The sequence below is a fragment of the Sphingomonas sp. CCH10-B3 genome, from assembly GCF_001556185.1.
Lineage (GTDB): Bacteria > Pseudomonadota > Alphaproteobacteria > Sphingomonadales > Sphingomonadaceae > Sphingomonas > Sphingomonas aquatica.
Genome location: NZ_LSIJ01000043.1, coordinates 1 through 40,574, shown reverse-complemented (window position 1 = coordinate 40,574; position 40,574 = coordinate 1). Strand labels below are relative to the sequence as shown.

Genomic DNA, 40,574 nt, shown 5'->3' with positions numbered 1-40,574 from the left:
AGAGTGAATCACGCCTCCATCGCCGTCGCAAGCACGCGTTTTTCAACAGTCTCGATCGGCTGTGACATGGCGAACAATCGTCTCGCCGCTTCGGTCGAGCCTAACGGGGCTGGCGTGCGTGGTCGCTTCTTCGTTGCCGGCGCGGGTTCGGGACGCGGCAGGCTGAGGAAGGTGCGGGCTTCCGCGACGACATCGGCGAAGTCGATGAGACCGCAGCTTTCCCGGATCACGTCGAGCAGATCGCCATGCTCGCCGGTGGCGGCGTCGGTCCATTTGCCTGCCGGTCTCTTCGCCGTCGCCTTGAGTCGAACGAACATCGAGCGGCCGGGCGCGTTGCGGGCATCGCCGACCTGCCAGTAATTGCCCTGGCGATGGCCGGCGCCGAGATATTGGCGGCATACCGCCTCGGCCTCCCGGCCGAGACGGTTCGCCAGATCGGAAGCGTCGAGACGGGTCATCACGCCGCCTCGCGTTCGCCGATGCGCTGGACCGGATAGCGGTCCAGCACTCGCTCCAGCACCACGGGGCCGGCGGCATCTGTCGGCACGAACATCCTGAGCTTCCAGGATATGATCTCGTGGAACAGGCCGTAGGCGTTGAGCCGCTCGCGCATCGTGTCGGTGAAGCCCGACAGCTCGATGCGCTCGGCGCCCATGATGCGGACGCGGCGAAGTTGAAGCCCCTCGGCGAGGTCGAGGATGGTGCGGCCATCCATTAGCGCCACGAAAGCGTCGGCGGGCGTGAGCGTAGCTGCGCCGGTCGTGGCGGCGTTGGCCGCCCAGGCCGGCGAGACCTTGCGGCCGACGATCCGCTCGCCCTCGTCGGTCTGGAGCCGATAGACACGGGTGGACTCGTTGGGCAGCCGCTTCCAGATCGGCAGCAACAGACCGGCGACGACATGGATCGTGCTGTCGGAGAACTCCGGCACGTCCGCGACCTCGGCAGCCCAGGCCGTGGCGAAGGCGTCGCCATCCGCGTCGGTCCAATGGGTCTCACCCATCATCTTTACCGGAACGGTGTGCGATTCCATCGGCCGGATCAGCCGGACGCGGCGTTCGATCTCACCATCGTCGAGCATGATCGAGGTGGCGGGGATCTGGACGGCAGAGCGGCCCGAGCGTTCGTTGATCAGCAGCCTGGCGCCGGGTTCGCCGAGATAGGCGAGCGCGTCGTCCTGCGTGACCGGGCGGTTGCGCGTGCGCTGCGCGATGGTGAGCAGCCGGGTCTCCGCGCCCGTGCCCGGATGGGTGTAGATCGTCTGGCGGCCGGTGACGGTGAAGCCTTCCGCTGTCAGCGTCTCCAGTCCGACATCGTAGATGCCGGCGGCGATGGCGCCCTCGATCTTGGCGGTGAGAAGCTGCTCGAAGGCGGTAAACAGCACGCCCTGAAGCTCGATGGTCAGCGCCAGCAGCCGGTTGAGGAAGGTGGTGATCGGGGGCAGCTCGTCCTTGATGCCGTTCGCGTCCATCAGCTTCAGGCCGGTGGCGGACTCGAAGCGGTCGAGCGAGCAGCCTTCGACCTTGCCGCGCACCAGCAGGAGATAGAGCTGGCGCAGCGCATCGCGGGCGTAGGGGCTTTCCAGATTGTCCTCGGGGCGGAACAGGCCCTGGCCGCCGGTTTGGCGCTGGCCGCGGGTGATAGCGCCCAGCGTGTCCAGGCGGCGGGCGATGGTGGAGAGGAAGCGTTTCTCCGCCTTGACGTCCGTGGCGATGGGCCGGAACAGCGGCGGCTGCGCCTGGTTGGTCCGGTGCGTGCGGCCGAGGCCCTGGATGGCGGCGTCCGCTTTCCAGCCGGGTTCGAGCAGATAGTGGACGCGCAGCCGCGTGTTCCGCGCCGAAAGCTCGGCGTGATAGCTACGGCCGGTGCCGCCGGCGTCCGAGAAGATCAGGATGCGCTTGCTGTCATCCATGAACGCCTGGGTTTCGGCGAGATTAGCGGCGGCGGCCCGGTTCTCGACGACGAGACGGTCGCCGCCCGAAGGCGTGCTCTTGCGGACGATTCGCCGCGAACGGCCCGTCACCTCGGCCACCAGCTCCGTCCCGAAATGCTGGACGATCTGATCGAGCGCGCCGGGCACAGGCGGCAAGGAGGCAAGCTGCGCGATCAGCTCGTCGCGGCGCGCGACGGCCTCGCGGCTTTCGACGGGCTGGCCATCGTGCGTGACCGGCCGCGACGACAGATTGCCCTCGCTGTCGGTGAACGGCTCGTAGAGCTGCACCGGGAAGGAATGGGCGAGGTAGTCGAGGACGTATTCTTTGCAGTCGCAGTTTATGTCGAGCGTGGCGGCGGGAGGCGCAGGTTTCCTTCGGTTTTCCATGATTTCACTCCAGATAATTGCCTGACAAGGTTGAATGCTGGGGCCGTTAGGATTGTCGGCACCGCTGGAATGGTGCAGGTTGTAGAAAATCCCCGAGGCAGTCGTTCGTCGCTTTCAATCGAGGTCCCGATGCAAGGCTGTCCGCCATGGAGATCTGCCATGCCGAACAAACTGCCCAAGCGCCCCATTATCGTTTTTCTCGCAGGGATTTTTCTGGGCTTGCCCGGCGTCGCAGGCGCAGTGACATTGACGTCATTAAAAGGCATGGATCTCGAAGGAAGCTATGGCTCGTATGCGCCGCGTGGCGATTGCTCTCGAGGGGCGAGCCTTGAGATCAACGAAACCGGCTTTACTTTCAAAGCGTCTGGTCAGACTGTAAAAAGCACCCGGTTTGAGTACGCGGCTTCGTTTCTTGGCCCGACCTATGAAGGCGTTAGCGCGGTCTTTTTTCCTTTTCCTGTCAATGCCAACGATTTCGGACGCGTGATCTTGACGGTCAATGACGACGAAAAGCGAGGCGTAGTCCGCCTTGAAGCAGACGTCGCGCCTGGACAGCGCCTGGATCCGTTCAAGTCAGCGCTCGTGTCGCAATCCCCACTGCTCTTGTGCAAGGGGTCTGGGCCGGCATCTGCTGCTTCAAAAGCACCTCTGCAAGCAAGGCCAGTCTTGGGAAAACCGACGCCGCTAGCCTGGACCAATCTTGCGAGTTCCATAGGAAAATTCCAAAGTGATTCCGATCCCAACGGAATAGATCTTTTGACAAGTGGTCCGATAGCTGACGCGATACGTTCGCGTTTGGGCCGCAAAATAGACCTGCTGGCCAGCAATCTTTCGGCGATATCCGGTCTCCAACGACAAGGATCTCTCTATTGGGTTACGGGAAATGCGCCGCATCAAGGCGGTGTAGAGCAAGCCTATGTTTTGCTTGATGCAAATCGCCGTGCTGTTCAAATTGGCCTTTGGGAAAAGGGAAAGTTGACGGTCTATGCGCCTCAAGGAGGCCGCTTGCCCGTGCCCCAGGACATTGCTCGCCTGCTTATGGACAGCCCACCTGAGGACGCAGTGCCGCTGCCTGGGACTGCTTGGGAGGTCGTGCCGGTCCAAGGTCGCGCCCCAATGGCCTATGTCGATGTAGCTGCTTCGCCAAACATCAAGTCGTTTAGCCTGTTTTGTGAAGGCAACCGCCCCATGATGGCCATGCTCCTTAACAAGCCCGCGACGGTGCCGCGCGTTACGGTTACATGGAATTTTGCTGGTCGATTAATTGACATTCCGACCGGCCGCGCGAACGCTCAGAGCACGTTTTGGCAGGCCAACCTCACTGGTTCCCAACTCATTCCGATGCTTCTCCGTCAAAACGGTTCGGTTATGCTACGCATCAACGGCCGCCTCGAAGGCGAAGCTTTGTTGGCGGGAGCGCCACTGGCGCTTCGAACTGCGATGCGGACCTGTGTCAAATTTTGACATGACCTCCTGCACGTATTTCCTGAAGCATTGATAGTAGATCGTCGCTTTGCGGCTTGAAGCGCCCGGGCCTGATGGCGGGTGCGCCGTGAGCCGCGAGGATTTGCAGCTTCTCCTCGGGATCGGCGCGCAAATAGGTCTCGGTGCTCTGGATGCTGGCGTGGCCGAGCCACAATGCAACCTTGCGAATGTCCCCGGTCGCCGCGAGCGTGTGCATCGCACAGGAATGCCGCAGCCCGTGCGGCGTAACCCGCTTGCCAAGGATCGACGGCTGCTTCGTTGCCGCGGTCTTGACGTGCTCGGCCAAACGGAACGCAAATCCGTCGCGGGTCATGGGCTGCCCGTTGGCATTGAGGAATATCTCGGCAGCTTGCGCGTCGGGCCGTATCGCAAGCCACGCGCGCAATACGAACTGGGTCTCTTTCCAGAGCGGCAGGACCCGTTCACGCCGACCCTTGCCCATGATGTGCACGGTGGACAGGGAGCGGTCCGGGAAATCGCGCAGCTGCAGCGTTACGAGTTCCGACACTCTCAGCCCGCCGGCATAGGCCAGATGCAGCATCGCGCGATCGCGGGTGCCAAGGCGTGTCCGGGGATCCGGGGCATCGAGCAAAGCCTTGATCTCGGCCCGGTCGAGGTAGTCGATCAGCGCCTTGTCGGTCTTCTTGGTCGGGATCGATCTGACGCGGAGGGCCAGATCCAGGCAGGCCGGAATCCGATACTCGATGTACCGGAAGAAGGACCGGATCGCGGCGAGCCTGCCATTGCGGGTCCGCACACAGCTGCCGCGCCCGGTCTCGACATGGTCCAGGAAAGCCATGATCATGTCGGGGCCGAGATCCTCGATCTCAAGATCGGTCGGCCGACGCTTCAGCCGATCGGCAGCGAACTGAACGAGGAGGACGAAGCAGTTGGCATAAGTCTTCACTGTGTGCGGGCTGACAGCACGTTCGCGTGGCAGATGCTCACGCAGGTATGCCGAGAGATGCGGAGCGAGCGCCGTCATGCCGCCTCTCCCCGGTAAAGCTGCTCGCTCGCAGCCGCAATGTCGCGCAGCAGCACCGGAGTGGCCTCGAGATACCAGTACGTGTTGGCGACCGACGCGTGCCCCAGATAGACACTGAGACCGGCCATGTGGTGAGCGATGGCCTCCCTGTCAGGTGGGCAGGACTCAAGGGAACGGACAGCGAAGGTGTGCCGCAGATCGTGGAGTCGCATGCCCGCCGTACCGGTTGGTCCACGATATCCGAGCTGCCGGGCCAATCTGACGAACACGACGTGGGCGCGCACCTTGTGCGGTGCCCGTCCCCGGATAGTGACGAACAGGTCGTTGCCCCTGGCCGCGTGCTTCTCGCGGAGGGCGAGATAGGCTTCGAGTGCTTGGCGCGTCGATGGCTGCAAGGCAATCAGCCGCTGCTTGCCAAACTTGCCGTTGCGGACGATCAGGCCATCCTCGACCAGATCTTTGCATTGTAATGCGAGGGCCTCGGAAATCCGGAGACCTGTCGCCGCCAGCAGCCCGAACAGGTAATGGTACGTGTGTGGGCTGATCGTGCCTTGGGGTGGAACGTCCAATGCAGCAGTCATGATCGCCCGCACCTGGTCCGGCTCAATGATGGTCGGCGTCGGGCGTGGCCGCTTGCCCCGACCGAAGACGCCGGCAGGCGGAACTTCGTGGCCTGAATCTTCGGCGTGAGCGAAAAGGCTGAAGTTACGTGCGGTGTCGAACCTCCGGCGGGCCACATATTGTGAGCTCGACGTATGGCACCAGTCGTAGATGCGCTGGACCTGAGTGTGCCGATCGCCGAAACCCCCGGCGTAGGCGGCGTACAGGCGCAGCATGCGTTCCTGTTCAGAGAACTTCAGCCCGAGGCTGCGATGCAGCGCCACGTATCTGGAAATGTGGATGTTCAGCATGACTGTTCTCCCGGCCAGGGCTGCGCGATCTTCATGAGCATCGGCAGATCGACCTTGGCGTAGATGGCAGTGGTCTCGGGCGAGCTGTGACGCAGGATGGTCCCGACGGACTCCAGGCCTGCGCCCGCGCGCAGCAGGTTGGTGGCAAGCGAATGCCGGAATATGTGCGACCCGGTCGGCACTCCTTCGATCCCACCGCGGTCGCGCGTACGAGCGACGATGCCCGCTATCTCAGCGGACGAGCGGAATGGCCGAAACGGTGCTTGTGCACGCAGGAACAGATGCTCTTCGGCGGCCTTCGGGCGGGCTGCCGCAAGATATGCCAGGATCGCGTCGCCAACATCCTGCGGCAATGGCAGGCGGTCCGGTCGACGCGTCTTGCCCTTGACCGTCAGGTGGCCGGATCGCCAGTCGATGTCGTCGAGACGCATGTTCTGAATATCGGCAGCCCGCAGGCCGAGCCTGGCGAGCAGGAGAATGATGGCCTTGTCCCGGACTTCCACCGGACGATCTGTCGGACAGGCCGCAATGATCCTCTCGATCGTTGCCGGGTCGACGTGGCGCGGCAGCGTCGAAAGGCGGTAGCGCTGTACTGATGGAACTGCATGCAACAATGCCGGCCGGCACTCGCCACGCACGACCAGAAACCGGATGTAGCTCCTCATTATCGTGACGAGCAGCGATGCCGACCCCGGCGTCTCCTTGCTTCGTCGTTGGAATGCGCTCCTGAGTCCGGCGGCATCCCATTGCGAAGGCTCGCCCAGCATTGGCATGAGCCGTCTGATATCGGTCCGGTAGCGCCGGATCGTCTCGTCCGTGGCGCCGCGGTGTTGCTTGAGCCATGCCAAGTAAGCCGACATGTGCGGGTCATCGTCCGCCACCGGTTCAACCAATGGGATGGCGCCCCGGCCTCGCAGGAACTCGACGAAGTGCCGTGCGCATCGCCGCCGCCGCTTGGTGCCCGTTGCGACCAACTTGCCCCGCTTGCGCCAGACCGGGCATCGGCAATCATGCGCTGCATAGTGGTCGATGATCGTGTCATCGATATCGATCCATTGGCGCCGCGCCATGCGAAGCCAGGCCACGAAATGCTCGGCCTCGGACCGATAGGCCTGTGCCGGTCCCTCGGCAAGTTGCAGGCGATCGATCGCATCGGAATAGTCGGCGAGGTGCCGTGGCAGATCGTCGATCCCGTCGTCGACTTCGACGTAGCCTTGATCTTCCAGGAACCGGACGAAGCGCCTGACCCTTGCTGCTTGGTCAGCCTTGTAGTGCGCTTGCTGCGCCGAATACCGGTGGCACCGGCACCCATGCTTTTCGAACCGCCGGACAGCCCGATCGTCAATCGTGCGGATGGCGATCCTATGCAGGCCCAGCCAATGCAGGAAATGGCGGACCGCCGCGCCATACAGAACCGCACAGCCTGACTTCTCGTCGAGCGACTGAGAGGAGAGGAATGTGGTGAGAAGGGTGCCGTGACTGGGCGGGTCTTCGACCCGGAGCGGGGCCGCTCGAAACGGCAATGATGATCTTGATCGCATGTTGGTTCCTTCGACTTGTTGAGGTCGAGGGAACCGTAATTATCTGGAGTGAAATCATGGAAAACCGAAGGAAACCTGCGCCTCCCGCCACCACGCTCGACATAAACTGCGACTGCAAAGAATATGTTTAATGTTGAGCTCAACATTAGACATATTCCCTCGGCGTGATGTCGACGCGAACGTCGTTCCATTCCTCGGTCGGCAGCTCGGCCAGCCGGCGCTCCATCAACGCCTCGCCCGTGGAGACGATCTGAATGACGGCGGCGTGGTCGGCTTCCAGGTCGCTGGTGATCGACCGGATCAGGGTCGGCGTCTTCATGCTGGTGAGCAGATGGCCGAAGAAACGCTGCTTGGCGCTCTCGAAGGCCGAGCGGGCGGCGGACTTGGCCTGCCGGTTAAGCGTGCCGGACGCGCCGGTGATATTGGCCGCCTCCATCGCCGCGTCGAGGTGGTTATGGATGATGGCGAAGGCCCCGGCATAGGCATCGTAGATGCGGGTCTGCTCGAGGGTCAGCGCGTGCTCGACCAGTTCGTATTCCACGCCGTCGAAGGAGAGCGAGCGGGCGGTGTAGAGGCCGAGCGCGCGCAGGTCGCGGGCCAGCACCTCCATCGCCGCGACGCCGCCGGCCTCGATCGCCTCGACGAACTCGGCGCGAGTGCTGAACGGAAAATCCTCGCCGCCCCACAGGCCGAGCCGCTGGGCGTAGGCGAGGTTGTGGACCGTCGTGGCGCCGGTCGCCGAGACATAGACGACGCGGGCGTTCGGCAGCGCGTGCTGGAGCCGCAGACCCGCGCGGCCCTGCTGCGAGGCGGCGACGTCGCCGCGTTCTCCCTTGCCGCCACCGGCGTTCTGCATTGCGTGCGCCTCGTCGAAAATGAGGACTCCGTCGAAGTCGGAGCCCAACCATTCGACGATCTGCCGGACGCGCGAAACCTTCTCGCCACGGTCGTCGGAGCGTAGCGTGGCATAGGTCGTAAACAGGACGCCTTCTGGCAGCGTGATCGGCCGCCCCTGCGGGAAGCGCGACAGCGGCGTGACCAGCAGGCGCTCCATGCCGAGCGCCGACCAGTCGCGCTGCGCGTCCTCGATCAACTTGTCGGACTTCGAGATCCAGACCGCCTTGCGGCGGCCCTGGAGCCAGTTGTCGAGTATGATCGCGGCGGACTGACGCCCTTTGCCGACGCCGGTGCCGTCACCGATCATGAAGCCGCGCCGGAAGCGCGCGGCGTTCGTCGCATCCTCGCGCGCGGCGGTGACGACATCGAAGGTGGCGTCCACCGTCCACGATCCGGCAAGATGATCGGAGTGAGCCTCGCCGGCATAAATGACGGTCTCGAGCTGCGCGTCGGAGAGCAGCTCGTGGATATTGACCGGGAGGTGCGGACGATAGCTCGGTCTGGGCGGGGCGACCGAAGCCATCGCCGCCGATTGCACCAGCCTGGTGGGGTGCGCCTGAGAACCGGCAATACGGATCGCCTGCAATCCGTATTCTTCATAGATGCCGTCCGACAAGCGGCCGCCTTCGCCCGCTAGGCCGTCCTGGGTCTCGTATGAGAGTGGCAGGCCCTCCGGCTCGGCCATCGGCACGGCAGCGGGGACGGCCTTGGCGGTGCGGTTGATATAGCCGCGCACGCTGCGAGGGACGGAAGCCGCGACGGTCGGGACCGTGAGGGAGGGGGCGACGGCGAGCCGTGTCGGCAGATGATCGTCGAGCCAGCCCAGCAGCGTGGCGGCGTTCGAGGCAACGCCGGGTGCGGCCGGGAACACGGCCGGATCGTCGGCGGGCCGCTTGTCGATGACGGTCAGCCGCGTCGGAAACGTCGTGCCGTGTTTGGCATAGACCGCGCCGTCGATGGCGGCGGAGAAGACGATGCGCCCGCGCTCCTGCAGGCGAATGAAGGCGTCCCGCCAGGCCAGATTGTCGGGCGCGAAGTTGGCGCCGGTGATCGTCACCAGTCTTCCGCCGGGAGCCAGACGCGCCAGCGCTGAGGCGACATGGCGATATGTGGTGTCGGCTATGCGGCCTTCGACATTGGCCATTGCGGAGAACGGCGGGTTCATCAGCACGACGCTGGGCGTGACGGCGGGATCGAGATGATCATCGATCTGGGCCGCGTCGAAGCGGGTGACGGGAATGGCCGGGAAGAGAAGCGACAGCAGGCCGGCGCGGGTGTCGGCCAGCTCGTTGAGGACGAGCGCGCCGCCAGCGATCTCGGCGAAGATGGCGAACAGGCCGGTGCCGGCCGAAGGCTCCAGCACCCGGTCGGCCGGAGTGATTGCCGCGGCGTGGGCGGCGACGAGGCCGAGCGGGATCGGCGTCGAGAATTGCTGGAAGGTCTGGCTCTCCGTCGACCGACGTGTATGCGTCGGCAGAAGGTTGGCGATTTTCGACAGCGCGGACAGCCGCGCAGCCGGAGACCCGGCTTTGCGGAAAAGCGCACGTCCGTATTTGCGGAGGAACAGGACGGTCGCCGCCTCGCAGGCGTCATAGGCCGTCTTCCAGTCCCAGGCGCCGGTGGCGTCCGATGCGCCGAAGGCGGTCTCCATCGCCACACGCAGGGCGGCGGCGTCGACGCGCTCGCCGCGTTCGAGATGGGGCAGCAGCAGACCGGCGGCCGTGAAGATGGCGCCGGCGGGTTCGGGATTGGAGCCGAGCGGAAGCGGCGCGGCGGCGGACGCCGCCACGGATGCGGAAATCAGGGTCATGATGTGAGCCTTAAGGAGAGCGGAAACGGACGAGCCGCGCGGCGCTCTCTCTCGACCGCACCGGCTCAAACCCGTTCCGGCCGCCCTCTCACTCTCGGGACGCCGGCATGGAAAAAGCGCCCGACCGTTAGGTGGGGCGCTTTTCCGGGGATCAGTTCCAGTGTCCGTCCGCAATCTCGCAGGCGACGAGCGCGCGGGCCTTGCGGATCAGGTCATTGCCGCAGGTGTCGACATGGCCGAAGAACCTGGCGCGCGCGCCGTTCTCGGCCCAATCGGCATAGGCGCAATATTCGCGAGCCTCGGATCGGAAGGCTCGCATGTCGTTGGCCCAGTGCGGCTTGGGCTCGATGACCACGGTGATGCCGTCCCTGGTTTCCGGCCAGGGCAGAGACCGTTCGTGCGGCGGATGCTGGCGATCCGCCGCGAAGATGGCGTCGATGTCGGTCATGGCGCCTCTCCCGGCTCGGGGCGCACGAAGCCTTCGGGATCGCCGGGATCGGGCGGTAGATAGGCGTCATAGGGATTGCCGTCGGCGAGATGGCCGAAGGGCGTGAAGACGTAATCGCCATCGTCCCGCCCCACGACGCAGATGACGTAGCGCGGGCTGCCCGTCACCGCGTCGAGGCATTCCATGAGGGCGAGATTGCCGTCGCCCGCCGCGCGCAGCAGGGTCTGGAAATTGGTCCGGGCGTAGGAGGGGATGCTCATAGCGGGCCTCCCTCGCCGGAGATGGTCTGATCGAGCCAGCCATCGGTGTAGATCCAGTCCACGGTCTCGCCGGTGGTGAGGTCGAGGACATGCGCGCCCCCGCCGAATCCATCGAGCCGGGGCTTCGAGCAGGTGTTGGCGTATTGGAAGCCCCATCTGCCTTTGAGGCCGAACTCGGCGGCGCAGTGCTTCACGAAGTGGATGAGACGCTCGGGATCGCCGGTCACGTCGTCACGCATCCAGAGCTGGCTGCCGCCATGCTCCGGCTGGATCGAGAGGAGGAAACCTTCGGAGGGCGGTTCCTCCGATGCGCCGTCCTCGGACAGGCGGTTGTAGAGATCGAGCGCGCGGGCGGCGTTCTCGGGCGTGCCGACGTCGAGCAGGCACGAGAAATGGGTGAAATAGTCGGCCATGTTAGGCTCCTGAAACGAGCAAGCCCGGCGCGATGGCCGGGCTGCGGTTGATCTGAGAATGTGCGGGACGGCCGGAGCCATCCCGCGTTGAAGCAGCTATTCGGCCGCGATCGTCAGGGTGTCTTCGTCCTCGATCTCATCGGTTTCGTCGTCGCCATCCCCGCTGAGGAAGTCCGGCAAGGCGGCATCGTCTCCGGCGTCTGCCTCCGTGCCAGGTTCGATGGTCTGCCCATCGTCGAGGTCGACCAGGCGCAGCGGCTCCGGCAGCCAGCCGGTGTCGGCCAGCAGGCGCTCGGCCTCCTTGGCCATGTCGCCCTTCTTCAGATGGTCGATGAGCTGGGCAGCCCGCTCGCCCGCACCTTCGCGCACGGCTTCGAGGATGCGGGGCTTGGTGACGCGGCCGAGATAGTTGCCGACCGTCGGCCTCCAGCCCGCCGCCACCATGTCGAGGCCGGTGGCTCGTGCCAGCCGGTCAGCCTGCGAGAGGCGCACGTCCAGCCCATGCTGGCTGACGCCCGATCCGCTGTAGGGATTGGGCCGCTCGAACAGGGCGTTCACACCGTAGCTGACGCAATGGGCGAGCAGATCGAGGCGCGTGCCGGGGTCGAGCAGGGAGAGCCAGTCCCACAGAGCCTGGTCGTCGTCGGGAACGTGATTGCCCCAGCGCTCCTGTCGCTCGGCGACCTCGCGTGCGGGCGGGCTGTCCTTCAACTCCTCGGACTGTGCCGAGAAGAAGATATGATTGACGCGGGCCTCAAGGCAGCCGGCAGGTGCGGTGCGCCGGAAGGTGTCGCTGACCAGCTTGTGCAGCAGCATGGTCAAGGCGACGTCGGGATGTTCCGCAACCGCGTTGCGCAGCGCCAAGGTGCGATGCGCGGTCAGCTCGATAACGAGGCGCTCGGGTAACGGCTTGATGCCGTCCTCCTCATCGTCCTCCGGATCCGCGGGCTGGCCGCCGATGGTGATGACTGCGCGTTGAACGGCAGGCGTGGCCTGCTGGCCCGCTTCACCGTCAACCTCGTGCGCATCGCTGCCATCGGTCTCGACGGGACGTTCATCCTCGGGACGGACATAGCCGCGATCCACCGACAGCGAGCCGTCGGCATCGAGGCTGATGAAAACGCCGGCCAAGGCGATGTCGGCCGGATCGTAGATCGTCGGGCGCTGCTCGATGGCGTCGAGCGCCTGTTCAATCTCGCCGAGACGTGCGTCGATCTCGTCCGGCAACTCGTCGGCTTCGGCGTATTCGGCTTCGAGTCGGTCGTATTCGTCGCGCAGCGCTTCGCGGGTGGCGCTCTCCTCCTCGGTCAGGTCGACCGTTACGCCAACAAGCGCCCGAAGTCCGTGCTGGTGGCCGTAGGGAAAGCTCAAGGCGGCCTCGACCCATTTCCAGCCTTCGCTTGCGATCTCGTCGGCGGTGGTCTTCAGCTTCTCGGCCACCAGGCGGTCGAGCAGGGCCGGATCTTGCAGCCAGCCACCATCGTCCGACTGGAACAGGTCGCGCAGCACGACGCCGCTGGCCGCCTCGTAAGCCTCGACGCCGATGAAGACGGCCCTTTTGTCGGAGGCGCGTACCGAGGTCTCGGTCAGCATCCGACGGATCTGATAGGGCTCCTTCTGCCAGCTATCCTTGACTGCCTCCCAGACCTGTTCCTGACGGGCATGGTCGGAGCTGACGGTGAAGGCCATGAGCTGTTCGAGCGTCATGCCATCCTCGGCATAGATATCGAGCAAAGTCGGCGAGACGGAGGCGAGGCGAAGGCGCTGCTTCACGACATTGACACCGACGAAGAAGGCGGCGGCGATGGCTTCCTCGGTCATGCCCTTGTCGCGCAGCCCCAAGAAGGCGCGGAACTGGTCGAGTGGATGCAGCGGTGCGCGCTCCATGTTCTCGACCAGCGACACCTCGTCGACCAGGATGTCGCTGTTGGCGTCGCCGACGACGCAGGGCACCGGCGCGGTCTTGGCCAGGCGCTTCTGCTTCGCGAGCAGTTCGAGCGCCCGATAGCGACGGCCGCCGGCGGGTACCTCGAACATGCCGGTCTCGGCGCCATCGGCGTCGAGGACCGGACGGACATGGAGGCTCTGGATGAGGCCGCGCCGGGCGATGGACTCGGCCAGCTCCTCGACCGAGACGCCGGCCTTGACGCGCCGGACATTGGACTGGCTCAGCACCAGCTTGTTGAAGGGGATGTCGCGCGCCGACGATAGGATGATTTTCTGAATGGCAGTCGCCATGTTCGTTACTCCGCGACGGGCGGCCGGGAGCCTCTCTCTCGACCTCCAACCCGTCACGAAGCGAAGCGCCGCCCTCTCACTCTCGGAGTGCAGCGCCAGGCGGGCGGCAAGGCGCAAAGCCGGAAGCCCGCTTCTCCGCCTTTCCGGTTTTCAGGCTCGTTACGCCGCCCGCCGTTCGTGGTCGGCCGCATCGACGTCGGCGCCCGGCAGGAACCCGAGCAGCCAGTCGGCCGCCTTGCTGGCCTGGGAAGCTGCGCGCACGATGGCGCGATTGTCCTCGCGCAGCACCTCGAGCCAGGAGCCGATATAGTCGGCATGGCGGACGGTAGGGGTGATGCCGAGCGAGGCGCAGCAGAAGGCCGCGTTGATCTCGGCGACCAGCTCCTCGAAGGCGTATTTCTTCGAGCCGAACGAACCCGAGAAATCGCGGTTCAGGCGCGAGGGGTGGCCTGTGGCATGTCCCAGCTCGTGCAAGGCCGTCCTGTGCCAGTTGATCGGCTCGAAATATGCCTGGGGCGGCGGCACCTGCACATAGTCGAGCGCAGGGACATAGAAAGCGCGGTCCCCGCCGATGCGGAAGTCGATGCCGGTGGCCCGGATCAGGGCCTCGACCTGCGGCTCGATGAGGCCGGGCGGAGGCGGTGGAGACACAATGGCGACATCCTCCGGTAGGCCGTCACATTGCGCCGCGTTGAACACCGTGAAGCGCTTGAGGAACGGGATCGCGGCCGCTTCCTCGCCGGCCTCGCGGGCGCGGCGCTTCTCGTCCTCCGGCGTGAAACGGTCGGCATAGACGACGGTGGTGCCGCGTTCGCCCCGGCGGACATTGCCGCCGAGTGACAGGGCCTGGCGGAAGGTGAGCCAGCTCTGGCCGGGAAAGCCGTGCTGGATCACGGCACCCCATAGGATCAGCACATTGATCCCCGAATAATGCCGCCCGGTCGCGGCGTTCCTCGGCATAGCGAGGGGCGCCTTGACCGAGGCCGATCCCCAGGGCTGGACCCAGGGGAAGCGGCCTGCCTCAAGCTCGGCTATGATCTTGCAGGTGATGTCGTCGTAAAGGCTCGCCCGATCCGAGGCGAGGTGTGCGCTGGCGTCTTTCCTGAACATCGCGGTTCTCCGCGACGGGCGCCGGAGACCCTTCTCCAGTCCTCAACCCGTCACGGAAAATCCGGTCTGCACTCTCACTCTAATGGGGGCGTTGCGGGGCTCTCCCCGCAGAAGGGGTGGGCCGAGACCCTGGCTCGGCCGCAGGGGAAGGCCTTCCGCCCCTTATCCGGTCCTGTCCCTTCAGAAGGGTTGCTTGAAAACTGTCAGAAAATTGCGTATTTTTCTAACACGAAAAGACCATGACCCGGCTGACCGAACAGATTTTGTCGCATGCGGCGGGCTTGCCCGAAGGCGCTCCTGTGTCCGCCAAGAGCCTGCTGCACCTTGGAAACCGGGCGGCCGTGGATCAGGCGTTGTCGCGCCTGACGGAGCGCGGGCAACTCATCCGCGCCGGTCGTGGCGTCTATCTGCGCCCCATCACCGGCCGGTTCGGCACACGCACGCCTTCGGTCGAGCAGGCTGTAGAGGCCCTTGCCATTCAAAAGGGGGAGGTCATCGTCTCGAACGGCGCCGCCGCGGCGAACGCCCTTGGCTTGACGACGCAGGTGCCCGTCCGCTCGGTCTATCTGACCTCCGGGCGCAGTCGAAAGATGCACCTTGGCAAGCAGGTCGTGGAATTGCGGCACGCGCCGCGCTGGCAACTGGCCTTGGCCAACCGGCCGGCAGGGGAGGCCGTGCGGGCGCTGGCCTGGCTCGGCCCGGAAAAGGCAGAGGCCGCGCTCAAGACATTGAAGCGGAGTATGCCGCCTGGTGCGTTCGGCGAACTGGTCGCCGCCGCGCCGCAGCTTCCGACATGGCTCGCGCAAAGCGTTGGCAGGGTCGCGTATGAACCGAGAGAAATGACGAAATGATGCCTAGAAAGATCGAAATTCGCACGGGAGGGTGCAATGGCTGAAACTCAAATAGAATGGACGGACGCCACATGGAATCCTGTTGCCGGCTGCTCGATCATCTCTGCCGGCTGCACCCATTGCTATGCCATGGAGATGGCTAAGCGCCTTGAGGCCATGCACATCCAGAAATATGCCGGCCTGACCCGCAAGAGCGGGCAGAGAACGGTCTGGAACGGTGTTGTGCGTGAGGATCGGGATGCGCTTGCGATTCCCTATGCTTGGCGCAAGTCGCGCAAGATTTTCGTCAATTCGATGAGCGACCTGTTCCACGAGCAGGTCACGGACGCCTTCATTCTCGATGTCTGGAAGGTAATGCGTGAGACGCCACGCCATAATTATCAGATTCTGACGAAGCGGCCCGAGCGCATGGCGGAACTGGTCGCCACCAAGATCGGAGAGGTGCTGCCGAACGTCTGGCTCGGCACGAGTATCGAAGACGGGGACGTGGTGGGCAGGATCGATGCCGTCCGTGCTGCGCCGGCCGCGATCCGTTTCATATCGTTTGAGCCCTTGATCGGGTCTGTGGGGACCGTCGATCTGCGCGGCATCCATTGGGCTATCGTGGGCGGGGAAAGCGGGAAGTCAGCCCGTCCCATCCGGGAGGAATGGATCGACGAGATTTATGTCCAGTGCCTGTCGGCTGGTACGGCCTTTTTCTTCAAGCAGTGGGGGACCTGGGGCAAAGACAACAAGAAGCGATCGAAAAAGGCGAACGGCCGCGAATATCGCGGTCAGACCTGGGATGAAATGCCCACGGCGGCGCAAGCGTTTGCGTGATCGTCAGATAGGCTTGGGGGGATGCTATGGTTGAGAAGCGATACGAGTGGGCTGACGGCGCAAAGCTTGAGGAGCATTCGCGGCGCAAGCACAAGATTCTCCGTGAATATTGCTTCGATTACCTGACCGTTCGCTGCAAGCTGCCGCAGCAGGAACGTTTTCGGCTGGCCATCGTCGATGGCTTCGCCGGGGGCGGCCGCTACCAGTGCGGGACATCGGGCTCCCCGTTGATTTTCATCGAAGAGTTGAAGCGAGCCACCGAGGCAGTGAACACGCATCGCGCGGCACAGGGCTTGAACGCGATCGAGGTCGAGTGCCTGCTGGTCTTCAACGATGCCAGCCGTGATGCGATCGAACTTCTAAAAACGCATGTGGCGCCGCTCCAGGCCGACATCGTCGCGACCTGCCCGAAGCTCCATCTGCGCGTCGAGTATCTCAACGAGTTTTTCGAAACCGCCTATCCCAAAATCAAGCGTTTCCTGGAGCAAGGGCGCTATCGCAGCGTGATCTTCAACCTGGACCAGTGCGGCCACAGCCATGTCGAGCGGAATACGATTCTTGACATCATGCACTCGTATCCTGCGGCCGAGATCTTCTACACCTTCGTTATCAGTTCGTTGCTGGCGTTCCTCCAGAAAGACCAGCCGGAGCGCCTGCGTGCGCAACTCGATCATCTCGGTCTCGCCAGCGGCGATGTCCAGGCACTGGACGGGTTGATGAGCCAGAAGGATTGGCTCGGAACCGCAGAGAAGATCGTCTTCGACGCTTTCCGGCTTTGCGCGCCCTATGTGAGTCCGTTCTCGATCAACAACCCTGGCGGCTGGCGCTATTGGCTGATCCACTTCGCCAACGCTTATCGGGCACGGCAAGTTTACAACAATATCCTCCACGACAATGCCAGCCTTCAGGCCCACTTCGGCCGATCGGGCCTCAACATGTTGTCCTATGACCCGCGCCATGATGAGGGGATGCTCTATCTCTTCGACGACAATGGCCGTGCCTCGGCCAAGACCCAGCTTCTCGATGACGTGCCCCGTCTCGTGACTGAAGCTGGTGATGCCATGTCGGTGATGGAGTTCTATGAGAGCATCTACAACGTCACGCCGGCGCATGCCGATGACGTCCATGCCGCGATCATCGAGAACCCCGATCTTGAGGTGATCACGCCAGCCGGTGGCGAGAGACGCAAAGCGAACACGATCGGCGTCAATGACATCATCAAGGTGAAGACCCAGCGCAGCTTCTTCCCGATGTTTCTGGATGCCGGAAAGAGCCCGCAGGGGCGGAAGGAATAGTTCTCGCCATCATCCTGAGGCCAGCCGAGGTTGGCCAGGCGCTAGTCAGATTTTGCCTTCTACCGGGAGAAGGGTAAGGGATGTTTCCGGTTATTCCGCGTTCACATGGCCACCACAGCCTTGACATAACTCATCAAATATGACAAATATGGTACCATAATTCACCAGATTTGGGGCATTGTCATGGGCTCGCCAAAGGTCGGACCAGCCCTCGAAAGGCTTGGCCAGGACATTCGAAATGCGCGGCTACGGCGCAGTATTGCGGTTGCGGACCTGGCCATGCGCGCCGGAACATCGGCCAGTTCGATCGCGCGGCTCGAAAAAGGCGACCCTGGCGTTGCTATCGGGACGCTTGCGGATGTGCTGGTGGTCCTTGGGCTTCTCGAGCGGCTGGCCGATCTGATCGATGTCCGCAAGGATGATCTGGGGCTTGCGCTTTCTAACGAGCGCCTGCCGCAGCGAGGCAAGTCTTTCACGACGAGGATCAGAAGGCAAAAGGCCAAGTCGGATCCGACGCGCGCGCTCGATGACGTGGTCGATCCTGACGGAGCGTCGTTCTGATGGCGGAGTTTGCTGCCCAGGTTGTTCTTGGCGACCGACGTGTGCCCGTCGGTCAGCTGCGTTTCACAGCAGCGGGGCCGCGGCAGTTCTCGACCTTTGCCTATGACGCTGCCTGGATCGAAAATCCCCGCGCCTTCGCCGTGCAGCCGGATCTTCCCCTGGAAGGCGGCCCTTTTCATGCATCGGGCCAGCCAGGGAACACGCGTGATGCGCTCGCAGGCGTCTTTGCGGATGCCGCGCCGGACAGTTGGGGACGGCGCCTTCTCGAACGTGCCTATGGCAATGGTCTGACCGAGTTTGAGTATCTGACGCTGTCCGACGACGCTTGTCGTCAGGGCGCACTGCGATTCCAGGGGGACGATGGAGAGATCATCCGTGGTAAAGCAGGTGACGCCGTGCCCCGCCTCGTCGAGCTGGAAGCGATAACGGCCATAGCCCGCGCCTATGAGCAGGGTAAGGAGATATCTGCTGAAGAGATGCAGGCATTGGCGGGCGCGGGCGGCTCGGGCGGCGCCCGGCCCAAGGCCAATGTCCAGGACGGCGATACGCTATGGTTGGCCAAATTCACCTCGGTCCACGATCAGCAGCCGATCGAAAGGGTCGAGGTCGCGACGCTCCGGCTAGCCCAGGCTTGCGGCATTCGCACGCCTACAGCCAGGCTGGAACTCGCCGACACTCCCTTTCCGGTCGCGCTGATCCAGCGGTTCGACCGGCGAGGCAGTTCCCGGATTCCCTATATCTCGGCGCGCACGGCACTTGGGAAGACCGGGACGGAGTTGGGCTCTTATACGGAGATCGTCGATTTTATCCGTGCCTATGGCGCCGATCCCAAAGCCGATTTTCGCGAGCTTTTCGTGCGCCTGATTTTCACGATCCTCGTGTCCAACAAGGACGATCATCTGAAAAACCATGGCTTCCTTTATGTTGGAGGAGGCCAATGGCGGTTGTCGCCCGTGTTCGATGTGAACCCCGCACCGGATCGAAATCCGCACCTGGAAACTGCTATCCTGGAGGGCGGCGCGCATGATCGGTCCATCGCGCTCGCGCTTGAAGCCTGCGAGTTTTTCGAGATCCCGCCCGAGGAAGCGGGGCAGATCATCCGCGATACCGCACGGCACATATCGGAAGGCTGGCGTGAGACTCTGCGTCAGGTGGGCGTGTCAGGTGCATTGGCGCGGGATTACGAACCGGCGTTCATGAACGCGGAGACCGAGCTCGCGCTAGGCATGTAGTCAAATATGAACGACAATCGATCAATATCGGTCAGATATGGAGATTTGAAACGATGCTGCTGTTGGGCCGGCTTAACGGCGGGTTGAAATGGTAGATCGAAGCGGCGGTTTGACGTGCTTGGGGGCCAAGAGCGCTTAAGAAGGAATCCTTCTACGAGGATGGCAAACCGGCTCATGAATCGATACGATAAAGTTGTTGCGAGCATGTTCGCCATTCGTACTGCTCAAATGGCATCGGCTTCGTCACCGGCGATAGATGGCGAAGTCTTTCCCATGCCAATGAGCCGAAAAAAGCCAATGTTTTCATAAGCGGTAGCTTTTCGACGGTAAGGGTGACGGTATAATCATTCTTGAAAAAATTTTTTTGCTTTGTTCTTCAATTAGATAGGCCATTCAGCCGATAATTGAGTGGGAGTGACGGGGCATAGTTGCGGATAGGAAAGCGCATTCCAGCGTGGAATCAACGACCCTCCAGTTGCAATAGGTACCGAACGATATCCGGCTCAGTCCTCATTGCTTGAGCCACCGATATCTTTGCCCCGTTCGGATGCAGTCACGGGTGCGCCCTTGGCCGAGATAGATATGCCTGGGTGCCGGATGGAGGCCGCCCAACTGGGTGCTATTGCTCAGCTGTCGCTGCTGATTCGCGCCGCCAAATCGGGGGCCGGCGCAATTGCCGCCACGTTGCTTCGAGGCAAAATATAACAAAAACAATAGCATGAATTGCTTTTGAGCGGCTGTGTCGATATCCGATTGACATAAGTGAGCGTACGCTTATTTAAGATGCCATCATGGCTAAGACACCAACTCAGTCGCACATTGGCCGGCCGGTCAACGAGGAAGCGCGCGCCCTTCGGCGTGACCAGATCCTTGCTGGTGCCCGGCTCTGCTTCCTGCGCAAGGGCTTCCATGCCGCCAGCACGGCCGAGATCAGCGCCGAGGCGCACGTGAGCGTGGCCAATCTCTACCAGTATTTCCCAACCAAGGATGATCTGGTCAGGGCGCTGATCGAGGAGGAGCTGGCGGGCGATCTCGAACTTGTCAGGATTGTTGAGGAGGCGCCCAGCTTCCGGGAGGGTTTGGAAATCACCACCCGGATGGTGACGGCCAATCGTGACGTTGCCCATGACAGCCGCCTGCGGTTGGAAATCCTGGCCGAAGCGGCGCGCAATGCGGCCATTGCCGCCGTAGTCAAGGCGGCCGACGACCATGTTGTGCGGGAGATTGGTGCGGTGATCGCGCGCTATCAGGACAAGGGCGAGCTGCGGGCCGATTTTGTCCCAGAGGTCGCCGCACGCATCATCGTGTCGCTGTTCGATGGGATGACCGGCCGCTTTGCCTTCGGGCTGAGCGAAACCGAAGACCTGATTGTGGCAGCAGACCAGTTCATCGTCCAGGCGCTGGCACCGGTTGCCGAACCATCCACGCCAGCCCCCTGACCAAACAATAGACCCCCCCCAGCGGCGGGCAGTTGCACTCTGCCCGAAGCATTGACAGGAGCATAAAGTGAGTAAGGCCTCCCTAATTCATCTAATGGCCGGCGCGCTGGCGCTTCAGGGCTGCTCGGATGCCGCCGACACGCCGCCACCGGCGCCAGTGCGCACCGTGCTGGTCAGTCGAGTAGAACCTCCCGCTGCTGCCGCCGAGACGGTGGTCGGCACGGCGCGCTCGGCCCAAACGCATATCGTCTCGGCCGAACAGGGCGGGCGTGTCGTCGCGCTGCTCGCCGATGTCGGCGATCGCGTCGCCGCTGGCCAGGTGCTGGCGCGTCTCGACAGCGTACCGCTCGACCTTCGGGTGAACGCGGCGAGGGCCGAAGCGGCCCGTGCGGCGGCGACGGCGGCTGAACGCGCGCGCAATGCCGAGCGTGTGGCGCAACTGGTGGCCGACGGCACGGCATCGGCGGCCGAGCTCGATGCCGCGCGTGCAGAGGCGGCGACGGCGCGTGCCGGGCAACGAATGGCCGATGTGCAGGCGAGACAGGCGCAGCGAGACAGGACGCTGGCCTTGCTGCGGGCGCCATCAAGCGGTGTGGTGGCGGCGCGCCCTGCCATGCTGTCGGCGATCCTGGCGCCGGGCGCCCCGGCGTTCGAGATCGAAGGCCAGGGTGATCGCCTGATCAGCGCGGCGCTGCCGACGGCCGTTGCGGCCCGGTTGCACCCCGGCGTGCGTGTCACCTTCCGTCATGATGGCACCACCGGCGAGGCGCGGCTCACCGGGATCAGTGCGCGCGACAATGGCACGGGCGGCCGGGATGCCAGTTTTGTGGTCGTCGCTGGGGCACCGGCGCCCAGGGCGATTGTGGAACTGATGCTGCCCGCTGCCGTGCAGACCGCTTCAGCCCATGTTCCGCAGTCCGCTGTCCTCGAAGGCCGCGATGGCAGCCAGAAGGTGCGCATTGTCGGCACCGACAATCGGTTGCGCGATGTGCCGGTACGGCTGGTCGGTCTCGCTGGCGCCAGCGCCCTTGTGCAAGGCCGGATTGCGGCCGGCGATCTGGTCGTCGCGGCCGGTGGCGAGTTTCTCCAGGCCGGTCTGCGTGTCCGCCCCCATGTCGCCGTGCGCTGAAGCCAACGCTGCCCAGTAAGGATCTTCCCCCATGTCGATCACCGCCGCCGCGCTCCGCCGGAGCCGGTTCACCATTGTGGCTGCCATCGCCCTGTTTCTTTCGGGCCTGACGGCGCTGCTGGATTTTCCCGCCACCGAAGAGCCCTTTGTCCAGGTCCGCGCCGCCACCGTGGAGGCCTATCTGCCCGGTGCCACCAGCGAGCGCACCGAGCAGCTCGTCGCCAAGCCGATCGAGGAGCGGCTGCGTGAAGTGGCCGAGGTCAAGACGATCGAGACGGTCGTGCGGCCTGGATCGGTGTTCATATCGGTCACGCTGCACGATGGCACGGCTGCCAGCCGGCTGCCGGCCATCTGGCAGCGCGTGCGCGTCAAGATGGACGAGGTGCGCGGGCAATTGCCCGAGGGCATCAGCCCGATCATCATCAACGACGAATTCGCCCGTGTGGCCGTGCGCAGCCTGGCGCTGACCGGCAAGGGTTATACCGCCGGCCAGTTGCAGGATTGGGCGCGCATCGCCCGTGACCGCTTGCAGACCGTGGACGGCGTCGAGCGCATTTCGCTGCACGGGGTGCGCGAGGAGCGGGTGTTCGTCGATCTCGCTCCGGCGAAGCTGGCGGCGGCCGGCCTGTCGTTCGACAAGGTGGCAAGCCATCTGGCCGAACGCAACATCGTGGCGGCGGCCGGCGAGATCGATACCGGCCGGCGGCTGTTGGCGCTGGAACCAAGCGGCGACCTGCCCGGCGTGGCAGCGCTGGCCGGAGTACAGATCCCGCTGCCCAGTGGTCGCAGCCTGCCGCTCGGCACGCTCGGTAGCATCAGCCAGCAACCTGCCGATCCGCCGCAGACGGCAGTGGTCGTGAATGGCCAACCGGCCGTGGTGCTGGGCGTGTCGATGCGCACCGGGCTGAATGTCCTGTCGTTCGCCGAGCGGCTCGACGCGCGCGTGTCCGAGGTTGAGCAGGGGCTGCCGGCCGGCATGAAACTGACCACAATTACCGACCAGTCGCAGGTGGTGGCAAAGGACCTGTTCAAGGTCGGCCAGACCTTCCTGGAAACCGTTGCCGTGGTGATGCTGGTCGTCGTGATGTTCCTGGGCTGGCGCGCCGGGCTTGTGACCGGCGTGATCGTGCCGCTAACGGTGATGGGCACGCTGATCATCATGCGCCTCATCGGCATCGAGCTGCACATGGTCTCGATCGCGGCGATCATCATCTCGCTGGGCCTGTTCGTCGACAACGGCATCGTGGTGGTCGAGGATTATCAGCGCCGGCTTGCCGAAGGCGAGGCGGCCGATGTGGCGGCAGAGGCTGCCGGCCGCACCATGGCCGCGCCGCTGCTCACCTCCAGCCTGGCGATCATCTTTGCCTTTGCACCGCTGGCGGCCGGCACCAGCGACACGGCGGAATATATGCGCAGCCTGGCCATCGTCATGGCGATCACCCTACTGCTGTCATTGTTCCTGGCGCTGACCGTCACGCCGCTGATGTCGCGCCAGTACGCCGGCGCCCATGACGCCTCCCATGATGACAAGGGTTGGCTGGCCCGGGTGCGGCGCTGGTATGAAGGCCGGGTCGGCCTCATTGTGGGCCGTCCGCGCACCATCGTGGCGGCGATGGTTGGGCTTCTGCTCTCGTCCTTCGCGATCTTTGCAACCATTCCGCCGCAGCTGTTGGCCGCTTCGGCACGGCCGCAGTTGCAGATCCCCGTGGAACTGCCGGCGGGTGCCTCGACGCGGGCGAGCTATCGGCTGGCGGCCGACCTATCCGCCGTGCTCGCCGACAGGAAGCGCTTTCCCGAGCTCACCAGCAACGCAATCTATGTGAACGACGGCGGCCCGCGCTTCATCCTGGGCCTCAATCCGCCGGCGCCGGCGCCGCACCGCATCTATGCGGTGGTGAACCTGGCCAAGGATGCAGACAGCGAGACCGTGCTGGCCAAGCTGCGCCAGACGCTGGGTGCGCGCTTTCCCGAGGCGCTGATCGAGCCCAAGCGCTTTTCGCTGGGTGTCTCTGAAGCCGGAACCGCCGTGTTTCGTCTGGCCGGCCCTGATCGCGCCGAGCTGGAGCGCGGTGCGGTCGCACTGAAGCAGGCGCTGGCGGCCATCCCCGGCATTGCCGACATCCGCGATGATGCCGAAGGCCGCATTACCCGCCTGGTGGTCGATATCGATCACGCCCGGGCGATGGCGGCCGGCGTGTCGGCCAGCGCGGTGGCCCGTTCGCTGGAAGCGGCAACGGCGGGGATGCCCGTGACCGTGCTGCGCCAGGGCGATGTGCTGGTGCCGGTGGTGCTGCGCGCGCCGGAAGACGAGCGCACGGCGCCGGAACGGCTGGCGGCGCTGCCGGTGTTCGGTACCGAAGGCAGCGTGCCGCTGGGCCAGATCGCCACGGTGCGCCTGGCAAGCCAACCGAGCGTGCTGATGCGCCGCGATCACAGCCCGGTGATCACGGTGTCGGCGCGTCACCCCACGCTTGCCTCGCAGGAGATTGTCGATCAGGTCACGCCGGCGGTGGACCGGCTGGTGCTGGCGCCCGGCCACGCGCTCGAACTGGGCGGCGAGATCGAGGAAAGCCGCACCTCCAATGAAGGCATCGAGCGCTATTTCCCGATCGCACTGATGGGCATGGCCGCGCTGTTCCTGTGGCAGTTCGGTTCGGTCCGCAAGACCGCGATCATCATGGCCTCGATCCCGTTCGTGCTGATCGGCGCGTCGCTGGGCCTGAAGCTGAGCGGCGAGGCGATGAGCTTCACCGCCACGCTGGGGCTGCTCGCGCTGGCCGGGATCATCGTCAACAACGCCGTGCTGCTGCTGGAACGCATCCAGGAGGAGCGCAATGCCGGCCTGGCGCTGAACGAGGCCGTGGCGACGGCCGCCGCCGTGCGCCTGCGCCCGATCGTGATGACCAAGCTGGCCTGCATCATGGGGTTGGTGCCGCTCTATCTGTTCGGCGGCGATCTGTGGCGGCCGATGGGCGCTGCCATGATTGGCGGCCTCGCGCTTGGCACCCTCATCACCCTTGTCCTCATCCCGGCCCTCTACGCGCTGCTGTTCCGCGAGCGGCAGGCGGCGGCCGCAGCCTGACGGAGACTGACTGTGACCCGATCCCTGTTTGCTATGTTTGCGCTTGGCACCCTGCTGGCCGGCTGTGCCGGTGCGCCGCCACCAAAGCCGGTGCCGGCACCGCCTTCCGCCAGCTGGAGCGCCAGCGACCCGGCACTGGCCAGTGGCCAACTGCGCTTCGACTGGTGGACGGCCTTTGGCTCGGCCGATCTGGATCGCCTTGTTGCAGAGGCGCTGGCGGCCAACTTCGAACTTGCGGCGGCCGATGCCAATCTGAAGGCCGCTGGCGCCCTCGCTCGAGAAGCGCGCGCGCAGCGGCTGCCACAGGGCGGTGTCTCGGCCGGCGTGCAGCGCCTGCGCGAGCCATCGGCCACCCAGCCGCCGATCTTCCGGACTCCGGAGGCGTTTCCCGACATGACCATCGCCAGCATCGGCGGCGAACTGGCGTGGGAGATCGATTTCGTTGGTGGCCGCGCCAAGGCGGCGCGGGCAGCGCTGGCCGATGCACAGGCGGCGCGGTGGCAGCGTCGGCAAGTCGAAGCTGCCGTCGCGGCGCAGGTGGTGCGGGCCTGGCTTGATCTGGGGCGCAGCCGGCAGTTGGCCACGCTGATCGATCAGCGGCTGGCGGCGCTGGACCAGCTGATCGCGATGGCCCGGCTGCGGGTGACGCGCGGTGGCGGCACCACGGCCGATGTTGCGGCGCTGGAACAAGTGCGCGAACAGGCCGCCGCCGAGCGTCCCGCGCTCGATCTGGCGCAGCGCAATGCGCTTCGACGGCTGGCGGTGCTGACCGCACGGGACCCGATTGCCTTTGTCAGCGACGGCGCGGCCGTGGCGACGCAGACGCTGACCCCGGCAACGCTGACGGTTCATGATCCGCGCGCAGTGCTGCGCATGCGCCCCGATGTGCAGCGCGCCGAACAGCAGTTGCTGGCTGCGTTCGAGCGGGCGGGCGCCTCGCGCGCCGCACTCTATCCCAGCCTGTCGCTGGGCGCGTCGGCGGGGCTGGCAGCGACGCCGGCCGATCTGGGCGAGGCCGGCGCCTTCCGCTTTGCCATCGGTCCGTCGCTGAACTGGGGCATCTTCAACCTTGGCCGCGTCAAGGCCGGGATCGCCGCGGCCGATGCGGGCAGCGAAGCGGCTGCCGCCACCTGGCAACAGACCCTGTTGGCGGCCGTCGAAGAGGCCGACGGGGCCGTCGATGGCTGGTTGAGCGCGCGCCGCAGCGCGGAGGCCGCCCATGCAGCGCTGCGGGCGGCGGACGTGGCGGTGGCCGCTGCCCGCTCCCGCAACCGAGCCGGCGTGTCCAGCCCCTTCGAACTTGCCCAGGCCGAGGCTGATTACCTCGCCGCACAGGCCGCGCACACCGCCGCACAGGCGGGCGAGCGCGATGCCTGGGCGATCGCCCATCTCGCTCTGGGCGCCGGCTGGCGCAGCGAGACACCCACGTCCCGGTCAAGCTGAGGGCCCCTCCAGACTGACGATACCTCGAGGCGCAGAATTTCCCGATCGGGAAACTCTCAGCAATCAAGCACAACTTGCCCTGGTAATTTCCCGAGCGGGAAATCTGATGACACAAACCGCCAGCTGGCGACTGCCGTCTGGCAACCGGCGCATGAGCTTAGCTCCAGATCGTATGACGACCAACGCTTGGGACTGGCCGCTTGCCGAAGGAGGTCAGTGACGGTACTTTTCTGGTCCCTCTTGGGGTGTGGTTTGGCACTCAGAATCTCCATCAAAGGCGGAAAAGATGTCGATAGATGCTGGAACCGCGACAAAATTTTCGCGCCGACTTCACCAATGATTTCAATAGGTTGATCACATGACGGGCCTTGGGGCGGGCCGGGCCATCAAAATCGATAATAAACTCTTTCAAAACAAAAACTTATGATGCATTTAAATAATTGAGTGGGAATAGCCCGCCGCTGAGACGCCATCGACAGGCCGGTCAGGCCGCCTCGGCGCGGCCTTCGAGTTGCTGGCGGTCGCGGATGGTGATCGCGCGCGGGCCGGGCAGCGCGATCAGGCCATCGGTCTTGAGCCGGGTCAGCTGACGGCTGACGGTTTCGATCGTGAGGCCAAGCAGCTCGGCCATTTCGCCGCGTGTCAGCGGCAAGTCGAACGTCAGCGGGGCATCGTTGCTCGCCCGGCAGCCAGCGCTCCCGAAACGGTCGGCCATGTCGATCAGGAAAGCGGCGACGCGTTCCTCCGCCGTGCGTCGCGCCAGCGTCAGCATCCGTCCGCGCGCATCCTCAAGCGCGGCAAAGGTCCGCTCGAGCAGCAGTCGTTCCATATGGACATGGTCGTGCAGCACGGCCTCGAACTGGCCGCGCGGGAAGACGCAAAGCTCGGCATCGGTCAGCGCCGTGACCGTGAATCCCGCCTGGCGCGCAAAGGGGCGCCCGATGAAATCAGCCGGATACAGAAGCCCGACGGTCTGTTCGCGTCCGTCGCTGGTCGATGCCGACAGCTTCATCATGCCATCGAGCAGGTTTGCGCAGATGATGCTTTCGTCGCCCGCCCAGATCAGCGTTTCGCCACGGGCAATGCGGCGGCGCTGACCGATGCGGTTGAGCGCAACCAGTTCGTCGTCGCTAAGCGATCCGCATAACGAACGATCACGCACCGCACATTCGGCGCAAACCCGGGTGGAGAGCATCTCATCCTTTCCGACCGCGCGGCCTTGCGCCGCCTGCCGGATGGGACAATGCCGTTCCCCGAGGCGGATGGTCAAGCGCTTTGCCCTTCGGGGCTTAGGCGGATTGACGCGCCAGCGGCTTAGAACACCACGACGCTGCGGATGCTTTCGCCCGCGTGCATCAGGTCGAAGCCCTTGTTGATTTCCTCTAGGCTCAGCACATGAGTGATCATCGGGTCGATCTCGATCTTGCCGTTCATATACCAGTCGACGATCTTGGGGACGTCCGTCCGGCCCTTCGCCCCGCCGAAGGCAGTACCGCGCCAGTTGCGGCCGGTGACGAGCTGGAACGGGCGGGTGCTGATTTCCTTGCCGGCTTCCGCCACGCCGATGATGATGCTGGTACCCCAGCCGCGGTGGCACGCTTCCAGCGCCTGGCGCATCACGGTCGTGTTGCCGGTGCAGTCGAAGGTGTAATCCGCGCCGCCGTCGGTCAGCGCGACGAGATGCTGGACGAGATCGCCCTCGACGTCCTTGGGATTGACGAAATGGGTCATGCCGAAGCGCTTGCCCCATTCCTCGCGCGCCGAGTTGATGTCGACGCCGACGATCATCCCGGCGCCCGCCAGCCGCGCGCCCTGCAGCACGTTCAGCCCAATACCGCCCAAGCCGAACACGATCACCGTGTCGCCGACCTGCACCTTGGCCGTGTTCACCACCGCGCCCACACCGGTCGTCACGCCGCAGCCGATGTAGCAGCTCGTCTGGAACGGCGCGTCCTCGCGGATCTTGGCGACGGCGATTTCGGGGAGCACGGTGAAGTTCGAGAAGGTCGAGCAGCCCATATAATGGTAGATCGGCTGGCCCTTGTAGCTGAAGCGCGTGGTGCCGTCAGGCATCAGCCCCTTGCCCTGCGTCGCGCGGATCGCGGTGCACAGGTTGGTCTTGCCGCTGAGGCACGACTTACACTGGCGGCATTCGGGGGTGTAGAGCGGGATGACATGGTCGCCCGGCTTGACCGAGGTTACGCCCCTGCCAACCTCGCGCACGATGCCCGCGCCTTCATGGCCGAGCACGCTCGGAAACAGCCCCTCGCTGTCGAGCCCGTCGAGGGTGTAGGCATCGGTGTGGCAGATGCCCGTCGCCATGATTTCGACCAGAACTTCGCCCGCTTTCGGCCCTTCGAGGTCGAGTTCGACAATCTCGAGCGGCTGTTTGGCTGCAAAGGCAACGGCGGCGCGGGTCTTCATGAGCGGTTTCTCCTTGCGCGCGGCGTTATCATGACGATCGCGCAGGCGGCAATGCTGCTGCTCGACCGCGTTGCACTTGCGGGCGGCGGGCGGCATGGCGGAGCAATCGACGGAGGCACGGCATGAAGACAGCATTGGTCACGGGCGCAACGGCGGGCATTGGCGCGGCCACGGTGCGCGCCCTGGTCGCGGCAGGGTGGCGGGTGGTCGCCACCGGTCGGCGCGCGGCGCGGCTCGACGCGCTGGTTGCCGAATGCGGTGCGGCCGTGCTGCCGCTGGTGTTCGACGTGCGCGATGACGATGCGCTCGATACCGCGCTGGCGACCCTGCCGAGCGACTTTGCGGGCATCGACCTGCTTGTGAACAATGCCGGACTCGCCATGGGCACCGCGCCCGCGCAGCACAGCGACCTCGACCAATGGCGGACGATGATCGACACCAACATCACCGCACTGGTCGCGATCACGCACCGGCTGTTGCCCGGGCTGATCGCGCGCAAGGGGGCGATCGTCAATCTGGGCTCGGTGGCGGGCAGCTATCCCTATACCGGGGGAAATGTGTACGGCGGGACCAAGGCGTTCGTCGCGCAATTCTCGCTCAACCTGCGTGCCGATCTGCACGGCACCGGCGTGCGGGTGACCTCGATCGAGCCGGGGATGGTCGAGACCGAATTCACGCTGGTGCGCACCGGCGGCGATCAGGCAGCGTCGGATAAGCTCTACGCCGGCGCGACGCCGATGACCGCCGAGGACATCGCCGCGACAATCCTCTGGGTCGCCAGCCTGCCGCCCCACCTCAACATCAACCGGCTGGAACTGATGCCAGTCAGCCAGTCCTTCGGCGGCTTCCAAGTTGCGCGAAATCTGGCTGACACGCAGTAAAAATTCTACATTGTTACAGAAATAGCAATAAAATTACGAAATGTGTGTTGACAGGCAAATTTTTGGTCTCTAGCTGCGCGTTTGTCGGTTGGGACCCCCTGCGCGGCGAAGTGGAGCGAGCACGTGACGATTGAGCAATCCGGAGCGGACATCCTGGTCGAGGCGCTGGGCGATCTCGGCGTCGAGGTCGTGTTCGGCTATCCGGGCGGCGCGGTGCTGCCGATCTATGACGCGCTCTACCGCCACAACGCACGCGGCGGGCGGATCAGGCACATCCTCGTCCGCCACGAGCAGGCGGCAACGCATGCGGCGGAGGGCTATGCGCGCTCGACCGGCAAGCCCGGGGTCGTGCTCGTCACGTCCGGTCCCGGCGCGACCAATGCCGTCACCGGCATCACCGACGCGCTGATGGATTCGATCCCGATGGTGGTGATCACCGGGCAGGTGCCGACACCGCTGATCGGCACCGATGCCTTTCAGGAAGCCGATACCGTCGGCATCACGCGCCACTGCACCAAGCATAATTATCTGGTGAAGAATCCCGCGCGGATCGGCCCGACGATCCATGAGGCGTTCCATATCGCCACGTCGGGACGGCCCGGCCCGGTGGTGGTCGACATCCCCAAGGACGTGCAGGTCGCCACTGCTAGCTACGCCAATCCCGGGCCGATCCGGCACAAGACCTATCGCCCGCAAGTCGATGCTGATCCGGCAGCGATCGAGCAGCTGGTCGACATGCTCGCCGCCGCCGAGCGCCCGATCCTCTACACTGGCGGCGGCATCATCAATGCAGGGCCGTCGGCGAGCGCGCGGCTGCGCGATCTCGCGGCGCTGACGGGGGCGCCGGTCACCTCGACGCTGATGGGGCTGGGGGCATTCCCGGCGTCGCACCCGCAGTGGCTCGGCATGCTCGGCATGCACGGGACTTACGAAGCCAATTGGGCAATGAACCAGGCCGATCTGATCGTGGCGCTCGGCGCGCGCTTCGATGACCGGGTGACGGGGCGGCTCGATGCCTTCGCGCCGCACGCGCGCAAGGTGCATATCGATATCGACCGTTCGAGCATCAACAAGACAGTGCGGATCGATCTGGGCATCGTGGCGGACGTTGGCCATGCGCTCGCCGATATGGTGCGTGTCTGGCAAGCACGCGGGCACCCCAAGCCTGACACCGCCGACTGGTGGCGGCGGATCGCGGGTTGGCGCGCGGTCAGATCGCTCGACTTTGCCGAGAATGATCCCGCAACGATCATGCCGCAGCGCGCGATCCGGGCCTTGTGGGAAGCGACCCACGCGCGCGCGCCGATCATCACCACCGAAGTCGGCCAGCACCAGATGTGGGCGGCGCAGCATTTCGGTTTCGAGGCGCCCAACAAATGGCTCACCTCGGGCGGGCTTGGGACGATGGGGTACGGCCTGCCCGCTGCGATCGGCGCGCAGCTCGGCAATCCGCACGCGCTGGTGATCGACATCGCTGGCGAAGCGTCGATCCAGATGAACATTCAGGAACTGGCGACTGCCACGCAATACCGGCTGCCGGTGAAGGTCTTCATCCTCAACAATGAATATATGGGGATGGTCCGCCAGTGGCAGCAGCTAACCTATGAAAGCCGCTACGCCGAAAGCTACAGCGATTCGTTGCCCGATTTCGTGCGGCTTGCGGAGGCCTATGGGTGGAAGGGCATCTTGATCGAGCACCGCGACCAGCTCGACGGTGGGATTGCCGAAATGCTGGCGCACGACGGCCCGGTGATGGTCGATTGCCGCGTGGCCAAGCTCGCCAATTGCTTCCCGATGATCCCGTCGGGCGCCGCCCACACCGACATGATCCTGCGCGCCAGCGACGTGTCGGGGACAATGGACGATGAGGCCAAGGCGCTCGTCTGATGCAGATAAAAGAGGAAAAGGCCGAACGCCACACGCTGGCGGTGATCGTCGATAACGAGCCGGGCATATTGTCGCGGATCGCCGGGCTGTTCACGGCGCGCGGCTATAACATCGCCAGCCTGACGGTGAGCGAGATCACCGAGGACAAATCGGTCAGCCGCATCACGATCGTGACTTCGGCCAGCCCGCCGGTGCTCGAGCAGATCGTCGCACAGCTCGACCGGCTGGTGCCGGTCCAGAAGGTCACCGACCTTACCGCCGCCGGGCCACACGTCGAACGCGAACTGGCGCTGGTCAAGGTCGCAGGGACGGGCGATCACCGGATCGAGGCGCTGCGCCTTGCCGATGTCTACCGCGCGCGCGTGGTCGATGCGACGACGTCGAGCTTCGTGTTCGAAGTGACCGGCGGTACCGAGAAGATCGACAAGTTCATCGAGCTGATGCGCGAAGTCGGGCTGATCGAAGTCGCGCGCACTGGTGTCGTCGCTATATCGCGGGGGCGCGAAGCCGCCTGAAAACTATCGTGCTCCTGCAAAGACAGGCGCCCAAGGACCAACAACTTTAGGCTCCTGCTGTTGCAGGAGCACGCCGGACAAATCGAGGGAGCAATTGATGCGCGTTTATTACGATCGTGATGCCGACCTGAACCTGATCACGGGCAAGAAGGTCGCGATCGTCGGCTATGGCAGCCAAGGCCATGCCCATGCCCAGAATCTGCGCGACAGCGGCGTTGGCGAAGTCGCGATTGCGCTGCGGCCCGGTTCGGCGACCGCGCGCAAGGCCGAGGCGGCAGGCTTCAAGGTCATGACGAATGCCGAGGCTGCAGCTTGGGCCGATGTGACGATGATCCTCGCGCCGGACGAACATCAGGCGGCGATCTATGCCGATGATCTGCGCGACAATCTGAAGCCCGGCGCGGCGATTGCCTTTGCGCATGGACTGAACGTGCATTTCGGGCTGATCGAGCCGCGCCCCGACCTCGACGTGATCATGATCGCGCCCAAAGGCCCTGGCCACACCGTGCGCAGCGAATATCAGAAGGGTGGCGGCGTCCCCTGCCTGATTGCGATTGCGCAGGAAGCCGAAGGCAATGCCGGCAACGGCTATGCCAAGGCGCTGGCGCTATCCTATGCCAGCGCCGTCGGCGGCGGCCGTAGCGGCATCATCGAGACGACTTTCCGTGAGGAATGCGAAACCGATCTGTTCGGCGAACAGGCAGTGCTGTGCGGCGGGATCACCCACCTGATCCAGGCCGGGTTCGAGACATTGGTCGAGGCGGGCTATGCTCCTGAAATGGCCTATTTCGAATGCCTTCATGAAACCAAGCTGATTGTCGATCTGCTGTATGAAGGCGGCATCGCCAATATGCGCTATTCGATCAGCAACACGGCTGAGTATGGCGACATCAAGACCGGCCCGCGCATCATCACGGCGGAAACCAAGGCCGAGATGAAGCGCGTGCTCGCCGACATTCAGGCAGGGCGGTTCGTGAAGGATTTCGTGCTCGAAAACCGCGCCGGTCAGCCTGAGCTCAAGGCATCGCGCAAGGCGGCCGCTGCCCACCCGATCGAAAAGGTCGGCGCGGAGCTGCGCGCGATGATGCCATGGATCGGCGCCAACAAGCTGGTCGACAAGGCAAGGAACTGAGCCCAGAACAGGCCGATGCTGCCCGACGCTTCCGCCAAATACCGGCCGTTCCAGCCGATCGACTTGCCCGATCGGCAATGGCCGTCGCGCACGATCACGGCGCCGCCGCGCTGGCTGTCGACCGATTTGCGCGACGGCAATCAGGCGCTGATCGATCCGATGGACGCCGAGAAGAAGGCGCGGATGTTCGATCTGCTGTGCCGGATCGGCATCAAGGAAATCGAAGTCGGCTTCCCGAGCGCGGGGGCGACCGAATTCGATTTCATCGCCGGGCTGGTCCGGTCGGGGAATATCCCCGACGACGTCACCGTGCAGGTGCTGACGCAAAGTCGCCGCGACCTGATCGAGACAAGCTTTGCCTCGCTGCGCGGCGTCCCGCGTGCGATCGTGCATGTCTATAATGCGGTCAGCCCGGCGTGGCGGCGGATCGTGTTCGGCATGTCGCGCGACGAAGTGAAGCAGATCGCCGTCGATGGCGCGCGGATGCTGCGCGACTGCGCCGCTGCGCAGCCCGACACCGACTGGCATTTCGAATATAGCCCCGAGACATTTTCGACCGCCGAGCTCGATTTCTCGGTCGAGGTCTGCGCCGCCGTGATGGAGGTGTTGCAACCGACGCGCGAACGGCCGATCATCCTCAACTTGCCGGCGACGGTCGAATGCGCGACGCCCAATGTCTATGCCGATCAGATCGAATGGTTCGGGCGCAACATCCCCAATCGCGATTGCGTGGTGATTTCGCTCCACACGCACAACGACCGCGGCACGGGCGTCGCCGCCGCCGAGCTGGGACTGATGGCGGGAGCCGACCGGGTCGAGGGCTGCCTGCTCGGCAATGGCGAGCGCACCGGCAATTGCGATCTGGTGACTGTCGCGCTCAACATGTACACGCAAGGCATTGATCCGAAAATAGATTTGTCCGACATCGATGCGGTCATCAAGACGGTCGAATATTGCACGCAGATCCCGGTCCATCCGCGTACGCCCTATGCCGGTGAACTGGTATTCACGGCCTTTTCGGGATCGCATCAGGACGCGATCAAAAAGGGTTTCGCTGCGCAGGCGCAGCGCAACGACGGGCTTTGGGAAGTGCCCTATCTGCCGATCGATCCCGCCGATCTCGGCCGCAGCTATGAAGCGGTGATCCGCGTCAATTCACAAAGCGGCAAGGGCGGCGTCGCCTGGGTGATCGAGCAGGACAAGGGACTGAAGCTGCCCAAGCGGCTGCAGGCCGATTTCAGCCGCCATGTTCAGGCACTTGCCGACGATGTCAGCCGCGAGCTGAACGCCGCCGACATCTGGCAGCTGTTCGAGGCGACCTATCTGCCGGGCGCGCGCGACCGCTTCGTGCTCCGCGATTATGAGGAAAGCGGCACTGCCGGCCAGCGGCTGTTCGTCGGCCATGTCGCGATCGACGGTGAGGAGCGATCGATTTCCGGGCGCGGCAACGGCCTGATCTCGGGGGTGATCGCGGCGCTGGGCGAGGGCGCGGGGATCGCGCTCGACGTGGTCGATTATAGCGAACATGCGATCGGGCATGGCGCCGACGCGCAGGCCGCTGCCTATGTCGAATGCCGCATCGACGGCGGGCGGACGGTGTTCGGGGTCGGCATCGACACCGATATCGCCACCGCCAGCGTCCGCGCGGTACTGAGCGCGGCGAACCGGCTGTAGCGGTGTCCATTTGCCGAGGCTCGCCATGACGGAGCCTTGGCCCAAATTCATCAAGACCCCGAGCAAGGCCTGACGGCTTTGATTCGTCATTCCCGTGAAGGCGGGAATCCATGCTCGCTGACGTTTCAGAAAGTCGCGAAAACCGGCGAATAGGGATCCCCGCCTTCGCGGGGATGACGAACGCCTCTAAAGGAGACAGGCCCTAATCGGTCATTCGGTCGCGTGTCGCCAAGCGGCAACGCCCGCGGGTGGCAGCAGGGCTTCGCCGATGACCAGCGGGCGATCGGTCAACTCAGCGAGATCAATGACTTCCGGGCCGTAGTTGAACGCGAAAGTGAGTTCGCCCGCGCGCCGGAGCCGGACATCACGCGGGAGATCGGCGACGGCCAGCCCGGCTTCGCCTGCCATCGTAACGATCAGCCGGTGCAGCAGCGCGGCGTCGGGCCAGCCGGCGAGGTAGCGCATCGCGCCCGACCGATAGACGATGCCGCGCCCGTCGCTGAGCGCGATCTCGGGCGCAAGCGCGCTTTCGACATGTTCGAACCAGCGCGTGATCGCAAAGCCGTCCCCGGCTTCGACGAGCCCCTCGCGCAATGACTCGACGCGGGGGATGGAAATTGGAATCGCGTGCTGCAGGGGGCCGGGGGGCAGGGTGCCGGGAATCTGGCAGTCGCGCGTGCGGCTGCCGCTGCGCGGGCCGAACAGCACCGGGATGTTTAAATGCTGCAGCTTGTCAACGAGGCTGGGGGCAAGGACAGGCAGCGAGGGGACGACAACCATCCGATAGCCGTCGAGCGCCGCATCGGCGGGGACGATATCGACATCGAGCCCGAGCCGGCGCAGCGCCGAATAGAATTGGAACACCAGCTCGACATAGCGAAAGCTGCGCCCCTGCGGCTGCGCGTCGAACAGCCAGGCGGCTTCGTAGGAAAAGACCAGCGCGACCGAGCGGGCAGGGGCGCCGAGCGCGCCGATCGCGGCCAGATCGGCGGCGGCCGCGCGGGCCTCGTGCGCGCCGGCATCATCGACGCTGTCGGGGCGAAGCAGCCCGGCGTGATGCATTTCCTGCCCGAACGGGGCCTGTCGCCAGCGGAAATAGCTGACCAGCTCGGCGCCGTGCGCGGCCGCCTCGAGCGTCCATAGTCGCACCATGCCCGGCAGTGGTGCGGGATTATGCGCCGCCCAGTTCACCGGGCCGGGCTGCTGCTCCATCACCCACCAGCGCCCGTTGCCGCAGCCGCGGTAGAGATCGTGGTGGAAGCCAGCGATATCGGGATGGCCCTGCCGCGCGTAACGCAGCTTGTCGTCACGGCTGAACCAGAATTGCTCGAGGAAGCCGATCGGGTAGCTGTCCCAGGTCGCGACATCGAGATCGCGCGACACTTCGTGGTGATCGAAGGCGGTGAAGAAGCCCATGTAATTATGGACGACATCGCGGCCCGGGCTGTGCGCGCGGATGATGTCGACCTGCAGCCGGTTGAACGCCACGACTTCGTCCGACGCAAAGCGGCGGTAGTCGAGCACATGCGCCGGATTGGGCTCGGTGACGGTCAAATGCGGCGGATCGATTTCGCCGAACGCGCGATACTCCTGGCTCCAGAAAACATTGCCCCACGCCGCGTTGAGCGTGGCCACATCGCCGTAGCGCGCCGCCAGCCAGCGCCGAAAGCCGTCGGCTGCTGCCGCCGAATAGCTGACGACGGTATCGTGGCAGCCATATTCATTGTCGGTCTGCCACGCGACGATGCTCGGATGCGCGCCGTATCGCTCGGCAAGCGCGGTAACGATCCGTGCGCATTCGGTGCGATAGCCTGCATGGGAGAAGCAATAATGCCGCCGCGATCCGAAGCGCCGCGCTTGGCCGCACGCATCGACCGCGAGCATGTCGGGCATGGCATCGACCAGCCATTTGGGCGGTGTGGCAGTGGGCGTGCCGAGGATGATACCGAGCCCGGCCCCGTGCAGCGTGTCGACTGCGCGATCGAGCCAGCCCCAGTCGTAGCGCCCGGGCTCGGGCTCGATCCGGCTCCACGCGAATTCGCCGATGCGCACGCGCGACAGGCCCATCTCGGCCATGCGTCGGGCGTCGTCGGCCCAGATGTCTTCGGGCCAATGTTCGGGATAATAGCAGCAACCCAGACGCATCATCGGCTGATCCTTGGCCAAGCCCCGCTTGCGCGCAAGGGCGGACGGCCTATGCTCGCGCAAAACGGGCGAGAAAAGGGGAGACCGGCATGCAGTTGACGAGCGGCGTCCAGATGGGCGTGGCGATCCTGTTGCTCGCCGCCATCGCGCTCGCCACCTGGCTGAAAGTGCGCAGCGCGCGCCACGATGGCAGCGAAAAGGACGTCTATCTGGCGGGCGGTGGGCTCAGCTGGCTGTTCGTTGCAGGATCGATCACGCTCACCAATCTGTCGACCGACCAGCTCGTTGGCATGAACGGCAACCAGATGCTGCTGCTGGCGTGGTGGGAGATTTCGGGCTTTGTCGGGCTGCTGATCCTCGCCTTTATCTTCGTGCCGATTTATTACCGCAACGACTGCACGACCGTTACCGAGCTGCTCGACCGGCGGTACAAGGGCGACACGACCAGCGTGCGCACCCTCATCTCGGCGCTGTTCCTGTTCGGCAACATTCTCATCTATCTGCCCGCCGGCCTCTATAGCGGTGGGCTGTTCCTGAGCGCGCTGTTCGGGGGCGATGTGCCGCTGATTGTCTTTGCCGGGCTGATCGCGGTGATCAGTGCGGCCTATACGATGCTGGGTGGTCTGCGCGCCGTGGCAGTGATGGACACCTATTCGGGCTTTGGCGTGCTGGCGATTGCGGTGCTGATCGTTTTGCTGGCGCTGGCGGCGATCAATTGGGATTTCAGCGGCATCCCGCCCGAACGGCTGACCTTCTTCGGCGGCAAGGATTCGCCGATTCCGTTCCACACTTTGTTCACTGGCATGATCTTCATCCAGATCTTCTATTGGTCGACCAACCAGAACATCACCCAAAAGGCGATGACCGCACCCACCGTCGGTGAGGCGCAGCGCGGCGTGCTCGCGGCGGCGGCAGTCCGGATCATGATCATCCCGATCATCGTCACCGTGCCCGGCGTCGTGGCGTACAAGCTGCTCGGCAATGTCGGCGATCAGGCTTATGGCTTGCTCGTCGCCAAGATCCTGCCGTCATGGCTGTCAGGCGCGTTTGCAGCGATGATTGCCGCCGCCGTGATCGCCCACACCGCCGCCGTGCTCAATTCGACCGTCGCGCTCTACGCTGTCGATTTCCACGACAAATTCGTCGGCAAGGTAAAGGACCAGTGGCGGCTGAGCGCCGTTGCCACCGCGCTGGTAACGCTGAGTTCGATTGCGCTAGTGCCGCTGTACGAAAATGCGACCAGCATCATCAACCTGCTGCAGAAGCTCAACGGCTTGTCGTCGATGCCGATCCTGTCGGCGTTCGTCGTCGGGCTGTTGTTCCGCGGCGTCCGCGGCAATGCGGCAACGGCAGGGGTGGTGTGGGGGGTCGCGCTCTATGGCCTGTTCACTTTCGTGCTCGAACCGAACCAGCTGGTGACGTTGCACTACATCGACTTCATGGTCGTCACGCTTTTCAGCTCGGTCGCGGTGGCGCTGATCGTCAACCGGCTGAGCGGCGGGCGCGCCTCGCTGATCGGGCGGCGCGCGGCGGCGTGACGGTTGCGGCGGATCAACCGCACCGGCGGCGCAATCCGCTGACCGGCGATTGGGTGCTGGTGTCGCCGCACCGGCTCGCGCGGCCGTGGCAGGGGCAGCAGGATGTGCCCGACCGGAGCGCGCGACCCTCCTATGATCCGGGCTGCTATCTCTGCCCGGGCAATGCGCGCGCCGGGGATCAGCGCAATCCCGATTATGCCGGTACTTTCGTTTTCGACAATGACTTTGCGGCGGTGCTGCCGGATACGCTGGCGGCGTCGACCGACGATGCGCTGTTCGCTGCCGAGGCAGTGCGCGGGGTGGCGCGGGTGATCTGCTATTCGCCCGACCATGCGCTGACGATGCCCGAGCTGTCGCAAGCCGCCGTGCGCGGCATCGTCGATTGCTGGTGTGACCAGAGCGCGACGCTCGGCGAGCGCTATCGCTGGGTACAGGTGTTCGAGAACAAGGGCGCGATGATGGGCTGTTCCAATCCGCATCCGCACGGCCAGATCTGGGCGACGGCGCATCTGCCCACCGAAGCTGCGACCGAAGACGCGACGCAGCGCGCCTATCACCGCGATTGCGGGCGACCGATGCTGCTCGACGTGGCCGAGCGTGAGGCGGGGGGGGCGCGCGAGGTTGCTTCCAATGCCGAGTGGCTGGCGATCGTCCCCTATTGGGCGAGCTGGCCGTTCGAAACGCTGCTGCTCCCCCGCTTTGCCATCCAGCGAATGCCCGAGTTGACGCAGGCGCAGCGCGACAGCCTTGCCGACATCCTCCGCTGCCTGACCGCGCGCTACGACAATCTGTTCGCCACCCGCTTCCCCTATTCGATGGGCTGGCACGGCGCGCCCTTTGGCGATGAGGACGGCGCACATTGGCAGCTCCACGCGCATTTCTACCCGCCGCTGCTGCGCTCGGCGAGCGTGCGCAAATTCATGGTCGGCTATGAAATGCTCGCCGAGCCGCAGCGCGACCTGACCCCCGAAACCGCCGCCGCGATGCTGCGCGCGGTGCCCGAGGCGCTAGCATGAGCCCCGCCGAGCGGGCGACCGCTGCCTATCGCGCGGCGTTCGGTGAGGCGCCCGCGCGGCTCGCCTATGCCCCCGGACGGGTCAACCTGATCGGTGAGCATACCGATTACAACGACGGCTTCGTGCTGCCTTGCGCAATCGATCGCGGGACCGCTGTAGCGATCGGCGAGGGCGCGGACGACATGATCGCGGTCGTCAGTGCCGATTATGGCGAGACCGATCGCTTCGATCCCGCCGCGCCCTTCGCGCTCGCGCCGGGCTGGCGGACGCATGTGCGCGCGGTGGCAGCGGTGTTGCGCGCGCGCGGGCTTTCGGTGGGCGGTATGCGAATCGCGATCGCGGGCGATGTGCCGCAAGGGGCGGGGCTGTCCTCATCGGCGTCGCTCGGCGTCGCCTTGGGCGCCGCGTTCGATACGAAGGGCACGCTCAGCCGCACCGAACTCGCGCTGGTCGCCCAGGCGGCGGAGAATGACTTCGTCGGTTGCGCCTGCGGCAACATGGACCAGCTGATCGCGGCGCATGGGCAGGCGGGCGCGGCGCTGCTCATCGATTGCCGCTCGCTCGCAACCACGCCCGTGCCGCTGCCCGACGAGATGGCGCTGCTGATCGTCCATTCGGGCATCACGCGCGGGCTGGTCGACAGCGCCTATAATGAACGCCGCGCCGCGTGCGAGGCAGTCGCCGCCCATTTCGGCATCGCCGCCTTGCGCGATCTCGACAGCGCCACGCTGGCGGCGGGCGAGGGCAGCCTCGACCCGGTCGCGTTTCGCCGCGCGCGCCACGTCGTGAGCGAAAATGCGCGCACGCTCGCCATGCCAGCCGCGCTCGCCGCGAGCGACTTTGCCGCGATCGGCGCGCTGATGACGGCGTCGCATGCGTCGATGCGCGACGATTTCGAAATCACGCTGCCCGAAATCGATCGGCTGGTGGCGACGATGACGGCGGCGCTGGGCGGCGTCGGCGGGGTGCGCATGACCGGCGGCGGCTTCGGCGGCTGCGTGGTCGCGATCACCCAGCAGGCGTTGATCCCGGACCTGATCGCGGCGGCGATGCAGCATTTCGCGGCGGTGGGGCGGGCGCCGGGCCTGATCCATAG

The 40,574-nt window shown here is 64.8% G+C and carries 32 protein-coding genes and 1 pseudogene; 18 read left to right on the top strand and 15 right to left on the bottom strand.

The window, feature by feature from the left end:
* Positions 1-8: 8 nt before the first annotated feature.
* Both AX672_RS08000 and AX672_RS07995 read right to left on the bottom strand, forming a co-directional pair.
* Positions 9-458 carry a hypothetical protein gene (locus AX672_RS08000; protein ID WP_443026230.1) on the bottom strand — a complete coding sequence of 150 codons (450 nt, stop codon included), beginning with the start codon at positions 456-458 and terminating at the stop codon, positions 9-11.
* Positions 458-2,320 (bottom strand): annotated as a pseudogene (locus AX672_RS07995) (strawberry notch C-terminal domain-containing protein); the annotation flags it as partial. The gene AX672_RS08000 and the pseudogene AX672_RS07995, both read right to left, overlap by 1 nt.
* Before the next feature lie 156 nt (positions 2,321-2,476).
* Between AX672_RS07995 and AX672_RS18225 the strand changes: the two are divergent.
* Entirely contained in the window at positions 2,477-3,781 is a 1,305-nt protein-coding gene (locus AX672_RS18225) for a hypothetical protein (RefSeq protein WP_082737013.1), read from the top strand.
* Here the strand turns inward: AX672_RS18225 and AX672_RS07990 are convergent.
* From AX672_RS07990 to AX672_RS07950, 9 genes are all read right to left on the bottom strand, one after another.
* Positions 3,771-4,787, bottom strand: a complete 1,017-nt coding sequence (locus tag AX672_RS07990) for a tyrosine-type recombinase/integrase (protein WP_066650627.1) — start codon at positions 4,785-4,787, stop codon at positions 3,771-3,773. The two genes, AX672_RS18225 and AX672_RS07990, sit on opposite strands and share 11 nt — an antisense overlap.
* Entirely contained in the window at positions 4,784-5,698 is a 915-nt protein-coding gene (locus AX672_RS07985; protein ID WP_019053427.1) for a tyrosine-type recombinase/integrase, read from the bottom strand. The genes AX672_RS07990 and AX672_RS07985 overlap by 4 nt, the downstream gene beginning before the upstream one ends.
* Positions 5,692-7,239, bottom strand: a complete 1,548-nt coding sequence (locus AX672_RS07980) for a tyrosine-type recombinase/integrase (protein ID WP_026149763.1) — start codon at positions 7,237-7,239, stop codon at positions 5,692-5,694. The genes AX672_RS07985 and AX672_RS07980 overlap by 7 nt, the downstream gene beginning before the upstream one ends.
* Positions 7,240-7,384: 145 nt before the next feature.
* Positions 7,385-9,946 carry a strawberry notch family protein gene (locus tag AX672_RS07975; RefSeq protein WP_231731213.1) on the bottom strand — a complete coding sequence of 854 codons (2,562 nt, stop codon included), beginning with the start codon at positions 9,944-9,946 and terminating at the stop codon, positions 7,385-7,387.
* Positions 9,947-10,097: 151 nt separating this feature from the next.
* Positions 10,098-10,394, bottom strand: a complete 297-nt coding sequence (locus AX672_RS07970; protein ID WP_054362410.1) for a hypothetical protein — start codon at positions 10,392-10,394, stop codon at positions 10,098-10,100.
* Positions 10,391-10,654, bottom strand: a complete 264-nt coding sequence (locus AX672_RS07965) for a DUF6117 family protein (RefSeq protein ID WP_054362409.1) — start codon at positions 10,652-10,654, stop codon at positions 10,391-10,393. The genes AX672_RS07970 and AX672_RS07965 overlap by 4 nt, the downstream gene beginning before the upstream one ends.
* The gene (locus tag AX672_RS07960; protein WP_066650626.1) at positions 10,651-11,067 is read right to left on the bottom strand and encodes a hypothetical protein; all 417 of its coding nucleotides are present in this window, start codon (positions 11,065-11,067) and stop codon (positions 10,651-10,653) included. Before AX672_RS07960 ends, AX672_RS07965 begins: the two co-directional genes overlap by 4 nt.
* A gap of 96 nt (positions 11,068-11,163) precedes the next feature.
* Entirely contained in the window at positions 11,164-13,305 is a 2,142-nt protein-coding gene (locus AX672_RS07955; protein ID WP_054362407.1) for a ParB/RepB/Spo0J family partition protein, read from the bottom strand.
* A 159-nt stretch (positions 13,306-13,464) separates the two neighbouring features.
* Entirely contained in the window at positions 13,465-14,415 is a 951-nt protein-coding gene (locus AX672_RS07950) for an ArdC family protein (RefSeq protein ID WP_066650625.1), read from the bottom strand.
* A gap of 239 nt (positions 14,416-14,654) precedes the next feature.
* On the opposite strand from AX672_RS07950, the gene AX672_RS07945 reads away from it, so the two are divergent.
* From AX672_RS07945 to AX672_RS07925, 5 genes are all read left to right on the top strand, one after another.
* Positions 14,655-15,266, top strand: a complete 612-nt coding sequence (locus AX672_RS07945) for a DUF6088 family protein (protein WP_054362405.1) — start codon at positions 14,655-14,657, stop codon at positions 15,264-15,266.
* Positions 15,267-15,302: 36 nt separating this feature from the next.
* Complete coding sequence (locus tag AX672_RS07940) at positions 15,303-16,085, top strand: DUF5131 family protein (RefSeq protein ID WP_054362404.1); 783 nt, start codon at positions 15,303-15,305, stop codon at positions 16,083-16,085.
* Positions 16,086-16,111: 26 nt separating this feature from the next.
* On the top strand, positions 16,112-17,380 hold the full coding sequence (locus tag AX672_RS07935; RefSeq protein ID WP_054362403.1) for a three-Cys-motif partner protein TcmP: 1,269 nt from the start codon (positions 16,112-16,114) through the stop codon (positions 17,378-17,380).
* A 183-nt stretch (positions 17,381-17,563) separates the two neighbouring features.
* The gene (locus AX672_RS07930) at positions 17,564-17,941 is read left to right on the top strand and encodes a helix-turn-helix domain-containing protein (RefSeq protein WP_054362402.1); all 378 of its coding nucleotides are present in this window, start codon (positions 17,564-17,566) and stop codon (positions 17,939-17,941) included.
* Complete coding sequence (locus AX672_RS07925) at positions 17,941-19,173, top strand: type II toxin-antitoxin system HipA family toxin (protein ID WP_054362401.1); 1,233 nt, start codon at positions 17,941-17,943, stop codon at positions 19,171-19,173. The genes AX672_RS07930 and AX672_RS07925 overlap by 1 nt, the downstream gene beginning before the upstream one ends.
* 626 nt (positions 19,174-19,799) lie before the next feature.
* On the opposite strand, the gene AX672_RS19025 is transcribed toward AX672_RS07925, so the two are convergent.
* Complete coding sequence (locus tag AX672_RS19025; protein WP_231731211.1) at positions 19,800-20,120, bottom strand: hypothetical protein; 321 nt, start codon at positions 20,118-20,120, stop codon at positions 19,800-19,802.
* On the opposite strand from AX672_RS19025, the gene AX672_RS07920 reads away from it, so the two are divergent.
* The 4 genes from AX672_RS07920 to AX672_RS07905 all read left to right on the top strand — a co-directional run bounded on the left by AX672_RS07920 (position 20,040) and on the right by AX672_RS07905 (position 26,266).
* Complete coding sequence (locus tag AX672_RS07920) at positions 20,040-20,612, top strand: TetR/AcrR family transcriptional regulator (protein WP_443026231.1); 573 nt, start codon at positions 20,040-20,042, stop codon at positions 20,610-20,612. The genes AX672_RS19025 and AX672_RS07920 overlap by 81 nt on opposite strands.
* Positions 20,613-20,679: 67 nt before the next feature.
* On the top strand, positions 20,680-21,741 hold the full coding sequence (locus AX672_RS07915) for an efflux RND transporter periplasmic adaptor subunit (protein WP_168727388.1): 1,062 nt from the start codon (positions 20,680-20,682) through the stop codon (positions 21,739-21,741).
* Positions 21,742-21,772: 31 nt separating this feature from the next.
* Positions 21,773-24,823 carry an efflux RND transporter permease subunit gene (locus AX672_RS07910; RefSeq protein ID WP_066650618.1) on the top strand — a complete coding sequence of 1,017 codons (3,051 nt, stop codon included), beginning with the start codon at positions 21,773-21,775 and terminating at the stop codon, positions 24,821-24,823.
* Between the two features lie 12 nt (positions 24,824-24,835).
* Entirely contained in the window at positions 24,836-26,266 is a 1,431-nt protein-coding gene (locus AX672_RS07905) for an efflux transporter outer membrane subunit (RefSeq protein WP_168727387.1), read from the top strand.
* A 484-nt stretch (positions 26,267-26,750) separates the two neighbouring features.
* Here AX672_RS07905 and AX672_RS07900 read toward each other — a convergent pair whose 3' ends face one another.
* Together AX672_RS07900 and AX672_RS07895 are read right to left on the bottom strand one after the other, a co-directional pair.
* Entirely contained in the window at positions 26,751-27,428 is a 678-nt protein-coding gene (locus AX672_RS07900) for a Crp/Fnr family transcriptional regulator (protein ID WP_331711182.1), read from the bottom strand.
* A 152-nt stretch (positions 27,429-27,580) separates the two neighbouring features.
* The gene (locus tag AX672_RS07895) at positions 27,581-28,690 is read right to left on the bottom strand and encodes an S-(hydroxymethyl)glutathione dehydrogenase/class III alcohol dehydrogenase (RefSeq protein WP_066650631.1); all 1,110 of its coding nucleotides are present in this window, start codon (positions 28,688-28,690) and stop codon (positions 27,581-27,583) included.
* Positions 28,691-28,812: 122 nt separating this feature from the next.
* Between AX672_RS07895 and AX672_RS07890 the strand changes: the two genes are divergently transcribed.
* The 5 genes from AX672_RS07890 (at position 28,813) to leuA (ending at position 34,779) form a co-directional block, all read left to right on the top strand.
* On the top strand, positions 28,813-29,571 hold the full coding sequence (locus AX672_RS07890) for an SDR family NAD(P)-dependent oxidoreductase (RefSeq protein WP_066650608.1): 759 nt from the start codon (positions 28,813-28,815) through the stop codon (positions 29,569-29,571).
* A 123-nt stretch (positions 29,572-29,694) separates the two neighbouring features.
* Positions 29,695-31,458, top strand: coding sequence for a biosynthetic-type acetolactate synthase large subunit (gene ilvB / locus AX672_RS07885; RefSeq protein WP_066650607.1), 1,764 nt, complete (start codon positions 29,695-29,697; stop codon positions 31,456-31,458).
* Positions 31,458-31,973, top strand: coding sequence for an acetolactate synthase small subunit (ilvN, locus tag AX672_RS07880; RefSeq protein WP_066650606.1), 516 nt, complete (start codon positions 31,458-31,460; stop codon positions 31,971-31,973). The genes ilvB and ilvN overlap by 1 nt, the downstream gene beginning before the upstream one ends.
* Positions 31,974-32,070: 97 nt before the next feature.
* A complete protein-coding gene (ilvC, locus tag AX672_RS07875) occupies positions 32,071-33,105 on the top strand; it encodes a ketol-acid reductoisomerase (RefSeq protein ID WP_066650605.1) in 1,035 nt (344 codons plus the stop codon).
* Positions 33,106-33,120: 15 nt separating this feature from the next.
* On the top strand, positions 33,121-34,779 hold the full coding sequence (gene leuA, locus AX672_RS07870; protein ID WP_066650604.1) for a 2-isopropylmalate synthase: 1,659 nt from the start codon (positions 33,121-33,123) through the stop codon (positions 34,777-34,779).
* 210 nt (positions 34,780-34,989) lie between these two features.
* On the opposite strand, the gene AX672_RS07865 is transcribed toward leuA, so the two are convergent.
* A complete protein-coding gene (locus tag AX672_RS07865) occupies positions 34,990-36,927 on the bottom strand; it encodes a beta-galactosidase (protein ID WP_231731208.1) in 1,938 nt (645 codons plus the stop codon).
* Between the two features lie 86 nt (positions 36,928-37,013).
* On the opposite strand from AX672_RS07865, the gene AX672_RS07860 reads away from it, so the two are divergent.
* The 3 genes from AX672_RS07860 to galK form a co-directional block, all read left to right on the top strand.
* Positions 37,014-38,462 (top strand): sodium:solute symporter family transporter, encoded by a 1,449-nt coding sequence (locus tag AX672_RS07860; protein WP_066650603.1) that lies wholly within the window; start codon positions 37,014-37,016, stop codon positions 38,460-38,462.
* Entirely contained in the window at positions 38,459-39,478 is a 1,020-nt protein-coding gene (locus AX672_RS07855) for a UDP-glucose--hexose-1-phosphate uridylyltransferase (protein WP_066650602.1), read from the top strand. Before AX672_RS07860 ends, AX672_RS07855 begins: the two co-directional genes overlap by 4 nt.
* On the top strand, positions 39,475-40,574 hold a 1,100-nt coding region (galK, locus tag AX672_RS07850), incomplete at its 3' end, for a galactokinase (RefSeq protein ID WP_066650601.1). The genes AX672_RS07855 and galK, both read left to right, overlap by 4 nt.

Coding starts and splice junctions, on each gene's coding strand:
- AX672_RS08000 (WP_443026230.1), bottom strand. CDS start 458: ATGACCCGTCTCGACGCTTCCGATCTGGCGAACCGTCTCGGCCGGGAG.
- AX672_RS18225 (WP_082737013.1), top strand. CDS start 2,477: ATGCCGAACAAACTGCCCAAGCGCCCCATTATCGTTTTTCTCGCAGGG.
- AX672_RS07990 (WP_066650627.1), bottom strand. CDS start 4,787: ATGACGGCGCTCGCTCCGCATCTCTCGGCATACCTGCGTGAGCATCTG.
- AX672_RS07985 (WP_019053427.1), bottom strand. CDS start 5,698: ATGCTGAACATCCACATTTCCAGATACGTGGCGCTGCATCGCAGCCTC.
- AX672_RS07980 (WP_026149763.1), bottom strand. CDS start 7,239: ATGCGATCAAGATCATCATTGCCGTTTCGAGCGGCCCCGCTCCGGGTC.
- AX672_RS07975 (WP_231731213.1), bottom strand. CDS start 9,946: ATGACCCTGATTTCCGCATCCGTGGCGGCGTCCGCCGCCGCGCCGCTT.
- AX672_RS07970 (WP_054362410.1), bottom strand. CDS start 10,394: ATGACCGACATCGACGCCATCTTCGCGGCGGATCGCCAGCATCCGCCG.
- AX672_RS07965 (WP_054362409.1), bottom strand. CDS start 10,654: ATGAGCATCCCCTCCTACGCCCGGACCAATTTCCAGACCCTGCTGCGC.
- AX672_RS07960 (WP_066650626.1), bottom strand. CDS start 11,067: ATGGCCGACTATTTCACCCATTTCTCGTGCCTGCTCGACGTCGGCACG.
- AX672_RS07955 (WP_054362407.1), bottom strand. CDS start 13,305: ATGGCGACTGCCATTCAGAAAATCATCCTATCGTCGGCGCGCGACATC.
- AX672_RS07950 (WP_066650625.1), bottom strand. CDS start 14,415: ATGTTCAGGAAAGACGCCAGCGCACACCTCGCCTCGGATCGGGCGAGC.
- AX672_RS07945 (WP_054362405.1), top strand. CDS start 14,655: ATGACCCGGCTGACCGAACAGATTTTGTCGCATGCGGCGGGCTTGCCC.
- AX672_RS07940 (WP_054362404.1), top strand. CDS start 15,303: ATGGCTGAAACTCAAATAGAATGGACGGACGCCACATGGAATCCTGTT.
- AX672_RS07935 (WP_054362403.1), top strand. CDS start 16,112: ATGGTTGAGAAGCGATACGAGTGGGCTGACGGCGCAAAGCTTGAGGAG.
- AX672_RS07930 (WP_054362402.1), top strand. CDS start 17,564: ATGGGCTCGCCAAAGGTCGGACCAGCCCTCGAAAGGCTTGGCCAGGAC.
- AX672_RS07925 (WP_054362401.1), top strand. CDS start 17,941: ATGGCGGAGTTTGCTGCCCAGGTTGTTCTTGGCGACCGACGTGTGCCC.
- AX672_RS07910 (WP_066650618.1), top strand. CDS start 21,773: ATGTCGATCACCGCCGCCGCGCTCCGCCGGAGCCGGTTCACCATTGTG.
- AX672_RS07895 (WP_066650631.1), bottom strand. CDS start 28,690: ATGAAGACCCGCGCCGCCGTTGCCTTTGCAGCCAAACAGCCGCTCGAG.
- AX672_RS07890 (WP_066650608.1), top strand. CDS start 28,813: ATGAAGACAGCATTGGTCACGGGCGCAACGGCGGGCATTGGCGCGGCC.
- ilvN (WP_066650606.1), top strand. CDS start 31,458: ATGCAGATAAAAGAGGAAAAGGCCGAACGCCACACGCTGGCGGTGATC.
- ilvC (WP_066650605.1), top strand. CDS start 32,071: ATGCGCGTTTATTACGATCGTGATGCCGACCTGAACCTGATCACGGGC.
- leuA (WP_066650604.1), top strand. CDS start 33,121: ATGCTGCCCGACGCTTCCGCCAAATACCGGCCGTTCCAGCCGATCGAC.
- AX672_RS07865 (WP_231731208.1), bottom strand. CDS start 36,927: ATGATGCGTCTGGGTTGCTGCTATTATCCCGAACATTGGCCCGAAGAC.
- AX672_RS07860 (WP_066650603.1), top strand. CDS start 37,014: ATGCAGTTGACGAGCGGCGTCCAGATGGGCGTGGCGATCCTGTTGCTC.